This is a genomic window from Ruegeria sp. HKCCA0235A (assembly GCF_013033235.1).
GTDB lineage: Bacteria > Pseudomonadota > Alphaproteobacteria > Rhodobacterales > Rhodobacteraceae > Ruegeria.
Genome location: NZ_WQDQ01000006.1, coordinates 223711 through 270137 on the forward strand (window position 1 = coordinate 223711; position 46427 = coordinate 270137).

At 54.3% G+C, this 46427-nt stretch carries 42 protein-coding genes, 2 tRNA genes and 2 pseudogenes (1 of these 46 running past the window's edge); 23 read left to right on the forward strand and 23 right to left on the reverse strand.

Annotated features, from left to right (window positions below):
• Both GOW56_RS12740 and GOW56_RS12745 read right to left on the reverse strand, forming a co-directional pair.
• Window positions 1–496 carry the 5' end (the start) of an alcohol dehydrogenase family protein gene (locus GOW56_RS12740; protein ID WP_253282531.1) on the reverse strand. Its footprint begins 587 nt before the window's first position, so only the first 496 of its 1083 coding nucleotides appear in the window; its start codon is at window positions 494–496; the stop codon falls past the left edge of the window.
• On the reverse strand, window positions 496–2949 hold the full coding sequence (locus GOW56_RS12745) for an FAD-dependent oxidoreductase (protein ID WP_171206119.1): 2454 nt from the start codon (window positions 2947–2949) through the stop codon (window positions 496–498). The genes GOW56_RS12740 and GOW56_RS12745 overlap by 1 nt, the downstream gene beginning before the upstream one ends.
• Window positions 2950–3017: 68 nt before the next feature.
• On the opposite strand from GOW56_RS12745, the gene GOW56_RS12750 reads away from it, so the two are divergent.
• The 5 genes from GOW56_RS12750 to GOW56_RS12770 are packed head-to-tail and all read left to right on the forward strand — an operon-like array spanning window position 3018 to window position 6990.
• Window positions 3018–3905: a MurR/RpiR family transcriptional regulator gene (locus GOW56_RS12750; RefSeq protein ID WP_170346254.1), complete on the forward strand. Its 888-nt coding sequence runs from the start codon at window positions 3018–3020 to the stop codon at window positions 3903–3905.
• Window positions 3902–4990, forward strand: coding sequence for an aromatic ring-hydroxylating dioxygenase subunit alpha (locus tag GOW56_RS12755; protein ID WP_171206120.1), 1089 nt, complete (start codon window positions 3902–3904; stop codon window positions 4988–4990). The genes GOW56_RS12750 and GOW56_RS12755 overlap by 4 nt, the downstream gene beginning before the upstream one ends.
• Before the next feature lie 19 nt (window positions 4991–5009).
• A complete protein-coding gene (locus GOW56_RS12760) occupies window positions 5010–5846 on the forward strand; it encodes a hypothetical protein (RefSeq protein ID WP_171206121.1) in 837 nt (278 codons plus the stop codon).
• Window positions 5847–5848: 2 nt separating this feature from the next.
• Entirely contained in the window at window positions 5849–6589 is a 741-nt protein-coding gene (locus GOW56_RS12765) for a sulfotransferase family protein (protein WP_171206154.1), read from the forward strand.
• Window positions 6590–6606: 17 nt separating this feature from the next.
• Window positions 6607–6990 carry a carboxymuconolactone decarboxylase family protein gene (locus GOW56_RS12770; protein ID WP_152456719.1) on the forward strand — a complete coding sequence of 128 codons (384 nt, stop codon included), beginning with the start codon at window positions 6607–6609 and terminating at the stop codon, window positions 6988–6990.
• 7 nt (window positions 6991–6997) lie between these two features.
• Here GOW56_RS12770 and GOW56_RS12775 read toward each other — a convergent pair whose 3' ends face one another.
• Window positions 6998–8617 (reverse strand): hypothetical protein, encoded by a 1620-nt coding sequence (locus GOW56_RS12775; RefSeq protein ID WP_171206122.1) that lies wholly within the window; start codon window positions 8615–8617, stop codon window positions 6998–7000.
• Window positions 8618–8649: 32 nt separating this feature from the next.
• Entirely contained in the window at window positions 8650–8961 is a 312-nt protein-coding gene (locus GOW56_RS12780) for a hypothetical protein (RefSeq protein ID WP_171171326.1), read from the reverse strand.
• A 68-nt stretch (window positions 8962–9029) separates the two neighbouring features.
• Here GOW56_RS12780 and GOW56_RS12785 point away from each other — a divergent pair, with 68 nt between their 5' ends.
• Window positions 9030–9971 (forward strand): YcaO-like family protein, encoded by a 942-nt coding sequence (locus GOW56_RS12785; protein WP_171206123.1) that lies wholly within the window; start codon window positions 9030–9032, stop codon window positions 9969–9971.
• Window positions 9972–9978: 7 nt separating this feature from the next.
• On the opposite strand, the gene GOW56_RS12790 is transcribed toward GOW56_RS12785, so the two are convergent.
• Entirely contained in the window at window positions 9979–11226 is a 1248-nt protein-coding gene (locus GOW56_RS12790; protein ID WP_171206124.1) for a hypothetical protein, read from the reverse strand.
• Window positions 11227–11371: 145 nt separating this feature from the next.
• Window positions 11372–13354, reverse strand: coding sequence for a hypothetical protein (locus tag GOW56_RS12795; RefSeq protein ID WP_171206125.1), 1983 nt, complete (start codon window positions 13352–13354; stop codon window positions 11372–11374).
• A 754-nt stretch (window positions 13355–14108) separates the two neighbouring features.
• Here GOW56_RS12795 and GOW56_RS12800 point away from each other — a divergent pair.
• Both GOW56_RS12800 and GOW56_RS12805 read left to right on the forward strand, forming a co-directional pair.
• Window positions 14109–15248, forward strand: a complete 1140-nt coding sequence (locus GOW56_RS12800; protein WP_171206126.1) for a toll/interleukin-1 receptor domain-containing protein — start codon at window positions 14109–14111, stop codon at window positions 15246–15248.
• Window positions 15245–15856: a hypothetical protein gene (locus GOW56_RS12805; RefSeq protein ID WP_171206127.1), complete on the forward strand. Its 612-nt coding sequence runs from the start codon at window positions 15245–15247 to the stop codon at window positions 15854–15856. The genes GOW56_RS12800 and GOW56_RS12805 overlap by 4 nt, the downstream gene beginning before the upstream one ends.
• A 67-nt stretch (window positions 15857–15923) precedes the next feature.
• On the opposite strand, the gene GOW56_RS12810 is transcribed toward GOW56_RS12805, so the two are convergent.
• From GOW56_RS12810 to GOW56_RS12825, 4 genes are all read right to left on the reverse strand, one after another.
• Window positions 15924–16607: an undecaprenyl diphosphate synthase family protein gene (locus GOW56_RS12810; RefSeq protein ID WP_171206128.1), complete on the reverse strand. Its 684-nt coding sequence runs from the start codon at window positions 16605–16607 to the stop codon at window positions 15924–15926.
• A gap of 12 nt (window positions 16608–16619) precedes the next feature.
• Window positions 16620–17489: a glycosyltransferase family 2 protein gene (locus tag GOW56_RS12815; RefSeq protein WP_171206129.1), complete on the reverse strand. Its 870-nt coding sequence runs from the start codon at window positions 17487–17489 to the stop codon at window positions 16620–16622.
• 107 nt (window positions 17490–17596) lie between these two features.
• Window positions 17597–19057 carry a hypothetical protein gene (locus GOW56_RS12820; protein ID WP_171206130.1) on the reverse strand — a complete coding sequence of 487 codons (1461 nt, stop codon included), beginning with the start codon at window positions 19055–19057 and terminating at the stop codon, window positions 17597–17599.
• A 671-nt stretch (window positions 19058–19728) separates the two neighbouring features.
• Complete coding sequence (locus GOW56_RS12825; protein WP_254447218.1) at window positions 19729–20118, reverse strand: hypothetical protein; 390 nt, start codon at window positions 20116–20118, stop codon at window positions 19729–19731.
• A 333-nt stretch (window positions 20119–20451) separates the two neighbouring features.
• On the opposite strand from GOW56_RS12825, the gene GOW56_RS12830 reads away from it, so the two are divergent.
• On the forward strand, window positions 20452–20640 hold the full coding sequence (locus tag GOW56_RS12830) for a hypothetical protein (protein WP_171119812.1): 189 nt from the start codon (window positions 20452–20454) through the stop codon (window positions 20638–20640).
• Window positions 20641–20876: 236 nt separating this feature from the next.
• Here the strand turns inward: GOW56_RS12830 and GOW56_RS12835 are convergent, their stop codons facing one another.
• Window positions 20877–22040, reverse strand: coding sequence for a hypothetical protein (locus tag GOW56_RS12835; protein WP_171205983.1), 1164 nt, complete (start codon window positions 22038–22040; stop codon window positions 20877–20879).
• 179 nt (window positions 22041–22219) lie between these two features.
• On the opposite strand from GOW56_RS12835, the gene GOW56_RS21695 reads away from it, so the two are divergent.
• From GOW56_RS21695 to GOW56_RS12850, 3 genes are all read left to right on the forward strand, one after another.
• Window positions 22220–22897 carry a PepSY domain-containing protein gene (locus GOW56_RS21695; protein WP_217358821.1) on the forward strand — a complete coding sequence of 226 codons (678 nt, stop codon included), beginning with the start codon at window positions 22220–22222 and terminating at the stop codon, window positions 22895–22897.
• A gap of 37 nt (window positions 22898–22934) precedes the next feature.
• The gene (locus GOW56_RS12845) at window positions 22935–23594 is read left to right on the forward strand and encodes a response regulator transcription factor (RefSeq protein ID WP_171119814.1); all 660 of its coding nucleotides are present in this window, start codon (window positions 22935–22937) and stop codon (window positions 23592–23594) included.
• A 74-nt stretch (window positions 23595–23668) separates the two neighbouring features.
• Window positions 23669–24922, forward strand: coding sequence for a HAMP domain-containing sensor histidine kinase (locus tag GOW56_RS12850; RefSeq protein WP_171119815.1), 1254 nt, complete (start codon window positions 23669–23671; stop codon window positions 24920–24922).
• 249 nt (window positions 24923–25171) lie between these two features.
• On the opposite strand, the gene GOW56_RS12855 is transcribed toward GOW56_RS12850, so the two are convergent.
• On the reverse strand, window positions 25172–25312 hold the full coding sequence (locus GOW56_RS12855; protein ID WP_171119816.1) for a hypothetical protein: 141 nt from the start codon (window positions 25310–25312) through the stop codon (window positions 25172–25174).
• Between the two features lie 1465 nt (window positions 25313–26777).
• Here GOW56_RS12855 and GOW56_RS12860 point away from each other — a divergent pair.
• The 3 genes from GOW56_RS12860 (at window position 26778) to GOW56_RS12870 (ending at window position 29889) form a co-directional block, all read left to right on the forward strand.
• Window positions 26778–28166 carry an arylsulfotransferase family protein gene (locus GOW56_RS12860; RefSeq protein WP_171119817.1) on the forward strand — a complete coding sequence of 463 codons (1389 nt, stop codon included), beginning with the start codon at window positions 26778–26780 and terminating at the stop codon, window positions 28164–28166.
• Window positions 28167–28228: 62 nt separating this feature from the next.
• On the forward strand, window positions 28229–28423 hold the full coding sequence (locus tag GOW56_RS12865) for a hypothetical protein (protein ID WP_171119836.1): 195 nt from the start codon (window positions 28229–28231) through the stop codon (window positions 28421–28423).
• Window positions 28420–29889, forward strand: a complete 1470-nt coding sequence (locus GOW56_RS12870) for a sulfotransferase (protein ID WP_171119818.1) — start codon at window positions 28420–28422, stop codon at window positions 29887–29889. Before GOW56_RS12865 ends, GOW56_RS12870 begins: the two co-directional genes overlap by 4 nt.
• A 559-nt stretch (window positions 29890–30448) precedes the next feature.
• Here GOW56_RS12870 and GOW56_RS12875 read toward each other — a convergent pair.
• The 7 genes from GOW56_RS12875 to GOW56_RS12905 form a co-directional block, all read right to left on the reverse strand.
• Window positions 30449–31084, reverse strand: a complete 636-nt coding sequence (locus GOW56_RS12875; RefSeq protein WP_171206132.1) for a hypothetical protein — start codon at window positions 31082–31084, stop codon at window positions 30449–30451.
• A gap of 31 nt (window positions 31085–31115) precedes the next feature.
• Window positions 31116–31574 carry a helix-turn-helix domain-containing protein gene (locus GOW56_RS12880; RefSeq protein ID WP_254447219.1) on the reverse strand — a complete coding sequence of 153 codons (459 nt, stop codon included), beginning with the start codon at window positions 31572–31574 and terminating at the stop codon, window positions 31116–31118.
• A 586-nt stretch (window positions 31575–32160) separates the two neighbouring features.
• The gene (locus GOW56_RS12885; protein WP_170707014.1) at window positions 32161–32370 is read right to left on the reverse strand and encodes a MerR family transcriptional regulator; all 210 of its coding nucleotides are present in this window, start codon (window positions 32368–32370) and stop codon (window positions 32161–32163) included.
• Between the two features lie 111 nt (window positions 32371–32481).
• Complete coding sequence (locus GOW56_RS12890; RefSeq protein ID WP_171206134.1) at window positions 32482–32847, reverse strand: hypothetical protein; 366 nt, start codon at window positions 32845–32847, stop codon at window positions 32482–32484.
• 105 nt (window positions 32848–32952) lie between these two features.
• The gene (locus GOW56_RS12895; RefSeq protein WP_171206135.1) at window positions 32953–33465 is read right to left on the reverse strand and encodes a hypothetical protein; all 513 of its coding nucleotides are present in this window, start codon (window positions 33463–33465) and stop codon (window positions 32953–32955) included.
• A 2-nt stretch (window positions 33466–33467) separates the two neighbouring features.
• A complete protein-coding gene (locus tag GOW56_RS12900; protein WP_171206136.1) occupies window positions 33468–34655 on the reverse strand; it encodes a site-specific integrase in 1188 nt (395 codons plus the stop codon).
• Between the two features lie 147 nt (window positions 34656–34802).
• Window positions 34803–34892: transfer RNA gene (locus GOW56_RS12905), tRNA-Ser, on the reverse strand.
• 449 nt (window positions 34893–35341) lie between these two features.
• On the opposite strand from GOW56_RS12905, the pseudogene istA reads away from it, so the two are divergent.
• A pseudogene (gene istA / locus GOW56_RS12910) lies at window positions 35342–36827 on the forward strand (IS21 family transposase).
• Window positions 36824–37578, forward strand: a pseudogene (istB, locus tag GOW56_RS12915) (IS21-like element helper ATPase IstB). The pseudogenes istA and istB overlap by 4 nt, the downstream one beginning before the upstream one ends.
• Before the next feature lie 404 nt (window positions 37579–37982).
• On the opposite strand, the gene GOW56_RS12920 reads toward istB, so the two are convergent.
• Both GOW56_RS12920 and GOW56_RS12925 read right to left on the reverse strand, forming a co-directional pair.
• On the reverse strand, window positions 37983–38804 hold the full coding sequence (locus GOW56_RS12920; protein ID WP_171206137.1) for a hypothetical protein: 822 nt from the start codon (window positions 38802–38804) through the stop codon (window positions 37983–37985).
• Window positions 38762–38852, reverse strand: a tRNA-OTHER gene (locus tag GOW56_RS12925). Before GOW56_RS12925 ends, GOW56_RS12920 begins: the two co-directional genes overlap by 43 nt.
• A gap of 507 nt (window positions 38853–39359) precedes the next feature.
• Here GOW56_RS12925 and GOW56_RS12930 point away from each other — a divergent pair.
• The 6 genes from GOW56_RS12930 to GOW56_RS12955 all read left to right on the forward strand — a co-directional run bounded on the left by GOW56_RS12930 (window position 39360) and on the right by GOW56_RS12955 (window position 44084).
• Window positions 39360–40544 carry a site-specific integrase gene (locus GOW56_RS12930; protein WP_171206138.1) on the forward strand — a complete coding sequence of 395 codons (1185 nt, stop codon included), beginning with the start codon at window positions 39360–39362 and terminating at the stop codon, window positions 40542–40544.
• A 311-nt stretch (window positions 40545–40855) separates the two neighbouring features.
• A complete protein-coding gene (locus tag GOW56_RS12935; protein WP_171206139.1) occupies window positions 40856–41395 on the forward strand; it encodes a hypothetical protein in 540 nt (179 codons plus the stop codon).
• A 274-nt stretch (window positions 41396–41669) separates the two neighbouring features.
• Window positions 41670–42392, forward strand: a complete 723-nt coding sequence (locus tag GOW56_RS12940) for a hypothetical protein (protein WP_171206140.1) — start codon at window positions 41670–41672, stop codon at window positions 42390–42392.
• 85 nt (window positions 42393–42477) lie between these two features.
• Complete coding sequence (locus tag GOW56_RS12945; protein WP_171206141.1) at window positions 42478–42726, forward strand: AlpA family transcriptional regulator; 249 nt, start codon at window positions 42478–42480, stop codon at window positions 42724–42726.
• 122 nt (window positions 42727–42848) lie between these two features.
• A complete protein-coding gene (locus tag GOW56_RS12950; RefSeq protein ID WP_171206142.1) occupies window positions 42849–43067 on the forward strand; it encodes a hypothetical protein in 219 nt (72 codons plus the stop codon).
• A 186-nt stretch (window positions 43068–43253) separates the two neighbouring features.
• Window positions 43254–44084, forward strand: a complete 831-nt coding sequence (locus GOW56_RS12955) for a hypothetical protein (protein ID WP_254447220.1) — start codon at window positions 43254–43256, stop codon at window positions 44082–44084.
• 489 nt (window positions 44085–44573) lie between these two features.
• Here GOW56_RS12955 and GOW56_RS12960 read toward each other — a convergent pair whose 3' ends face one another.
• The gene (locus GOW56_RS12960; protein WP_171206143.1) at window positions 44574–45161 is read right to left on the reverse strand and encodes a hypothetical protein; all 588 of its coding nucleotides are present in this window, start codon (window positions 45159–45161) and stop codon (window positions 44574–44576) included.
• Entirely contained in the window at window positions 45161–46024 is an 864-nt protein-coding gene (locus GOW56_RS12965; RefSeq protein WP_171206144.1) for an HAD family hydrolase, read from the reverse strand. The genes GOW56_RS12960 and GOW56_RS12965 overlap by 1 nt, the downstream gene beginning before the upstream one ends.
• Window positions 46025–46427 lie beyond the last annotated feature (403 nt).

The following is a 46427-nucleotide window of genomic DNA, read 5'->3' on the forward strand; positions in this document are numbered from 1 at the left end:
CATCCGACAGTTCCGAAGTGATCGGCACCGCATTGACCGCCAGAGTCGTGGTATATTCGGCGAACCCGCCATCGCGTTCCGAACCAAAATACCCTGTCTTGTTCATGTTGCCGGGATCAGCCGGATCTCGCAGCCAGCCATCCGTGATGACACGCTCGCCGATACGAGCGCTGTCCACGCCCCCGCCAACGGCAACGATACGGCCGCAGACATCTGCGCCCTGAATGCGCGGGAAGGTGATCGGGTTGCCGCCCCATGTCGGGTCTTCTTCACCGACTTCCTCGAATGCGCCACCGGTGGTCGCATCCGTTACGGTCTTGGAATACCAGCCGGACCGCGTATTGACGTCGGTATTGTTCAGGCCGCAGGCTGCGACCCTGATCAGAACTTCACCGGCCGCGGGTTCGGGGCGCGGCCAGTCTTCCTGCATCACCATCTGTTCCAGACCACCATGGCCCATTGTGACCATGGCTCTCATCGTATCGGGCAGGCTCATCAAGCGGTCTCCAGTATGGCGTCACTGCGGGGCAGCAAACTGTCGGGGTCGTAAGCAGGTTTGTCCAGAACACGGGCGGCACGGGGTTGGCCATGGATCACGACCTCCAGCTGTGTCCCGGCCTTGGCCGCTTCGGGCTTGAGGTATGCAAAAGCCAGAATCTTGCCGACGGTGTGGCCATAAGCGACCGACGCCGTGGACCCGACGACGCGCCCGTCCAGCAGCACCGCCTCTCCGCCATGCCCATCAATCTCTCCATCCGGTTCAATTGAAAGATAGGCACAGATCCAGGGCAGATCGGTGTTGAGCGCCTTGTCCTTGCCCAGATAATCCTTGTCGGTGCGCGCAAAACGCAGCACGTCGGCCTCGGCCAGAGTGACCTCGTTGGTCAACTCGCCCGCGCCTTTGAAGCCCTTCTCCATTCGCATCACGTTCATGGCAAAGCTGCCGTAGTCGGTGATGCCATACGCCTCACCTGCCGCCCAAAGCGCGTTGTAGACGTCGAGGCAGGCGGCGTTGGGCATGTGCAGCTCCCAGCCCAGTTCCCCGGCATAGGACATGCGGAAGGCCCAGACCTTGTGACCGGCGATGGTGATTTCCTGCGCGGAAAGCCAGCGGAACCCGGCATTGGTCAGATCGGCATCGGTGCAGCGCGCCAGCACGTCGCGCGAGCGGGGGCCGTTCAGGGCCAGGGCAGACCAGTCAGAGGACAGAGCGGTGATCTGCACATCCTCATCCGCGCGCTGCTGCGCCAGATGATCCAGCAAGCGCTGTTCGAAGAATGCGGCGCAGACCAGATAAAAGCGGTCCTCGGCCATACGCACGATAGTCGTCTCCAACTCGATCCGGCCACGCCTGTTCAGCATGTGGGTCAGCGTGATCGAGCCTACCTTTTGCGGCATCCGGTTGGCGGTCAGCCGGTCAAGCAGGGCATAGGCCCCCGGTCCCGAAACCTCGACCTTGGTGAAGGCGGTGACGTCCATGATGCCGACGCTTTCGCGCACCGCTTTGACCTCAGCCGCGACCATGTCGTCAGCGGGGGTGCGGCGGAAGGAATAGTGGTCGCGCTGCTCCACACCGTCCCGCGCGAACCAGCGGGGGCGCTCAAAACCATAGGCCTCTTCATGCACCGCGCCCTTGGATTTCAACAGCTCATGCAGCGGCGACGGCTTGATCGGTCGCCCGGCCAGACGGTTGAAATGCGGAAAGGGAATTTCATGGCGCAGGCAGTAGTCTTCCTCGGCCTTGATCACCTGCCAATCCTTCGTGGCATAGCTGCCGAACCGGCGCGGATCAAATTCGCGCATCGAGATATCGGCGGCACCATGCACCATCCACCGCGCCAGTTCGCGGGTCAGACCCGGCCCCCAGCCGATGCCGATCTGTGTCCCGCAGCAGCACCAATAGTTCCGAACACCCGGTGCTGGTCCGATCAGAGGGTTGCCATCCGGCGGATGCGAGATCGCCCCGTGAACGTCGCGCTGAATACCCAGTTCGGCAAAGATCGGCATCCGGTTCAGGCTTTCCTCAAGCCACGGCATCACCCGGTCGTAATCCGCGTCGAACAACCAGTTTTCGTATTCCCATGGGCAGAGATCATGCCAGACCGAGTTCGGGTTCTCTTTTTCGTAAATCCCGATCAGACCGCGCTGCTGCTCCATCCGGATATAGCCCGAGACCTTGCGGTCATCACGGATCACCGGCAGTTCGGTGTCCAGGTTCTGGAATTCAGGCACCGGTTCGGTCACGAAGTAATGGTGCGTCATCGAGGTCATCGGCAGTTGCAGCCCCGACCACTCGCCCATTTGCCTTGCATAGGTGCCGCCTGCATTCACCACATGCTCGCAGGTGATGGTGCCTTGCTCGGTCTCAACCACCCATTCGCCATTCTCGGCTTGCGTGATGTTGGTGGCGCGGCAGCTGCGAAAGATGCGAACGCCTTTTTGCCGTGCTCCAGCGGCCATGGCCATGGTCACATTGGTCGGGTCCACATGCCCGTCATCCGGCGTATGCAGCGCGCCCAGAACGCCTTCGAGATTGTAGAACGGATGCAGTTCAGCCACCTTTTCGGGGCCGACAAGCTCGATATTGAAGCCCAGAGACCGACCAACCGACAAGGTGTGGCGCAGCCAGTCCATCTCATCCTCGGTATAGGCCAGACGGAACGAACCGCAGCCATGCCATGTGACGGGCTGGCCGGTTTCGGCCTCCAACTGACCAGAGTACAGGCCAATATTGTAATCCACGCATTTGCCCAACCCAAAGCTGGACGTCGAATGCGTGATCTGTCCCGCTGCATGCCAGGTGCTGCCGCTGGTCAACTCGGCCTTTTCCACCAGGACGGTGTCAGCGCCCCACCCTTCATGCGCCAGATGATAGGCCAGACCGACCCCCATGACACCTCCGCCCACGATGACCACGCGGGCATGTGACGGCAGATTCTTCTCGGACATGATTTTTCCTCTTCCCGAGTCGCGTTTCTGCTCGACAGGCTAATTCCACAAATGTACCATCGTCAATCATGAATGACACAAATGTATCATCAACCGTCCTCGACCGCCTGAGCCGGGAATGGGACGCCCTCACCCCCGAGGCACAGAAAGCCGCGCGCTACGTGTTGGAGAACCCAACGGATGTTGGGGTCTCGACCGTGCGCGAGATTGCCGAGGCGGCCAAGGTCAAACCCAATACTTTCGTGCGTATGGCCCGGCAGGTGGGCTTCGAAGGGTACGAAGATTTCCGGGCCCCGTTCCGCGAAGCGATTCGACGGGGCAACGTGTCGTTTCCCGACCGCGCCCGTTGGCTGCAAGAGATCGGCAAGTCAGGTGAGCTGGGTGGGCTTTATGCCGATATGGTGGGTGCGGCGATCCGCAATATTGAAGACACCTTCGCTGGAATTGATGAAACGAGCCTGAAATCCGCCGCCGAGGATATCTGGAACTGCCGCCAGATCTTCACGCTGGGCGTTGGCGTCAACAACTCGAACGCGCGGAATTTCACCTATCTTGCGTCAACCGGGATGAAGCAGTTCCACGCGATTCCACGCCCCGGCTCGACCCCGGTGGATGATCTGGCCTGGGCCGATGAACAGGACGTGCTGATCGCGATCACCTGCCACCCCTATCGCACCGAAGTCATCGAGGCGATCAAGCTGGCACGGCAACAGGGTCTGACCGTCATCGGTATTTCCGACAGCCCGGCCAGCCCGGTGATCCTGAACGCCCATCACGGCTTTGTCGTTGCCGCCGACACGCCGCAGTTTTTTCCGTCATCCGTCTCGACCATCGCCTTGTTGGAAACTCTGCTGTCCTTCGTGATCGCCGTGTCCAGCGATGAGATCGTCGAGCGGGTGGAACGGTTTCACCAACGCAGACACCAACTTGGCCTCTACGCGGAGGAGCCCGAATGAACGCACCCCTGACCCACTCACTGGACGCGCGATACTATGTCGACCCTGCGATTTTCGAGCAGGAAATGCAGGGGCTTCTGGCCCGAACGTGGCAGTTTGCGGGCCATGTCGCGCAGGTCCGGGAAGCAGGGGATTACTTTGCGTTTGAGATCGCCGGCCAGAACCTGTTCTGCATTCGCGGCCGCGACGGCGAAATCCGCACCTTCTACAACGTCTGCCAGCACCGGGCGCATGAGATGGTCATCGGCGCGGGCAACACCCGCGTCGTTGTCTGCCCCTATCATGCGTGGACCTATGAGTTGACCGGACAGCTGCGTGCCGGGCCCAATATCAAATCTGTCCCCGGCTTTGACCGCACTGCGATCTGCCTGACCTCGGTCCGGACCGAAGTGTTCAACGGTTTCATTTTCGTCAACCTCAATGACAACGCCGCCCCCATGGATGAATGGTTCCCCGGTGTGCGCCAGGAAATCCGCGCATTCGTCCCGCATATCGACGATCTGGAACCGCTGGAATGGGTCGAGATTCCCGAAAACTGCAACTGGAAGGTCAGTATCGAAAATTACTCGGAATGCTACCACTGTCCGAACAATCACCCGACCTTTGCCGAAGGTGTGGTCAAGCCCGAGACCTATGACATTCAGCCGGACGCGGGCGGCGGCTACGTCCTGCGTCACACGACGGAATGCCAGAGTCTCGACAAGATGACCTACCCCATCGACCTGTCGGTACCGCACGCGGGCGATTACCAATCGTGGTTCCTGTGGCCGATGTTCTCGTTCCAGTGTTACCCCGGCAATGTGCTGAACACCTATCACTGGCGCGCGGTTGATGCCGATCACTGCACCGTCTGGCGCGGCTGGTACACCGAGGGAGGCTCGGACAGTGCGGTCATCCGGCAACTGGCGGTCCAGGACCGTGAAACGACGGTCGAGGAAGACATCCGCCTTGTGGAATCCGTTCATCGCGGGCTCAAGTCGCGGGGCTATCGCCCCGGACCGCTTGTTCTGGATCCGGGCTGCGGGGTGATGTCGGAACATTCCATCGCGCGGCTTCAGCAATGGATGCGCGAGGCTGTGGATTAGTGGCCGAGGTAGCACGCTGATGCTGATGCCTGAAGTCTGGCGCCCGGAACACAAACTGTTCCCCCATCAGGTCGGGTTCACCTGCCCGCCGTTCGACTTTGACGCCGCGCCCTCGGATTTCCTGCGCATGTGTCCCGAAACGGTGGGCGTTCACGGGTGGATGCTGCATGTGCCAGACTACGTGCACGGGTTGGATCAGCGGAGACAGAACTTTGGCATGCTCGAAGACTTCGTGCACTGCATGTCCCGCAACGGTGTGGATGTCTGCGGTCAGGTCGGTTCGAATTGGGTCCATGCCTGCGGGCTGGGCGTGGAAGGCGTTCGGCAACACTGCGAAACCCTGTCAGACAAATATGGCACCCGCTTTCACATGGCGGGATATGCCATGGTCGAGGCATTGCGTGACCTGAATGTCGAAAAGGTTGCCCTGAACGCCGCCTATCATTGGCCGGAATGGTGGCAGGGCACGGTCGGTTTCTTGAAAGAAGCCGGGTTTGATGTGGTCTGGGCCGGGAATTTCCACGATCAGGGCTGGTTCGACAGTCAGGAAGAAGTCAATTCCTGTCGCTGGGTCTTTGACGGCGATCTGGCACTGAAAAGCTTTGAATATGTGGCCGACAAGGCACCTCAGGCCGAAGCGATCCTGATCAATGGCATGTGCAATTTCCGCACCGGTCCCGGTGGCTTGCCCCAGCGCCCGCTGCATCTGGCCGACACGCTTGAAGACGCGCTGGGCAAACCGGTGATCGGCCACGACATCGCGCTTTACTGGCGCATCTTCAAATCCCTCGGTATCGCACCCGACAAACCGCACGGGCAATTGCTGAAACGTCTTGAGTTGTTCGAGAGGCCATGACCATGCACAAAATCCTCGCGCTCTGGGCCGTGCCCAGATCCACGTCAACCGCATTCGAGTGGATGATGCGGCAACGCGGTGATCTCGACTGCCTGCACGAGCCCTTTGGCGAGGCGTGGTATCAGGGTGAAGACCCGCTTTGGCATCGGTTCCAATCGGGTGATGTGACAACGCCGGGCCTGACACTGGACAGCGTGTGGCTGGACATTCAGCAGCGGGCGAAATGGGGGCCGGTCTTCCTCAAGGATTTTCCGCATTACATCAACCACATGTGGGATGCCGAGTTTCTGTCGCATTTCACCCACGCCTTCCTGATCCGGGACCCGGCTAAGACCATCACTTCGATGTACAAGCAGTGGCCGGACTTTGCCGAAGGCGAGGTTGGCTTTCCCGAACAGCGCGCGCTGTTCGATCTGTTGACGGCGTTGAACGGAACGCCGCCGCCGGTCATTGACAGCGATGACCTGCTGGAAGACCCACACGGCATGACCCGGGCGTTTTGTGACGCGGTGGGAATCCCATTCATCCAAGAGGCGCTGACATGGGAACCGGGCGGTGATCCGTCCGCCCTCAGTTGGTGGGACGGCGGGTCGTTCCATGGCAACCTGGCGAAATCGACCGGGCTTGCTCCGCAGCCCCGCACGCATATCGACATCGCGGACGCGCCAGACCGTGTGAAACAGGTGCACCGCAGGATGAAACCGCATTACGATCACCTTCACAGACACCGCCTGACACACTGACACACCGGAGACCCGCAATGGCCGACATTTTCGACGAAGACCTGTTTCTGAAAGGACTGGAGCAAAGGAAGAACACGCTGGGCGCAGAGTATGTGGAAAAAAACCTTGCTGCCGCCGACGACTTCACCCGCCCGTTTCAAGAAGCCATGACGGCCTGGTGCTGGGGGTTTGGGTGGGGCGACGACGTGATCGACGCCAAGACCCGGTCGATGATGAACCTGTCGATGATCGGTGCACTGGGCAAGATGCATGAATGGGAAATCCACTGCCGGGGCGCCATCAACAACGGGGTTTCAAAGGAAGAAATCCGCGCCATCATCCACGTGGTCGGGATATATTGCGGTGTTCCTCAGGCGCTGGAGTGTTTTCGCGTGGCCCGCAAGGTGCTGGAAGAAACCTGACGACCCGTCACAGACCAGCCGCCGACAACAGCCGCACGCCTTTCTCGTAGTGTTGCCTGTTCTTGAAACAGCCGGGCCAGGCCCAGCGTTCGGCCGAAAAGCCCGGCTGCAATTCCAGAATCTGCCGGGCATGTCGACGCGCCAGGGAATGGTTCCCGGCGGCGGCGGACAGCATGCACAGCACGACCCTGGGGCGAACGCGTCCGGGGTCGACCCGCAACACGTTATGGGCATGCTGCCACGCGGCCTTGTCCCCGGTCATCATCATTGCGATTGCCAGATTTGCTTCGATCCAAATGGGCGGATGCGGCGTCAACGCCAACGCTTTCTTGCAGACCGACACGCCTTCTTCAGCCCGGTCATCATACACCAACAGGATGCCGTAATATCCCAACAATTCCGGGCTTCCGCTGAAACGTTCCACGACGGCAAGCATCAAGCTGCAAGCCTCTGACGTGTTGCCGGCAACACTGTGGGTAAAGGCATGGAGGGCCGAGCAATACGGGTCAGTCGGGTTCAGATCGCTCAGCTTTTTGCATTCGGCCTCTACCATTGCCAGCGTCTCGGCCGGGTTTGCATCCATGCCCAGGCGGATCATGTCCAAATGACAGAAACCGATCGCCACACGTGCCGGCAGGTATCCGGGGTCAAACTCGAGACAGGCGCGGTATTGACGGATGGCATCCTGCAACCCGTCTTCTGTTGCCTGACTTTCCAATATGCGCGCTTTCTGGAACGCCGACCAGGCCTCGGTCGAAGTGACACGGCTTGACCAGATTTCTGACCAATACCCGTCGCGCAATCGCAGTTGGAGCGCCTCGACGACCTTCATGGCGATTTCTTCGACCGCGTCAAATGTTTCCTTCGCACGAAAGCGGAACCTCTGTGTCCAAAGGCACACCTGATCCGCGGTTGACGTCAGTTGAGCGGCCACCCGCAGACCTTCCGCGCCAACCACGCTGCCGCTGAGAACATAACCTTCAACCGGGCCTTCCTGCCTGCGCGCGTCACGCAGTTCGATCACGTCGGACATTGTGCCCAGAAGAAACATGAGTTCGTCTCGTATGGAGGAGGCAGCAATGCTGATATCCGGCGTTTCCCCGACAACTTCAAAAGGCTCAACCACAACCGCTGGACGCAAACGCCCCCAATGCACCGGCAAACCACGGCCCGCCAGAACCGGCCTGTCTGAGTCTGTATCGATGTCCCAATAGGCCTGCCGTTCAACCGTCAGCCATGCCTCGAACTCGGGGTCGGCAACGTCCAACCCTTCCAGCAATTCAGCCCGATCGGGACTGAGCTGCTCGTCAAACAGATCAACCTCGACTGCTGCCAGATTGATCGACACCGTTTCACGGGTGATTTCAAGAATATCAAGTTTGTGCTTGGAAAAGTGCTTGCTGAGAACACTCAGCTCTTTGCGCAGCGACGCCGCGCCTTGTGCGGGCGAACTCTCGCTCCAGAGCTTGTCCTGCAGCCAAGCCCTGCTGCGTATCGCATTTTTCGACAGAAGCACCAAAGCAAGAAGAGCTTTCGCTTTGGTGCCCCGAGGCGTCACATCCTGACCGTCGTCACGGATAATCTGAAACGGTCCGGTCAAAAAAACCTTGGTTTTTGCCTCAGTCACTAACGGCCCTCAAAAACGTTCGGGGGTTGTCGTTAACCGCTGCATCCAAATATGACGATACCGCCCATCGCTTCATAGGCCAGTTTGCAGCACCATGACTCGTGATCGGGGTTCGGATCCGGCTTTTTGTCACTCAGGTCCGGAACAACGATATGAACCAGATCCTTGGTGTCATAGACAAACCTGACCTCTGGATTACCACTGTCCGCAAGGATTTCTTGAATTTTGCGTTCCGCCGCGTCCTGATCATCTTGCGACCCCAACGCACGGCCGCGCGCGGCATTCAGAACTTCGCACCCCAAGTCTTTCAACGAATAATTCGGGTTGATTGTCAAACGAGCCATGTAAAATCTCCTTCTCAAACAACAATGCCCACTTGTATACCCCGTTATATGCTTATCCGGAAATGAAAATGACCGACACGTTGATAGAACGCGCTGAAACTGCTCGGCTAATTTCCAAACCCTCGTTTGCCGAATTCCCCAAAGATGCGCCGATCCACGCGGCTTTTCGCTTGATCGAGCTGCGCGACGGAGCTCTGCCCCCCAAGGGCGGGATGGGTCATCGCGTGTCTTTCGGCACTGGCCGCACACCGGAAGAGGCGGCGCGGCTGGCCGGGTTCGAGGCGATTGAGCGCTATGCCTTGCAATACAGTACCGAAGCACCACAAACCCGCGAAAGCCTGATCGCGTCGGATGGCGCATCCCATGTGATGCCAAACGACGCGCTTGCACTGGGTGTTCCGGGCAGTGACGGAAAGGTCACTTCGAAAGGTGCCGCGGCTGGCCCGACACATGAAGCCGCCGCGCTGTGGGCGGCGCTGGAGTGTTTGGAACACGCTCTTGGATCGCAGGGGTTTGACCACCTGGCGCCGGACACGGTCCTGCCCCATGATTTGACGCAGTGGCTGCACGTCCAACTGCGGCAACTGAGCCTTCACATCCTCGAAGTTCCGGGCATCGGCCTTCTGCTGCGCGCGGTCTGCGCAGATGCGGATGGCGGCAGGCCGACCTATGGATCGGCGCTTTCCGCAAATCTGGCGCAGGGCGTCTTGCACGCAGCATCCGAGGCGGTGGTGTCCTGGCGCAACATGGTGATGCTTGAACACAACGGTGTAACGGATCACGGCATGGATGCTGAACAGGCCCGTCTGTTCCGGCTTTATCGCGGCGCGCAGAATGACCGGCCTGTTGCTCCGACGCGGTTGTTTGACACGCGGGCGTGGGACAGCCCGAACCCATCGCTGACGACGGTATTGACAGCGGCAAGTCGCGCCCTCGGTCGTCCGGTTGCGGTTTTTGACATGACCGCACCTGAAATTCCCCTGCCGGTGGTCAAAGCCGTAGCAGTTTGAGCACCGGTCAGGATCCGTCTCTGCGAAAGCGTGTCGTGTCGCCGTTGGTCTCTGCCTTGCAACGGTCCGCGAATTCCAAAAGCTGCCTGCAACGTTCGGTCTCGGGCAGGCTGCGGACAACCCGCCCCGGATCAACATGCGGAGTTTCAACAAATTCGACACGGGTGATCACGCGCGGCCTGGCGGCAACTGTGATCATCGGGCCGACCTCGATCAGGCTGGCCAGAGCATAGCCCGAGACAGGGCGAGCCGAAGGGCCTGTTCCTAGCGTGATATCATCCAGAAACCGGGGATCGTCGTCGGCAGGCCCGAATTCAAGGCGCATGTGCATTCCCCGCGCACCGCGACTGAACCGGACCCAGCCCCGAGGCACCCTGCCCGCACCCACAAACAGTCGTGATGTATGGAATGCCTGAATATACAGCCCAAGCGGATCAGAGAATGCCATCGCCCGACCCGCTGGTGACTTACCACATTTCCCCGCGGCCAGTTCAAGCGTATCGCTCACCAGGCGGAACCCTGCATGCCCGCAGTACAGATCCTGCCGGTTCGCGAAATCAAGAACTTCTTCAAGCCGGGCGCGCCGGTTGCTCTCGCCGTCCTTCACGAGATACGGGAAGGAAGAAAAATGCATGGTCTGGATCAGATCGGTCAAACGGTTCGTACCCTTGGCCAGAAACAGGGCATGCTGGATATTCAACGGATGTTCCGGCGGATGCGCGTGATCCCTACCCACCAGCCTTTTGTGAAAGCGGGCCGCACGCTCGGACACATCCATCGACGTCCATACCGACCGTGAGACTTCAAACAGATCCTTGCAGGAGTAGAAGCGCCCGGTCACCGATGCGACCACCGACAGGAAGTGATCGAAATCGAACACCGCCATGAACTGCCACCACTCCACAAACTCGGTAGTGGCCACAAATCGCTTCGGGCGCAGTCTGCCACTGGTATCGGGTCGCATTACCAACGTGTATTCAAGATATTCATTGTGCAGCTCAACCCTGCCGGGCCAGCCTTGGTCACACACGCGCGCCGCCAGCTCATCGCCCAGACAGTCCCGAGGTTCCCGCGGATCGGCGCGCCATCTGAACCCATTCGAAGGCTGGCCCGCCTCGATGTCCCGCGGATCCATGACCAGAAACGGGCTGACGCCTTGCACGTCGAATATGTTCTGAATGGTTGAATTCCACGCTGACCGGGTGGCTTCGTTCACGCCTTGATCAGCAAGTCCCGGCGATTGGAATACAGACATCAAAGAACACCGTTGGGCTTCAGAGACACTAGAATGGAAAGTCAGAGGTCGATGCCCGCAGGTTTTCAATTCCGACGGGGCGATCGCCACCGGTGACGCACAAGGAAGCATCATGTAGACCGACCTGTCATGGGGTCTGATACATTCATCCTGCCCACCCCGCCTGTTCAGGCAAATGACGGGTCCACCACAATTCGGGCGTACTGTTCACAATGTGGATTTCGCTACCGCAAGAACGACCGCCAACGATGTTGAGGCGATCTCCATCAAATGTTTCAAGCGACATTTTCGCGGCCCCCCGGAAATTCGCCATCTGTTCGGCCAGAATGCCCACTGCAACGCGTTCACCCATTCGGATACTGTCGAAATAGTCGCTGTAGAAATGTACCCCTGCAAAATTGCGCCCGATCGCGATATTTGCAGCCAACTTGTTCAGCTCGCCATTCAGCGTAAGCTTCGCTGCGCTGTCCTCTGGCCGCACGGACTCAACCAGTTTCATTCCACCCGGAGCCGGAACAAAGACGCGCTCCATACCCGCCTCTGCCAAAGTTACCCGGGACCCGTCCAGCGCGTGCGTTTTAAAGAACGCCTTGAGCAGCGTCGCGCACGCCCCGGCAACTGCGCCATGCGCCGCCCCGTAGGACGGCTGCATTGGCGAGCCCTCGGGATAAGCAACAGGCAACAGCAGGTTGCGATCGATTTGTGGCAGCCCCTTATGAGAAACCGCGTTGTGGGCGAACCGCTTAGTGGCCGGCGCGGCAGCAATGGCTTCCACAAGACTGAAATCTTCGCAGGCGGCGCTTTCCAATTTCTCAAGATGGGCTGCGGCAAACGGTTCCGCTGCCCCAAGCACCGCGCCATGACCATTCGCCACCAAGGTTGCAACGCTGCCCAGCTTTTCAGGGCGGGCGCGGTTGTGCACCTGAAAGGTCTGGCGTCGCACGGCCCGCATTGCCCTGGTCGCGGTTTCTGCCAGCATTGACAGCGCGTGTGATCCGCCCCAATGGGCCCCACTATCCTCCGCACGGGAACTCCAGACTTCGGGCAGACCGTCATCTGCTTGAATACCTCGGCCCAACATCAACAGGCAGGCATTGAAAAAAGCCTGATAGATCGAGTCGAAATGCACATAGGTGGCAAGGTCGCGAGGTGTTTCAATAAACTTCGGGCCACAGGCCTCAAAGGCTTGTTCGCCAGTCGCGTCCGCCCCGTTCTGAACGTCCAGCCACTCGGCCCAGTCCCGCAAATAGTCCACGCCAACGGCCTGTGGTGCAACTCTTTGGTCAACCCGAAACGAACCAAACGGCATTGCCCTTGGCGCAGTTGTATTTGCCAACCACCGCCCTTGCACATGCGCCGCGTCTGACGTCAGCGGGTCGTAACCCTGCAAAAGGAACTGCGACACGTAAGGCCCGTCCGAACAGCCTTGGCTCGAGCCGCGGAACAAAGTTCGCGAAGACAGACCTTCGCCATCTCGGACCCGGCGCGCCGCCGGTACTTTCCCGATCTCGGCGCCGCTGGCATCCTTTGGGAAACCGTCTTTGCGGAACCACTCCAACCGGCCAAGGGCGCCAAGCACCTTGTCGGTTCCCTCGGCACCATCCCGAATGGTTTCGAAGGACACATCTCGCAGACAGGCCATCGCATAGAGTTCGGCCATCTCTGCCGCCAATTCATCTGACCCAAGCCTGGGCGCCGGCGCGATACCCAAACCGCCGGCGTCCAATCCATTGAACCCCAACCGATGACCCAGGATTGGCCCTTCCCACGCACGCCATCTAAATTCACCACCCTCTGATGGCGCGGTGCGGAAGGGCCCGGAATAGGCTGGCGTGTCAAACAGCGTCAGCCTGTTTCCTTGATTGTCGGTGCAGGTAGGATCAGCCACTTCTTCCAGAAATTCGGTATAAACCTGCACGTCGACAATGCCATTTTCGTCATGCCGCAAGCCCTTCGAAAAGCTCGTGGGCCAAGTCCCGGCAAACAGGTCTGCTTCGCCGTTATGTTCTGCGGCCGCCCTGTCTCGGGCACCAGTCGGCGCGCTCGAGTGACACTGATCCCGGTTCAATCCACGATTGGGCTTTTCCAGGTCCTGCCAGGGTTCAGACGGAATGATATGTTGCGGCATGTTGCTCTCCCGATCGACGGAAACAACGATTCGCACGACGCCGTTACCGGATCGTGACCGGTCATTCCGACAGGCTTTTTGCCCTGTTCTGCAACGGATTGAGAAAGTCCAGGACAAGAGGGGTTTCAATCGCGCTGGACACCCGGCCCCGCCGCCGCTTTCCGATCTTTCGAGAAATCACAGAATCCAATGCAAAACAGTATATCTGGGGCCCAGCCATCTTCGAGCTGAATCTCCCCGGACAGAAAGCTAAAGAAAGTTGGATGGCGGAGACGAAGTCAGCCTAACTAAGCCTACAAACTCTTGTTAAGTATATAATTTATTCAGACCTTCAGAAAAGATACCACAATACATACCACACAAAGCCGGATATCAAGCGCGGATAGCGCAACGTGTCATGCGACAGAAAGTTGGCTAAACGCTTATAGCTGACACTCACGCCGGTTGTAGCAAACGACTGCTTTGAGCCCAATGCGGACCCAAGTCAGGTCGCAGCGAACGTCAGCTTTTTGACTCGTTTCTCGAATCTCGTCACAAGACAGAAATTCTGAGAAGACAGTTTCGAGAGGCAGTATTGCGATACTGAACTTGCCACGTTAACGCGTGTTGCCTCAAGAAATCGTGTATCTCAGAAACGATAGTTTGGCAGAACACGACAGTTACGTTGCTGTGCTCCGAGCGTCAGGTGGCTTATTGTCGTTGCCTCCCAGGCGCTACTAGAAAGAAGTTTTTGTCTAGCTTAGACTGCAAGACGATGAATGCGACTTACGAAATCTGTGCCTTTGGTGAAACTAGCGCATTGTCTCCAGAGCTTGAGGCGGCCCTCGTCAATCACCTGAGCGAGTTCGCGCTTATGATTGGTAAAGAGGTTGCTCTTGATCGAAGTGGGTCGCTTTCGCGGCGCAATCCAAGCACCTCAACGGTAGGTCTCTTTTTTGGTTGCGAGCCAGTTCCAAAATGGAACCCACCAGCAGCACTCGGCAGTACTGATCCGATAATTCCAATCGTCTCTGACCTCACGCGATGCGGTAAAGAGCTTCCACCAGAAGCCTCCTATTTCAATGCGATGGCGCTAGACGGCCCTTCGTCAGCACAGCGAATTGCTTCAGCAGCAGCAGAATGCTTGGGACTGTTACCTTCACGACGACGAATATTCATTAGTTATCGCAGAGTAGAGTCCACTCCCGTTGCACTGCAGCTCTACGAAGCTCTGAGCAAAGAACAATATGATGTGTTTCTCGACACTCACGAGATACGGCCTGGGGCGATTTTTCAAGATGCACTGATGCATAGCTTGAGCGATTGCGATATCCTGCTCATGCTGGATACCCCAACATATGTCGCAAACCATTGGACAAAAATTGAGTTGGTTCGGGCTAACAAGTTGAATTGCGCTGTCTTGCGGTTAGGTTGGCCAGGCGTAACTGCGGATTTGAGTTTCACTTACTCTAACCAAATCAAGCTCGATGCATCAGACTTCAGAAAAGATAGAAGACTAAGGGTCGATCGAGTAAACGAAATAGCTGACGAAATTGAGCGTCTACGCAGCAAAAGCGTTGCGATCCGGCAAGCAAAGCTGCTCGGCATTCTGCGTGCTGAAGTTGGCCAAAAAAGTGGAAGTCTGAGCCATCCAGGCCAATTTCGACGAGTTGAAGCGAACTTCCCAGGTGGGAAGAGACTACAGGTCTATCCAATCGTGGAAATCCCAACATCAGAACACGTCGCACGCATAGTCGAGAACGCTACACCCGACCAATCCGCACTACTCTATAACCATCTTGGTGTTATGAATAAATGGAGAGCTCATCTTGAGTGGCTTGGCACCCAAGTCGATGACTTCCATTGGATCAGATCCGGTTTTATAGACGTCGACCTGTCGGAGGCGCTAAAGTGAAGGGTACTAAAGCAATATTATTGTCGGCGAGTGTACCACGATATGGACGCGCGGGCAGTGAGTCGTTTGACCCATACCTGATCAAAGAGGCGGTGACAGCCTTGATCGAAGTGATACTTGGTCGTTATCTGCTGGTTTGGGGCGGGCAACCCGCAATTACACCGATAGTTGCGGCCTCGTCAGAAGGCTACGATGTGTCTTTCTCCGGTGTCGCAACACTATATCAAAGTGCATATTTCAGAAAAGACTACCCAAGCGAAAACCAAAAGTTTGAGAATTTTGTGGAAACCGACGAAATTCGCGGAAACAAAGCAGCCAGCTTGACATTAATGCGCAAGCAAATGCTTACAAGCCATGAGTTTTTTGCTGGGGTGTTCATTGGTGGCATGGAAGGCGTAGTCGAAGAATACGAAATGTTCAAAAAGCTCCATCCCTTGGCCATCCGGCTACCCATCCCATCGCCAGGAGGCACATCGCAAAATCTGTTTAAACGTGAAGAAGACTTGCCCGAACAATTGGCGGATGCTGTGGATTTCCCGTTCTGGTTTCAGAAGATATTGAACGTAGACTTATCAACTCCCCGTTCATACTCACTTAAATCTGGCTAAAGAATAGTTCAGTGATCTCGACATCCTCAAGCACGAATCATCCAATTATCACGAGACTGCAGACCAGTCATTCTCCGTACTGAAGGTCCATTGCCTCATGCTCGTAGACGTGCCGCATGAGATCACTCACCTCTAGATCATTCAAGAGCTCGTCAAGAAAAATAAGCCGTGCATGAGAGCTTTGCATCGGCAAGAATTTTGACAGCGTTTTAGCGCCTCCAGTTCTTACAACAAGGTCAACAGGATTCTTGACCCAAAGATGTTCAAGTAGGTCATCACCTTTCTCACCTTTCTCACCTTTCTCAACTTTCTCAACTTTCTCAGTTTCGAGGGCAGCTTGTATTTCTTGGACTGGGTCATACGCGAGTAAAAGGTTCAAAGTATGTTTGTAAGTATTTCTGTTTTCCAGCGTCGAGATAGTTGAATTAATACTGTTTGGGAGCATGCTCCTGTCGCCAGCGACCGTTACAGACACACCCAGATAGGCTTGGTTTTCAGAAAGTGTATGCATGAACTCATCTGCGACCTTCATTAACGCATCAATCTCCCAATCCTGCCGCTTGAAATTCGCGACAGCGAACAAGTAGATGGAAAGCTCAGAACCGCCATGACGAAAGAATTCTTTCACGAGCTGCTCAATCAGCCTCACACTAACTTGGTACCCAAAAACCAGTGTTTCGCCTCGTGCGCTTGCCCAACGGCCAGCTCCGTCTGGGATCAAGCCTAAGTGTCTTACTTTGTAATTCGCCATTTACTGCCTCATTCAATCTGCTGCTTCTTCAAAAGCCGCGTCAAAATCTACCCTTTCAAGACCTAAAGGAATCGCTCCGTGCCATTGGTTCTGAACTTGAAAAATCACATGTCTTGATGCTGGCAACGGGTGGATAAAGATATCTTGCATTCCAACGCGAACAGAGCAAATCCGGCCCTCGTTTATAGCCTGCTTGAGAGCCTCGATCGGTGGTTTTAGAGATATCGCCTCTTGGGAGCAAAAGTTGAGAAAGTCTTCGAGCTCTCCCTGACTGGTCGCCCAGAGTTCCTGTGCGTCGTACCTAACACCGATTGGTGCTTCGCAAACGGTTAGCCCCTCACGCAGGCAAGCTGCTAGACAGCCAAAAGTCCATGAAAATGAACTTTCCATCGGCGTGACACTGAAAGCCTTCCGATCTAGCACTCTGAAACCACTTGCCACATCTGTCTGCTTCGCCCCGAAAATCAAGTTAAATGAGCTTATGGCAAAACGATTCGCGTCAACTTTTGGACTTGGAATGCTTTGACTTGCCTCCCTCAAAAACCGACTGCCAATTGTCAAATTAGCTTTGTTTTCTCTGTGCGCACTAATGACGACTTTTACATCCTCAGATCGATGCGCACCGTCAGCATCCAGCGTCACAACATCGTTAAATCCGCTTTCGAAGGTATGTTGCAATCCTGATTTTAACGCAGCACCGTTTCCAAGATTATGGCTGTGATGAATTACCCGGGCGCCAGCTTTCTCCGACATGTCTCGAGTGCCATCAATGCTTCCGTCATCCACAACGAAAACGGGCATATCAAGCTCAACGAGGTCGGAAACAACAGATTTTATTGTCAGTTCCTCATTGAACGCTGGGATTACAATGCAAGTACCCATCAAATATCTATCCTGCAGAATGAACGAAAAGTCTCATCCAACGACAATAACACACGCAAAAGCAACTATGCCAAACATCCTTTGAGGTTCGCCCATCGGAAGAGATGCTACTTTGGCCGACGTGCAAGCCATGACATAGGCGCTCTAATTTGGTTCAGCATATCGTGCTGCTCAGCAACCAGAAGCGCGCGAGTTGCGGCGTCGCGTGCGTCGGAAAAACTCAAGCACATTAACGATGCGATCGCCAGCTTACGTTCTGCGCGAGCGAGGAATCCAGGATTCCACGTGTCGCGGTCTATTGTTGATAGACCTTCGACAATTCTCCGACGGCCAGTTCTGGGCGAGCCAGATATAGCTTCAACGAAGCCCAGTTCTGTCATCAGAAAGCCGACTTCATTTTGATCTTCTGCTCTACCCTCAGCTAATTCTAGCGCCTCTGAGAACGTGGCAACTGCTGTTTTCAAACGAAGCCGCCGCATTTCCAACGCACCTTTGAGGGGAAGTAACCTGTGGGTGTGCGCTCGTGATCTACTTTTTAAACCAGCAGAAAGATATGCCTCAGAGCGCCCTAACAAGGACCGAGAATAGCCTCGTCCGGCCAACTTGGATACGCTGTAGTACGCACTACACAAGTCATTGAATAAGTCCCCGGAGCTTGGATCACTTTCGTCAAAAAATGGAATGTTGTTCTGCCCAAGTAGAAGGGCGTGTGATCCCAAAGCCGACACATTTCCAAGCCATATATGTCCGTGAAGACCACGCCAAGACGTCGCGCGCAACCATAGTGAAAAAGCCCTTCGCCACAAACCAACAACCACGGGATCGTGTGTCGTGGAGTAGTGCACTTTCATCAGATATCTGATGGCGATCCAGGTACGCGTCAGGACACGGTTTGTGTGTGTCGCGGCCTCAGCGAGCTTTAAATAGTAATCCACGATTTCAGCGTCGAAAGCATCATCTACAGTGTTGCCCACAATCGAACCGCCAAAGAGTTCAGGCTCTGAAAATAGGTTCTGATCTGACCAGTGCTTTTGCCTGGTGCGCAGTACTTCGTCAGTGAATTCAGAAACTAATCCTGGTGCGGGACTTAGTGTGCTTTTTCCATCAAGCACTCTTGAGATTTCAGTCTCAGCTTCATCCAAGTTTCCGACTGTCGACTTGCTCACGCCTGAATTAGGTAGTCGCGAAACAAGCGATGCAAGTTCCGTTTCTTCCTGCCCAACCAACAAGAAGTGTATGGGCTTTTTGTGTAGCACTGCTTGAAAAAGCTCCAACTCAAGAAACGATGAGACAGACTTTGAGCTACCTTGCCCCAAATACGTGCCATACTCACCGACATCCAAGAGAATGAATTGATTGGACTGTTCGATTGCTTCCAAGCACGTATCAACGATTTCGAGTTGATCTTCCTTCTCCTCTGGAGAATTCGTTCTGTCCGAAATCTCTGCTACATACACCCGCTCAAACTCTGGACTCGAAAAATCGTTATGAATCCTTTGCCTCAACGACTTCAGCTCATCTGTGTGCCATGCGGACGCAAGAAACGCGTCATACGAATTTCTGATCAACTGGAAGGCTCCTCCGCTAGTTTGGAAGTCGGGTGTGATCCTCCAAGTGAGCATACTTTGTCGTAATGAGGCGGAAACTGAAAACTCGCAGCTTAGAACTCCTTCTCGGTACTCATTTGATCCTTCTCCTCTCGAGAATGTCTAGGTCGGGCGAGGTTCTCACATTCCAAATTATTGAGAAGTCGTCAGTGATCGAATCGCTGTGCTTGGTACACAGTTGCGGCAACCCATTGATCTCAATGTGTCGCATTTGACTGTTCGTGGTACACCTTGGTCCCTGTTTTATTGGGGTTTCCGTGGATTTTTGGAGCCCGCTACGGAATCCCATTCCTTGAAGCGTACGTTCGTCAAATGGCCGCTTTGTCCGCAGACCAGACATTCAAATGGTCTCTTTGCATCGCAGTGCAGCTAGTGGCGGCTTCCTGCGCATCTGGTGAATTCGCTGAAGCCTAGAACCTAGATCTGCGGCACATGATCGGAAAGCGGGCTGCGACGACAGACTTGTGAGGGAATATTCAAAGTCGGCTCTGGACCTTCCCCAGTGACGTTACAGGGTAAGATTAACGGTAATGCTGCTTCGCCTATGACGGCCTCGAAAAGCCCAAACTCCCGTGCTTCATCTACAACCCAAAGGCGTTAATCCGAGCAGTGATTGATCGTAAAGTATGCAATCAATTAAGAACATCGACCACTGCCCCTATTAGGTTCAGCACCTCGTGTGTCTCCCGGTTTACTTGGTAAACATAGTCTCCGGCACGCACATAGTAGCCGTTTCGCCGCAGGCCATATCGGCTAGGATTATCGATGCGAACGTACCCATTGTAGATGAAATCCCCGACTCGGTATCGTTTAGCTTGGCCGGGCGGAACGCACGGCACTGCTTTCTTGGCCAAACCCGGAGGACAGTTACCTGCTTTTGATTTCACGAAAACAGGCTGCAGTGCATTGTGCGACCCGATACTCTGTCCAAGATCAAGAGACTGGATGTCAAAACTCGCACCCGCAAAGGGCCCGGCATGCATAGTGAACACCGTCGCCGTGATTGCCAAAGCCGTTTTCATCTTTTCCGCCTCCTTTAACTGATCTTTCCAATTATGATCATCTTCGGGATTTGACCAATGCATCGGCGGAGACTGGCTTACTGCCGAAGTCTTCTGCTGTGAAACTATGGTTCGCTTGGCACAACATTCTCATCTAACGACCTTAGAAACCCTCAAGTTGGAATGGGGCAATTGAAGTGGCGCCCGGCCAGACCAATCCTTTGTTCTTATTTCGTAAACAACATTAACCGAACATGAACAGTGTATTCTCATTAGGTTCAAACAACTTTGCGCATACTGACCAAGTTGGATCGAACGAGACGTATATCGTTTGACGGAAACAAGGGGAACAAAATGGTCAAACCTGCCTTTGTGACTGAAGATCGCAGCCCTGAAATTGCGATGCGGACCTCTAGCAAATCTGCTGAAGAGCGCCTGCAAACCGCGATGAATTCGAGCAATAGCCGCTTCCCTCCTATCGAAAATGCACTGACAGAGATCACAAAAAACAAGCGGCTATCCGAGGCTCACCAAAACGTCTGAAGGCAATTCGGCTGCCCCCCGACAATTCTCGATTTTCGCCCTAAACATCTGAATTGTAACAGGAACCCGTCCCAGCTTGGGGCGGGATTTTCTTGTTGCGCATCGCAATCATCAAGAGCTTGCGCCTAGCAGGCCGACTGAATCTACCTTCCAACTTAGTATCCGAAAGGCTTATCGACGCTCCAGCTTTCAGTTCGTCCTGAAGTGGAGGCTGGCGATGGCCGGGAAGCCTCAGGTCAAAGCCCCAGCAGCGCTTTAACCTGTTCCTCAACTGCATCCGTAACAGGCTTGTTGGCAGCGGCTTCCAGTGCCTCACGTTCGGCCAGATCTTGCTCTTCGACAAGTTCAGTCAACTCTTCCACCTCTTCAACGGCTTCATTGTATTCAATGGCTGCCTGTCTTTCGTCATTCAGAGTCTGGGCTTCATCAATCGAAGCGTCTAATTCGGCTTGGGCCGCTTCTAGCTGCGCTTCGATATCCGGATCACTACCGCCCGCGTCCTCCAAAGCTTGTTCAAGTTCTGCGACCGTATCCCGGTTGGTTTGTACCTCACCTACTGCGACTTCCAAGTCATCCTCGATTTCTTGAACTGTCCGCTCTGGTTCTTCCAACCCTTCAAGAAACTCCAACTGTTCTTCCAGTTCCTCCCGCAAAGGCTCTCCGGCCAGCACTGTGTCTCGGTACGTGGCAATTCTGCCAACCCGCGAATTGGGTGCTGCATTGGCCAGGGCCGTTGGGCTTGCATTGGCGGCGTTCAGTGCGCCCAACTCAGAGGGATCTGCACCAAGCAGCGCAGCCATACGATTGCCTTTTGCCCGGGCAACTGGGCGCTTGGACTCTTTTAAAATCACATTCTGGCGAACCGTTCTTTGCGCCTTGGTCTTTTGCGTTTGAAGGGTTGTCGTAGCAACCCTTGAATTGGTTGCTGTATTGCGAGCTTTGCCTTTCCCGTTGAACAGATTTTTCAGAGAAAACCCTCCGCCTTTTTTGGTACCAGACCGAGCAGACTGCGATTTTGTTTTCCCCTGTCCGAATATCCCGGCCTTGGCCCCGCTACGGCTTTTGTCGGCCCCTTTCCCACGGCCACCATTCCCAGCCGAGCTTTTGTCTCCGCGATCTCCCTGGGCGCCGTTGCCATTCCCACCGCCGTTTCCATTGCCACCGCCGTTGCCATTCCCACCGCCATTACCGTTACCACCGCCGTTGCCGCCGCCATTACCGTTACCACCACCGTTTCCGCCGCCATTGCCGTTTCCACCGCCATTGCCGCCACCATTACCGTTGCCCGGCTTGGCATAAGCAAAATCAGGAGCTGCGACGGTGGCTACAATGGCCGTGGACCCCAACAAGGCAATCGCGATCGTCGAAGCTTTAAGCAGTCCGCACTTGGTGGTTTTCATTTTCAATCTCCTCAAAACCTCCAGCAATGGCAATCAGCGCGCTGAGGTTGACCACGGTGTTTCGGCAGTCTGACTCGCAGTCGAATCAAAACCGTTGCCACTGATTTAACTTTAGGTCGCTTGAACGCAGGGCTAACTGCTTGTTCATCATCGGTTCATGTCTGGCCTAGTAGTCTTCGATGAAGGTGTTTGAGGGTGTTATGCAGGCCAAAGCGTTTTTTCTGGTTGCAGCTTTGCTGACTGTCTTGTCTGGTGGGCAAGCGGCGGCAGATGCACGCGAACTCAAACAGTCTGAACTGCGCATGGCGACGTTGTCAGGCAGTGCGATACGGCTGAACCGTGTGATCAAAGGCGTGAAAAAAGCATACGGCGGAACACCTGTTGATGCGCGCGCATTCAAAACAGACAAGATTTACTATCGTATCCTGGTCAAAAAGCCGGGCGGGAAAATCGTCAGCGTGATCGTGAACGCCGAAACCGGCACAGTCGTCTCGAACCGCTCAAGTACGGGGCGCGAGATTTCTGAAGCCGCACGCAATTCAACCAAATCCAAAAGCAACAACGCTCAGAGTGCCTCTACCACTCGTGGAAACAGTGCAGGCCGAAGCAATGCTGGCGGCAATGGTAACGGCAACGGCGGTGGCAACGCTGGCGGCAACGGTGGCGGCAACGGCGGTGGCAACGGTGGCGGCAATGGTGGCGGCAACGGTGGCGGCAACGGCGGTGGCAACGGTGGCGGCAATGGTGGCGGCAATGGCGGTGGCAACGGTGGCGGCAATGGCGGTGGCAACGGTGGCGGCAACGGTGGCGGCAACGGTGGCGGCAACGGTGGCGGCAACGGTGGCGGCAAAAAATAAAGTGAAGATCACGCTGGTTTAGCTGTAGTCTCTGGATATGCGAATACTCCTTGCCGAAGACGAACCCCAGCTTTGTGAGCAAGTCAAAAAGCTATTGGGTGCGGAAGGTCGCGTGGTCGACGTGGCCAACAATGGTACAGATGCCCTGCATCTGGGGTCGACTGAACCGTACGACATGATCATCCTCGACATCGGCTTGCCTGAGCGTGACGGCATTTCGGTCCTGCGCGAATGGCGCAGCGCGGGCGTCAAGACACCGGTCTTGATCCTGACGGCCAGAGATGGCTGGAGCGAACGCGTCGACGGCTTGGATGCCGGCGCGGATGACTATATGACCAAGCCGTTCCATATGCCCGAATTGGCGGCACGTGTACGGGCCATCTTGCGACGTCAGAGCGGTCAATTGAACCCCGTGATAGAAATGGGAGATGTCTCTCTGGATACGCGAAACGGGCGGGTTGCCGTTGGGGGCATTCCTGTCGATTTGACCGCGCAGGAGGTCGCCGTTCTGACCTATCTGGCGCACAACATCGGTCGCATGGTGTCGCGTACTGAGCTGTCGGAACACATCTACGAATATGACGGCGACAGAGATTCCAACACGATTGCAGTATTTGTGACCCGCCTGCGCAAAAAGCTGGGCTCCGATTTGATTACAACCGTCCGGGGTCGCGGCTATATGATTGATTCCGCCTAATGCTCTCGTTGCGCCAACGGGCCTTACTCGGAGGTATCGCTTCGGGAGCGTTGTCCGTAGGCGTCGGTACGCTGATGGTGTTTTCCTACATTAATACGCGCGTTCTGGAGCAGTTCGACGCAACGCTACAAGACCGGCACACGCAGGTTGTTGTTGGCCTCAGCGCCACCACGGATGACCCTGAAACCCTGCGACAGTTGGTATTCGATCCTGCGTATAGCACGCCATATTCGGGGCGGTATTGGCAAGTAACGGACAGAACCGGCGCCATCTATACGTCTGCTTCACTCTTCGATGAAACGATCGCCGAGCCTCCGCGCGGAAATGACGAAACAATCATTTGGAACACCTCCGGTCCAGATAGCGAAGCCATTCGTGGCGTTTATCAAAAGATTACGTTCGAGGACGGAACCGAGTGGGGCGTAACTGTCGCCGAAAGCAGGAGCGAACTGATCAACGAACGCAGCGCTGCACAAAGATACCTGCTCCCGGTTTTCGGATTGGTTGGTTTGATCGGAGTGGCAAGTTCTCTTTTGCTGATGTCCGCCATTGTTGGCCCGCTCCGGAAGTTGCGCGCCGATGTCGCCCATCGCTGGGATCGAGGCGATGAACTGACTCCCGAAGACTACCCGGAAGAGGTTTCGCCCTTGGTGGAAGATCTCAACAAACTGCTGCATCGAAACCGCGAGATTGTCTCTGGTTCGCGAAGACAAGCGGCGGATCTGGCGCATGCCCTCAAGACGCCGACGGCTATCTTACGAAACGAATTGGCGGAACTGGCAGACGCAGGAGCACATACGGAGCCTGCGGAAGAAGCGCTAACTCGAATTGACGCCCAGCTTAGCCGTTCACTCGCGCGCATGCGTGCATCAAACACCGGAGAGTTAACACATTCCAGGACAGACCTGACGAATTCGGTCGAACGACTGTCCCGGCTATTCTCGGTCATGGCCGAACGCGAGGGGAAGACGCTCGTTTCGAATTGCGAGGCTGGTCTTCAAGTTCGAATGGACCCCCAGGACATCGAGGAAGTGATTGGAAACCTCCTCGACAACGCTCTCAAGTGGAGCCGGACGACACTCCAAATCACCGCGAGGCGCTGTGACAGCGGCATCGAACTTTGCGTTGAAGATGACGGGCCCGGTATTCCGGATGGTGCCCGAGAGGAAGTCCTTCGTTCAGGCAGTCGGCTGGACACCTCTGTTAAGGGAACAGGTTTGGGACTGTCTATTTCCGTTGACTTATTGAATGCCTACGGTGGGTCGCTGGAACTCAGAACATCGAAACGCTTAGGTGGCTTGGCCGCCGAAGTGAAGATTAAAGCTTGAGAAAACCGAACTGTTCTATTCCGCTGAACGTCACGGCGTAGCTCCAGCTTGTTTGCAATCCATCTTCTGGATTAGCAACAATGCCGAATCGGTCGTTGGTGCGCGCGGCGAAAGCACTCTTTGTCCGCATAGCGATCAATCAGTGAATTCTACCCTATGACTGCTTTGCTGAAAAAATCAGTCATTTTCTTGCGCCGAATCTTGTCATCCGTATGCTCATTTTGACGACAGAAGAAACGGAGCATGAGCCTACATGAAGTTTTTCTCCCGCAGACCAGCCAGGACAATCCTGATCTTTTCCTCAGCTGAGTAGTGCTTGCGGGTCTTGCGTTTGATGCCTCTGACCAGCTTGTCAGCCGCGTCTTTCGATGTTCCGGATTTCTTGTTCATCTGCGCTCCATAATGGCGTCGATCAACCAGAAATCCTCCGTTATTCAAAACCCTAAATCTACCGGTAGGTGCTGAAGTCAGACATCCATCAACGCAGGTTTGATCGCTGCGTATTTAACACCGGTCGAGATCACCTCGTTATACCCGGCCAAATCCGTCAAACACGTGTCAAACGTCATGTGACCGTTCAAAGCCTCCACAATAGCAATATTTGCATCAATAGATTTGCAAGGCTCTTCCCAAAGCAATTTGGGGTCGAAGAAACTTGGGAGAACGTTTAGTGTGGTGTTTTGGGAAAGGGAGCCGTTGAAATCTGCGTGCTGCAATTAGTCCTAGTTCAAGACCTGCAGAATTTGTCTCACCGTATCAAGGTCGTCTGCCAACGTGCCGACCCCAAGTTTAATTTGAATAGCACGGGTTGACCCTCGATCCGCTCTGATCTGCTGAATCAATTCTTCCTGAGGACCTGGTGACAACGAGAACACTTCCGGAACCACGCCATACGCAGGCCCTCTTAGAAGCGCGGGCATGGGCAGGCCTGCGCGCTGTGAAATAAGCCCATGCCAAGCACAGTCCAAGGCAAACGCGATGCCCCTCAATTCTGGCCCTCGGCTTCGCCACTTTTGCAGAATTTCTGGGGTTTTGCCGATAGACTCTGATCTCAACTCGAAGAGTGCCGCGTCTTCTAGTCGTTCAGTTCAGCCGTATTGTACAGGGGATATCGCACGACTTCTCCCTGAGTCGTTGAGCCATCGTCTAGCGCTAAGTGCAACGTGGAACGATCGACGGATTGCATCGCCGCGACAGAAGATCGATACATCTTTCCCCCTTTGAACCTTATTAAATACGGCGTTAGATTGACTGCGACGATCTTAAATTCTGAGGCTCATGGGGTTGGGCTTGGTTTGGTGATCATTCCGTTACCGTGGACGAATAAGATCAACCGCGCAACGACTACACGGCGTCCAGGTCTGCATTTCAAGGACCGTTTGCTGACCGAGACTGACATTGGCGCAGATTGCGGCATCGGTCGCTATGGGTACGAAGCCGTCAGTCCAAGCGCACCGCAGAGAAAGGCAGTAGCGAGCCCAATATCGCTGATGCTTTAACGCGTATCAACGTTTATCAGTGCAAAGATTAACCGAAGATGAACGATATGTTTTTCGTACGTTCAGGATGAAAAGAGTTAAAATTAGCGTCGATACAACGAGTAGACCGAGAAAGGGAAATTAAGGGGGGTAGGGAAATATAAGGGGGGTAGAACGTTCAGAATGTGTAGATTTGTTAATTTGATTCAATCTGTGATCTCTATCTCTGAACCTCTGAAGACCCGCTTCAAGTTAAAGTGGTAGGAGTACTGCTGAGACTTAAAATAGGCGAAAAATTTCTTCCGTATAAATGCAACGTTGGGTTGGGCGACAAATCGCGCTTCCGATACTGTGTGTGAGTTGTGAGTTTGGTTTTGATGGGTAAAATACGTAAGAAGAGAACCGACTTTGAGGAGTTACCCGAACGACTGTTCCGGGTTTGCCTGTTTCTGACAATTGTTTTCTCGTCGGTTCTGTTCGGGATATTTGCGCAAAGAAAGAACTGGCCACCGGTGCCGCAGCTTTTGTCGGCCTATAACGTTTTGGTCGTAGACAAATCACTGACCCGCGAGGCGCGGGCGTACCACAAACACCTTCAGCCAGCACGCGGACAGGGCAAGGGTGTTGTGATTAACACGAAACCGGGCCGTCAGGATAGCATTCTGCTGATGGGTTTCTTTGATGGAGAGAACCAGGCCAGGTTGGTGAACCGTAATGGCGGTGTCATTCGTAAATGGTCGCTGAATTACATTGATCATTTTCCTGATATCGCCACCCGTCCCTGTGCTCATTTCCGCAACCCTCTGTTGACCGATGTTCATGGCGCATTGCTGACCGAGAAAGGCGAGCTTGTTTTTAGCTACGAATATTGCGGGGCGGTTAAGCTAGATCAATGTTCAAGGGTTCTATGGACACTCAATGAGAAATCACACCACTCAATGGTCAGATCTGAAAATGGTGGATACCTGACGCTTGGTCGCAACGAATGGATTGCCTCGGAAGTTGTCGATCGCTTTCCACCCTTTTCGACTCCTGCAACAAGCGAGCCGATTCTGGAAGATGTCATTCTGAAACTTGATGAACAGGGGCAGGTTCTTGAAAGCATTTCAATACCTGGTTTTATCATCGATAGCGGCCTGTCGGCACTGCTGACCGCCAATGGCAGGGAAATTAAGCCAACGCGGGTGATCCGCAGTGAACTGGTCCACGCCAACAAAATTGATGAGTTGCCATCAGAACTGGCCGACAAATTCCCACTGTTTAAAGCTGGGGATTGGGTGCTTTCGATGCGAGGGCTTAATCTGGTGATGGTCGTTGATGCAAACACCAGGAAAGTTAAGTGGCACCAGACCGGCCCGTGGGTCCGGCAGCATGACCCTGAATTCCGTCCGGACGGAAAAATCTCGATCTTCAATAACAACGCATATCTGACCTCTTATACGGCGACCGAAAAAACACGGGTAGATGCGCCGCGCGACACCAACATCATTGCGATTGATCCGGCGAGCCGGGAAACGGAAATCGTATTCGGAAGCAAACCAGGTCAGGAGATGCTGTCGGTCGTTCGGGGACAGCATGAAATTCTGGAAAACGGTGGAGTATTGATTACCGAATTTGATGCCGGGCGTGTTCTGGAAGTGGACAGAGCAGGCAACGTGATCTGGGAATACGTCAACGAATATAATGCTGAATTTGTTGGTGAGATCACCAATTCAAAACTCTATCCGTCGGGGTATTTTGAAGTCGATTGGAAGGAATGCACATAATGAACCAGCCCGCTAATCATAAGTTTAAAGGTCGCCTAATCCCGTTGTGGCTTATTTGCTGCATGGCCTTTGCGACGCTGGCCAGTCCGGCACATGCCTATATCGGTCCCGGTGCCGGGTTGGGCGCGATTGCTGTTACGATTGCCGTCATTCTTGGTGTTGTGTTTCTGCTTGTCGGGCTGGTCTGGTTTCCGCTTAAACGTTGGATCGGGGGGCGGAAAAATCAGGCTGGTTCCGAAAACGATCCGACGCCATGATAGCAGCGATAGCCGTTTCGCTCTTGGCAGTTGCCGGATTTATTCTGGCCCTGTGGCAAACAAATATCGCAGGGACGGCCCAACACGTCGTGAGCACCTGTATGGCCGGTGTCACCGCGCTATTTGACAACCAACATTCTGACGACGCCAAGGAAGCGGCCGCAAGGCAAGCAGGGCTGAAGCTGCTGGTGGGTGGGCTGAACTTGACGTGGCGCATTGCGCTGGCTCTGACGGCGGCGGGTCTCCCGATTGCGCTGGCGGACTGGTCCGGAATCGCAACAGGTGCGGCGGTGCTTGGGGTCATGCTTCGTCTGGATTACATCGTCGTGGTATCGGTCCTTGCTTTTGCAGGCGCAAAAATTGGCAGCCGGCTACGACGCGCGGATACGGAGGAACATGTTGAAGGCGGCCAATACTCACCGGTTGACCAGTTTGTGCATAACCTTGCCTTCTCAGGACCGGCGATACTGAAACTGGCCTCGCGGCTTGAAGATCGCATGACGAGGCAATCTTCCACTGCTGATGCCACTCAACCTGTTTTTGTGACATCCCTGGCACGAGGCGGGACCACCGCTGTCCTCAACGCTTTGCATGATGCGCCCGAAGTGGCCACGCATATCTATCGGGATATGCCATTTCTGACGGCTCCTGTTCTATGGGATAAAATCGCGGGCGGGCCGAAGCGGGGTGTTCGGCGGCAGCAGCGCGCCCATGGCGACGGGCTGGAGATCGATCTTGATAGCCCTGAGGCGTTCGAGGAGGCCATTTGGAAATCGTTTTGGCCAGATCGCTTCAAGGGGACTTCGATTCCCCTTTGGAACACTTGCGATACAAACCCTCAGGCAGATCATTTTTTTCGGCAGCACATGTGTAGCATCATCAGGGCGCGGAACAGTCAGGCCGGACCGGAAAATGCGCTAAAAACGCGCTACTGTTCTAAGAACAACGCCAACATTGCCCGGATACCCTATCTGCTCAAATCTATTCCGGATTGCAGGATCGTCGTACCGGTGCGACGGCCGGAATGCCATGCTGAATCACTTCTGCGACAGCACATCAATTTCAGCAAGCTTCAGGCCAGAGACAGTTTTGTGAGCCGATATATGGCCGATATCGGCCATTTCGAATTTGGCGATCTGCATAAACCGTTTTTATTTCCCGGATTTGAGCCAGAGCACAAAGACACGTATCATCCAGACTATTGGCTGGACTATTGGATTTGTGCGTTTCGGGCGCTTCAGGAGTATAAGGAACATTGTGTTTTTTTGTTTCAGGATGATCTGCGCTCTGCGCCTCAGCGAACGATGGAGACCTTATGTGACATGTTAGGGCTGTCGCGTACCCACCAGAGATTCGAACGCTATTTCCTTCCCAATCCTGACGCTGCTACGGTTGAAAACCTTGATACCAAACGCTTGCAAGAGGCCCGCGATATTTATTATGCCCTCAAGGAGGCAACTGCCTGAACTGAAGGCTAACACTGTCCTAAAATAGTGCCGACTGAAGGTTGCAATCAACTACTGACTGTTAGCTAGCGGCGTAAACCCAAAGTAGAAGTTGCGCCTCCCGAGTTTTTGGTAGGTCATATCCCGCCCTCCTGCCAACCGACACTGGAATTTGAACGTCCGGAAGATGCGGTTTTCAAACTGTCGCACATGCGAAAGACCGAAGCTCGCTTAACGGCAGGGAGGGGCTCGGTGCAGACATCCGACTAGTTCTGTAGAATTACTGTTTTGTGTCGGTGACCAGTCCGCACCCAATCAATGGATCAGCTTCTGCAGTTCCTTGTCGGCTCGGATCAGTTCGCTGATGGTTTTGCGAAACTACTCAGCATTTCGCGATCTTTCACCGTGCTTCCATGACGGGTGGCTTGGCCCAGCGGCGTGTCCACCGCGCGCACCGTGAACGCGGCACACGGTCCAACCTCTGACTGATGGAGCACGACATCGCTTGCCAGTGGACTTCGCCGTTGCTGTGCATCTGGGCGCATCATTGAGTCTTTTCGTAGGGTCCATGGGGTTGTCGTCACTTTTTGTCATCGCCCAGCCCCCCACTGTGGATGTTCCCAACTATGGCCTGGCCACCTTCCTTCACCTCGACGCGTTCAACGCGCACGGTCTGATTTGCCTTTGACCTATACTTTTTGAGGGTTTCAACTTGGCTGGTGAAAGTACGCGCGAGTTTGTTAAGCGCCTGTTCCGCTGAATCTTGCTGAGGGAGAGTTTTTACATGGTTCAGGCGCCGTGCCATCAACATCGTAGCCTGATGGATCGCACCCATTTGGATCGCAAGCATGGCTTCGATCTCGTCCTGCGGCTTAACGCCAGCAACAACCGACATCACAAAGTTCGATGCTGTCTCGGAGACAGAGCTGTCCTGTTGCCCAAGAGTCGCGACTTGATCCATGACGCCCTCGAAGAACCGGTAGTCTGCTGTGCCGAGCTCATGCATCGCCAAAGCACAGGCCACCGTTGGATCTTTTCCCTTGTGCCCAACCGTGAGCCTGCGTGTATCTTCATCGAAGTCCAACTTGATGTCCGGTGCCCGGACGCGCGTTTTCTTTCGATCCCTCAGATCAGCAACCGCGTTGATTTCCGCCTCGGTGAGCTCGGAGCCCTTTGTCAGCAGATCGTTGCCATTGTCTTTCTGTGTCTTGCTCATGTCCGCCTCGCGTAACAGGGAGTGGTTAGTATTAGTGTTCCGTTTCAGAACCGATGGACCGTCGAGAAATCGGCCTGACCGGTTCTGGTTTGGAACCATGGGAGGTCTTTGGGTTCTCAAACGGAACCACCGAGGATGCTGACGGGTCCGTCTTAGAACCGCGTTTTGTTTTTTCCGGCTGCCAGAACCGCCAGTCATTGGTGGCGGCCTTCTTTCCAGATCGGGCCTGCGTCGGCTTGGTCGTCAACCGCCATTCATGCGCTCGCCGATGATACCAGTTGCCTTCCTGCTCCAACACAAGGAAGCCTTTTTCCTGCAGATCCTCGAAGGCGCGCTGAATAGTGGCCTTGCCCAATCCGAGAGTTTCCGCCGCCTCGTTCATCGACAGAAAAACCTTGCCGTTGTTGCCACCGTGGTAGCGGGTGTGAAGCTCCAACCAGAGCTTCACTGCAGGTCCGGGCAACGCTCGCCATGCCGGAGATTTGATCATGGCATAAGGCAGAGGAACATATTGACCCTCATTCGACCGTTTACCCTTGCGAGATCGCCGCCTACTCATGGCGACAACTCCGTGGGAAATGCTCGGGCAAACCATTCAGTTCAGGGATATCAAAGCTGATATGCGCCCGGACGAGCCGGATTAGGCCGGATTTGGACACACAGTACCCAAGCGTGTCCCAAGCCGCTCCCCCGGCTGGAAATTGGGGTCTCTGGCGCTGAAACAGCCATTGGATACTGTCCCGGCATACGGCGACGCGGTAGATACCATGGCGAAAGATTTCGCCGCTGTAGGTCTCAGCGGTTTCCCGATGATCAGTGCGGGAAAGAGGGCCAGTGTCTGGCCCGCTTGCATAGCTCTGGTTGCGCGGTTTGGAAACGGACACATCAGCCATGATCGATCCGTCCTTTCCGAATATTCACTCTTTCGACAGAGTGGCTCAAAGGCGACCAGTAGTACCGGCGCTCGTTTTGTCTTGTCGGCGCGGGGCATCCTGTGGCATCAACAGAACTTGCTAGGGTGGCAGTTGATGTCACTGGAAAAGCCCCATCTCCGCGCTTGGAGTTGGGGTTTTTCATTATGCAGCCTCGTTGTTGGGATCGGTGCGCCGCGTCGCCAGCCAGGCGTTCAGATCAGCGCCGTGATAGGCGATCCGCCGACCGATGCGGATAAAGGCCGGACCACACATGCGGTGGCGCCATTGAGCCAGCTTTTCGCGGTTTCCCAGCAATTGCATTTCAGGGTCTTCTGGGAAGTAGACCCGGTCGTCATTGAAGACGTTTGCCATCGTTGAAATCCTCTTGGATCAGTTGCGATGGCTCCTAATTATAGGCAGCTTTGCCGAAGTTTCACCAAACTATTTCCTGCGCCTAAGCGCTTTCCAGAAGCGAGAAAACGCTTAGGCGTTTTTCCTGAACACTGCTTCGTATCTCGATTTGAAAGGCTCCACTGACCGCAACGCGGTTCCGTAGTCCGCATGAGTTTTTTGCGTTTTGGGGAAGTCCTCATGTTTCTCAACTGTCTTTTCCAAAGCTTGCTCAACGATGCGTTCTTCACTGACAAAATCGACCGCGCCTGACAACTGCTCGATTTGCTGCATCAGTAGCTCCAAGTTTTGGAGCCTGCGTTGTCGTGATGAACGCGCCCCGGCTTTTCCGGCCTTAACTCGAGTTTCTTTTGCTAAAATAGCCGCCTCTTCTGTCCCGCCTGCAATCGACTGTATTTCCTTGGTGTAGTAACCAGCGGCAAAATCGTCGTAAGTCACGAACTGGAACAAAAACAAACGCGCCGCAAGACTAGCCAGTGAAGAGTCCGGGAAATGGTTCAGGCAGTATTCAAATCGCGCAACGGCAGACCAATTCTCTCCAAATTACTCTTTCATCCAAGCAATATGCTCGTCACCTAGCCATTCAAGTACACGAGAGGATGTCTTGTAATCCCCTTTATCTATTACACCAGCTTCAGAAAGAGCCCGATAGCACACCGAGTGAACATCATCATCGTCGCAACGCCTAAACATCGCAGTCATGATCCTGCATGGATCGTCAACTGAACCAAATAAGTCTTTTAGTCGTTTTGGGTAACCGTAATGTTCTCCGTACGTCAGGCCGATGGGCATTGCCTTCAAGTATTCACGAGCCGCATCCTCGGTCGGGAAATATGAAAGCCCTGTTTGTTCTTTGTCCAGACCTGTCCGACTTGTAACCGAAACTTCCCAAATTGTGTCTCCTTCTTGGAGCTCTTCGAAACCGTCTTGGTAATACCCGCCATTGAGCAGTTCTAGATTGGGTGAAAGCACATCACCTATCACTACCGGAATGATTTGATGTGCGATTATTTCTGTGAGCCTGTTGGGTTTAACCCACTTGTTGTCTTCCGCCATCTCTAGCAGCCCTCAAGACTGGTGTTACACACAAATCTATTCCAATCAGAAATCAAGCTTCTTCGTCGCTCCAACAAATCCGACCGTGCATAAGCCCGCTCCACATCGGACCCAACCTGATGCGCCAATGCTGCTTCTGCGAGTTCACGTGGTGCGTTTGCAGACTCCGCCGCCCAATCTCGGAACGAACTGCGGAAGCCATGCACAGTGACGCCATCTTGCCGCATCCGGCGCAGCAGCATCAGCATGGACATGTTCGACAACGGCTGATGCCGCTTTTGCCCCTCGAATACATAGTCAGAGGCCAGCGCGCGCAGCGGCTCCAGAATGGCCAGCATTTCGTCAGCGAGGGGCACGCGGTGGACCTGCCCGCCTTTCATGCGCTCCGATGGTATGGTCCACAGGCGCGCATCGACGTCGACCTCGGGCCATTTCATCTCCAGAACTTCTGAGGTTCGGCAGGCGGTCAGAATGGTGAACTGCAACGCCTTGGCAGCCATGGCCGATCGGGTCTGCAACTCCGCATAGAACGCGGGCACCTCCTGCCACGGCATCGCGTCATGGTGCTGGACCTTGGCCTTGACGGTGGGCAACACTTTACCTTCACGGATGGCGGTCACCGGGTTCTCTCCCGAGCGGAAGCCCTTGGACTTTGCCACGTCGAGCACTGTCTTGATCCGTTGAGACAGTCGCTTCGCCGTTTCGTGTTTCTCGGTCCAGATGGGGGATAGGCACATCAGCACTTCGGGCTGATCGATGCTGTCCACGGGCATACGGCCGATCTTGGGGAACGCGTAGTCGCGCAAGGTGTTGAGCCATTGCTGTCCATGTTTGGCATTCTTCCATGTAGGCAGGCGATCAATGTGAACCTGGCGGCTGAGTTCTTCAAAGGTCGGGATTTCGCGCTGAGCATTGAAACGCGGGTTCAACCCGGCTTTTGCCATCCGACGATATTCGAGCGCTCTTTCTCGAGCCTGGTTCAAAGTGACAACATCAGCGCCGCCCAAACCAAAATCCGTTCTCAGCGGTGCGCCCTTTCGGTTCTTCTGCCCTTTGACCGTTACGCGCACGATCCAGCGTCGCGCACCAGAGGGGTCAACAACAAGGTACAGGCCAGAACCGTCGCCATGCCGACCCTGGCCAAGATTCTCTACTAGCTTCTTTGTCAGCTTCCCGCTGAGCGCAGCCATGGAAATACCACACAATATACCACTCAATAGAAAATATTAAGGACAACTGGGTAAAACTCAAGATGATACTACTAGATAGTAAGTGCCTGCTATTTATAGGAATACGGCACGTTAAACACGCCACATCAACTCACTGAAATAGGTAAATGGCGGAGACGAAGGGATTCGAACCCTCGAGACGGTTTCCCGCCTACTCCCTTAGCAGGGGAGCGCCTTCGACCACTCGGCCACGTCTCCATCGACGGGTATATCCTTGCAAGCGACGGGAATACAAGGCGAAATATCTGATTTGTGCCCCCCTCGGACAAAATTGTTGAACCCGTTGAAATCACGGTAAAAGACACCAGCTTAGATGGATCATGGGCCAGATTTGGAGAATTTTTTCTGAAGCCTTTATTCAACGCGGTGCCACCAAACCTTCAGGTTCGAAGCGAAACAGCATATCGATTCCCCGTTCTGCATAGTTGTGCCGATTATGAGATCATTTTCTGAAAGCGATGAAGTTCTCTTGTTACAGTTGGTTATGAGAACGGCGGTGAGAAAGTCGACCACGGTAGCGGCGGGATGATCTTGGTGCGGGCGGCGTAAAAGTCGTCCATCTTTTCCCTTTCTTTTGACGGAGGGAGGGTGGGAGGATCTTCACCGTGGATTTGTATCGCAAAGTTCGTTTGGCCTGTGCCGAGGGCATGAGTCAGCGAGAAGCGGCGCGGCATTTCGGGATATCTCGTGACAGCGTTCGCAAGATTTTGGCGTTTTCAGTTCCGCCCGGCTACCGGCGGTCAGCACCGATCCGGCGGCCTAAGCTGGATGGGTTCACCGGGATCATCGATCAATGGCTGTCGGAAGATCGGCAGCGGCCGCGCAAGCAGCGGCATACGGCCAAGCGGATCTTCGAACGCCTGCGCGATGAGCATGGCTTCGAGGGTGGTTACACCATCATCAAGGATTATGTTCGGGAGCACGGTCGACGGCATCGCGAGATGTTCGTGCCCCTTAATCATGCACCGGGCCATGCTCAGGCCGATTTCGGCGAAGCAGTGGTTGTGATCGGAGGCATTGAGCAGAAGGCCCACTTCTTTGCCTTGGATCTGCCGCACAGCGACGCCTGCTACGTCCGGGCCTATCCGGCGGCGACAGCGGAGGCCTGGATGGACGGGCACGTCCATGCCTTTGGGTTCTTCGGGGCCGTTCCGCAGTTGATCCTGTACGACAACGACCGGTGCCTTGTGGCGAAGATCGAGCCCGACGGAACTCGCAGACGCGCGCGGCTGTTCAGCGAGATGCTGTCCCACTATGTGATCCGGGACCGCTACGGACGTCCAGGTAAGGGCAACGACAAGGGGTCCGTCGAAGGGCTGGTTGGCTATTCCCGGCGCAACTTCATGGTGCCGGTCCCGAGCTTTCCGACTTGGGACGCCTTCAACAACTGGCTCGAAGAGCAGTGCCGGAAGCGCCAAAACGACAAGCTGCGCGGGCACAATCAGACGATTGGAGAGCGGCTTCAACGCGATCTGGAGGCAATGGCGGTCTCGCCGGCCACGCCCTTCGAAGCCTGCGAACAGGCCACGGGCCGGGTCAGTTCCCTGTCGCTGCTGCGCTATAAGACCAACGACTATTCCGTGCCGGTTGCCTACGGCCATCGCGAAGTCTGGATCCGCGCCTATGTTGACCGGGTGGTCATCGGATGTGGTGGGGAGGTCATCGCGCGGCATGTTCGCAGCTACGACCGCGAGGACATGGTCTTCGATCCGGTTCATTACCTGCCGCTGATTGAGAAGAAGATAAACGCTTTCGAACAGGCGGCTCCGCTGGCCGGATGGGAGCTTCCCAAGGCGTTTGATACTCTCCAGAGGCTGATGGAGGCACGCATGCTGAAAACCGGACGGCGCGAATACGTGCAGGTTCTACGGCTGCTCGAAAGCTTCGAGATGGAGGAGGTTCATGCTGCCGTGAAGACGGCTCTCCAGATGGGAGCAATCAGCTTCCCCTCTCATTGATTGCTAGGCAATCAACTGCCGGGCAGTGGATGCCGTAAAGCATCTGGTGCTGTGTCGGGTGGAGCGGCGGCCGCCGAGGCTCGATCTGGATGTCTACCCGTTCCTGCCACGGGCCAAGGTGGCGACGACATCTCCGGCCAGTTACATGTGCCTGACAACAGGTGCCTCGACATGACGGAGACGCCACAGATCCTGCTGAACCACCAACTCAAAAAGCTGAAGCTGCCGACCATCCTGCGGGAATACGACAAGCAGGCTCGGCTCTGCGCTGCCGAAGGGAGAGATCACGTCCAGTTCCTGGCCCGTCTGATCGAGCTCGAACTCATCGACCGGGAACGGCGCATGATCGAACGCCGGATCAAGGCCGCGAAATTCCCGGCGACCAAGAGCCTCGATAGCTTCGACTTCACGGCGATCCCAAACCTCAACAAGATGCAGGTACTCGAACTCGCCCGCTGCGAATGGATCGACCGTTGCGAGAACGTCATTGCTCTCGGCCCCAGCGGCACCGGTAAGACCCACGTGGCCTTGGTCTTGGCCTGGCCGCCTGCCAGAAAGGCCTGGCAGTCCGCTTTACTACTGCCGCAGCCATCGTGCACGAATTGATGGAAGCTCGCGATGAACGCCAGCTCCTGCGGCTTCAAAAGCAATTGGTGAAGCAGAAGCTGCTGATCATCGACGAACTGGGCTTCGTACCACTCTCCAAGACAGGCGCTGAGTTACTGTTCGAACTGATCTCCCAGCGATACGAACGCGGGTCGATCCTGATCACCTCGAACCTGCCGTTCGAGGAATGGACGGAAACATTCGGATCCGAGCGTCTCACTGGTGCCTTGCTCGACCGGCTGACCCACCATGTCAGCATTCTGGAGATGAACGGAGAAAGCTATCGCCTGGCACAGAGCAGGGCTCGGCAGAATTCCTAAAACACAGAAAAGATTGGTCCTGGCGGACCAAGACGCCTTGGCAACCGCCAGCTTTATCGGAGCGCGTTTGCCAAGGCGCCGGTCACCCAATCAGTGGACGACTTTTGCTCCGCCCCATGGCCGGTTTTTACGCCGCCGTTGACAGACAGCCAGAGTTTTCCCCGGTCTGAGGCGCGGTTTGGTGCGGCCCTGCGTAGGGTTCAGCCGGTTCTGCGGCGACAGGGTGTAAACATCGCGTTCAGTCGGGAGGGTAAAGCGGGGATGCGGGTGATAGAATTAACAAACCATTGAAAATTCACGCGGCAACGAATGCTCAAGCGCTCGACCTGAACAGTCGAGCGCTTTTAGACTTCTAAGGGCCCATATGTAAATTCTCAACATCGCTTTAGTCCGCCATGCGGACATTAACGATCATAATATTCTTGGTAACTCACAACCAATCCGGGTGCCTCTGTCTTCAGCAACCGTACAATTGAATCAAAACGCTTTGGCGGAGACGTTTCACGTTCTATCTTTTCAACGCGACTAGTCAACTCATACCGATCAAGAAGGTAATCAAGATCTAACTTAGACACGTGGTTTAATTTGCGATCCAGTTCCCTAACAAATCGGATTGAAAAAGAAATCAAAGTGGAGATATCTTTGAGCGTCGGCCGACCTTTCTCAAAATGATCCAGTAATCTATCAACATCTAGGGAAGCAAAGTTAGATTTGATTGTAGCTTTTTGTTTTCTCAGTCGATTTTCTTGTTTGGCGGTTAGTTTGGCACTGGAACGTTTGTGAACTATACGGTTTCGCCAGTGGATTGTTAAGCAAGCTCCCACATGTAAAAAATCGTCCTCTCCTAAGAGAAATTCAGCCACGTCGGTAGTTTTCTCTGCGCTGGTTGTTTTTCCGGACCATCGTTCTCTTACAACTGTGAGCCGTTTGAAATTTGAAATGGTTGCGATATATTCCTTTAGGGCTCCACACACCTTTTGCATAGTGGCTTCAACCGCAAAGCGGCGAGCTTTTCTTGCCGCTGCATTTTGGTCATCGGGGTTCCACGAAATCTTCAAACCGGCTGGCTTCTTGTAGCCATTCTCTACGGCATCTAAACCAACCACAATTGTGTTCAGATAGGCCACTGCTTCGCCGACTTCGCCAAGAAAAAATCTGAGTGGTTGCGTCGCAGCCGAAAAATTGGTGACGCCATCGGGACTCGAACCCGCGCTTCCTGCTTTCAAAGTATAATCCTCTAATCGGCAGGCGTGCTACCATTACACTATGACGCCTCGAGAAGATTGATACATAAGCGCTTGATTTCAGGTCAATATCAAAAACGGTTCAAGGTCTTCTTCTCAGAGTCTTTAGGCTGACGGTGCTGACAGCACTGACGGTGAATGTTGGAGAGGTTTTGTTGTGGGAGAGATTCGGGAGCTTGGGACGCGGAACTGGTTGCAACATCGTCGCTGTTCTTTGCAGTGTGGCGTAGCACCGGTGTAGCACCGTGGTGAGATGCCCTAAACGCAAAAAGCGCCCCTTGGGGCGCTAAATATTTGATATCTGACTGGTATTTTTGGTTGCGGGAGCAGGATTTGAACCTGCGACCTTCAGGTTGTGAGATAGCATAGGCCCACTCGCACCAACTACGCCGGAAAACGCTGACTTACCCTATCTTATTGAAATTGTTGTTTTATTATTGACGTCCCGCACGCCCCGTCCCTACCTCTTACGCCATGAACCGCTTCCAGTTGCTTCCACAATGCTTCCATGGGGCCATGAAAGAGAAAGGATGAGAGATGACCAAACTGACCAAACGCGCCGTAGAAGCCTTGCCCGTGGAGGTGAAAGACTATTTTGTTTGGGACAGCCAGGTTACCGGGTTTGGTGTCCGCGTCTTGCCCTCCGGGGCCAAGACCTATCAGGCGCAGTATCGCAAAGGCGGACGGACACGGCGTGTTTCCATCGGACGACATGGCAAGATCACCGTCGACGAGGCGCGGAAGCTAGCAAAGGAACTCATGGGGCAAGTGGCCAAGGGTGAGAACCCCGCCGAAGAAATCGCCCAGCATCGGCGTGCACCCACAGTCGTAGCCTTGTGTGAGCGGTTTTTTGACACCCACGTAGAGGAACGCTGCAAGCCGTCCACCCAAGGGGAGTACCGCAGGGCAATCGACCTGTTCATCGTTCCGGCCATTGGCAGCTTCAAAGTGGTGGACGTTGAACGGAAAGACATAGCCGAACTGCACCACAAGTTCCGAGACAAGCCCTATCAGGCGAACCGGACATTGGGCGTTCTGTCCAAGATGTTCAATCTGGAAGAAATCTGGGGCTTGCGGCCTGACGGTTCAAACCCCTGTCGCCATGTCCCGAAATACCGTGAAGAGAAGCGGGAACGGTTTCTAAGCCAAGATGAGTTGCGATGTCTCGGGCAGGTTTTGTCAGAAGCCGAACGGGATGGATCGGAATCACCGTTTATCATCGCCGCCTTCCGGCTTTTGATACTGACCGGCTGTCGCCTTGGTGAAATTCAGACCTTGCAATGGTCTTTCATCACAGACGCCGGAATGGAGCTACCAGACACCAAGACGGGCGCGCGGCGCATTCCCCTGCCCCAAGCGGCCCGAGCGGTTCTGAGCGTCCTGCCACGGCTTCCTGACAACCCTTACGTTATAGCCGGGGCTGTTTCCGGCCACTACGCGACCGACCTGCAAAAGCCATGGCGACGTATACGTAAGCGGGCTGGTCTGCGTGATGTCCGCATTCATGACTTGCGCCATACCTATGCATCAAATGCCGTATCGTCGGGAATGCCCATTCAGATGGTCGGGCGGTTGCTGGGCCATAGTCAAATTCAGACCACGATGCGGTATGCGCATTTGGCAGATGATCCAGTGCGGCAGGCTGCTGAAGAAAACGCTGCGCGGCTCGACGCATTAGTGGGAATGCCAAACGCCGGCCACACTTTGCGTGTCACGATTTAGGCACGGCGCAGCCCTACATAAGGTTACGTTACATAGGGATCAGAGTAGGCATTACCTTATGTAGGAGAGTGTTCGTTCCCCTCGTAACAAAATTCACCAAACTAAAGTCAAGCACAATACTACGGCACGGAGGCTTGAGCATTAGTTCTCATGAGATCTGGATGCTGCAAGTGCATTCAGCATTTCAAAGCCTAAAGTTAATTATGCTGCCCAGTGCAACGGAAGGCACTCAAGATTTGGAGTCTTGCTCATTGAAGGTAATTTTATTGGCCTAAGACGCTTTCCTATTTACGTTTTGGGATTTTGGTTCGATGCTCGACCGGGTGGATATGAAAAAGCTCATAGACGGCGAAATCGAACTGACCGCGCATCGCGAGGCTACTCATGCGATATACAAAACCTTGCATGAGCAATTCTTCCTTAAGAACTGTAGCCTCAAAAGAGCAAACAATGTTATCGGAAATCTCCTTGGTGCTTCTGCCAGCAGTTGGCGCGTTGTAGGGATTACACCCGCTGCACTTGAGCTGTTTAAGGCTGTTGACTTTAAAGCGCGTCCACGAGGCATTCAGAGAGCCCACAAATACAATCGCATAGACACCGTAAAAGAAATCTTGGAGACCGATCAGCCATTGAGCGAAGCGGAATTATTCAATCGATGGATTTCAAAGGACGTTACGGTCCTCTGCTTAAACAAAGAGAATCGAAATATTCTGAATAATAGTTACATCGAGATCGAAAACCCCGAGGGCGAGCTGTTTTCGAACGCTTATATCGGATATACGTTCCGACGTACCCACGAAGGACAATTCCTAAGTGATCTTTGGCAAAAAAAGTCGATGCCTAGCGTTTGATCCGCTTTGTACTTTAGGTCGGCATTGTCGGCAAAGCCGCCATCAGCAACGATTTTTATTGCAACCGTAACGAACGGTCGCTGTGTGACCTACATGTTCAGGTCCTCGGCTCTCGAACACTCTTAACTTTACTTTCCGCAGGGAGCGCGAGCGCATTGCTGTACATAGAGGGTTGAACCCGCCGTGCTTGATTTCTACCGATATACCAGCGCGAGATCGCCTTCCATGGGCGGTAAACATTACCGCAACCAACAAGCAGACCGAGACTAGCAGAATGAGTTATTTAGAAATTTGGAAGCAGTCCCATTGGCTTTCCAAATCCGCAGAAGCCTTTGCTGCGCATTTCTTTAAAGAAGAGTGGGTTGCAGCGCAGGATTTGCGCGGGGACAAACATTGGCTTGAAGTCTTTGGCGACGCGATGGCGCAGGCGAGCACCGAAGTCGCAGACGGGTGGGAGCGCGCGCAGATTGGCGCTCAAAAGCTTAGCGAGATCAGCACGCCTAAGCTCGAGTTAAAAAGACGGGCCACTGATGAAATCGTAAAATTGCTAAGAAAAGGCGTTTATCGCGCCTATGGCTTCGATAGGCCACGGACCCTTGACTTGGAGCCGGTTCAAATCCCGCAAGAGGCTTGGAACGAACGCTTTGCCTTTGAGAAGAACGAAGTGCACCATCAATCCCTACGTTTCATTGACGTTAGAGTGCGCATGATGAGTGCGGAGAATGATCCGCTTTTGAAAGCTCAGCCCTACCCTGTTCCCGCGAAAGCCGGGCGGCCTTCGATAAAAGAAGATGTCGAAGCAGCGTTTCGTGTTTTGGCGGCGCAGGAACAAATAGACGTTTCCTTGCCCGCAAAGGCTAACATTGACCGTGTTCGACAACAGATGCGCGTAGCGCACCCTCAGAAGTATCCGCTCGCTGACAAGCCGGGATACGAAGGTATAAGGCCTCATTTCTCGCCTCTCTTTGAAGATTTGAAGAACGCCAGAAAACAGTAAATTCGCTGGTAATTTACTGTTGTATTTACTGTTTCTGAGTTGAGGCAGAACCAAGAGCATCAACAACTCAATAAGGAGTAAACAGATGCTCACGAACGAACCCGCAAACGACAACAACCGCTCCGCGACAGACTATCTGGACGGCTTTATCGACGAAAGCAAAGCCGCCGACTTCCTGTGTCAGAGCGTGCGCACCATCCAGAAATGGCGCGTGACGGGGTTTGGCCCGAAATTCTACAAGTCGGGTCGGTCTGTCCGCTACCGCCGCCGTGAGCTTTTGGAATGGGCTGAGGCGCGCCGCTACGGCAACACCAGCAGTTACACCGCAGCCTGAGTTTTGCCCGCGCAGGGTTGGCAGCGCTGCGCGGGATTTTGGGGCCGGAATGGCTCTGACGGGGCGCGGGCGAAACGGTCCCGCGTCCCTTTCCTCAAACATCAACAGAAAGACACTGAACCATGGTAAATCAGCCTGCACAGAAATTCAAAATCGGCCTGATCACCGCAACTATCTGGGACAATGACGGCTTCTACTCGGTCGATATGCCCCGCGCCTACAAGACCGATACCGGCGAATGGCGCAATTCAAACAGCTTCCATCATTCAGACCTGCTCAATATTGCCAAATGCGCGGAGCGCGCCGAAATCTGGATTGGCCGTCAAACCAATGCCAGGTGATGGCAGCGCCGGAGCGGCTTCGCTCCGGCCCCAAAACAAATGCTGCCCCGCCGGAGGCACTCAGGGGGCGCAAGCCCCCGCACTCTTTTCCCCACATCGCCAAACATCCCAGCGGCAGGGCATGCCGCGATTGAGGGGGCCATGTAACACCCCCCTCCACGAATACGAAATCGAAGGTCAGCGTAAATGGAAGCTACTATCCTGCATTCGGGCTTCGATGGGCTGAAATTTACTGTTCAAGCCGATATCCCCGAGGACTTTCGCGAAGAACTGGCATCTGCCAAGCAACATGCCAAAGAAACCTACGGAGATTGCGTCCTTGAATTTGGCACCGTGTCACTCAACGTGACCAGCAAGGGCGCGCGCGGCTTCACCGCTCACACTGGCGACCATGGGGCTGTGTGGCTGTTCCAAGACCCGCAAGACCGTATTCCCAACAATCCCGGCATCACCGTCGACTTCCGTGCTTTTGGGCTTGCCACAGGCGGCCTAGAAGGGGCTGAGATGCACTTTCGCGAGTGCATGGAGGCGTTCGGCGTCAAGTATGTAGAAACGCAATTGCGTGTCGCGCGGGCTGACTTCGCCGTAGATTTGCTGGCCCCTTGGTTTGAACCCGACCGCGAAGCCTTGGTGGTTCCACCCGGGACCAAGGTAACAGAGTTTACCGGATTTGATGAAACCGCGACTGTATCCAGCGGCGCGCGTGTGGTTGGCTTGCGCGCCGGGGCAGTCGCCAATCGACAATTGGCGATCTATGACAAGCGGGCCGAAGTGATCCAGCAGAACAAGATGGGCTGGCTGACGATCTGGAATGCAGCACTTGAAGCCGCAGGCAAACCACACCTTGACCTGAGCGACCGGGCCTCAAGTCAGGTCTGGCGATTTGAAATGCGGCTTGGCTCCAAGCAACTCCGAAACCGCTTCGAGATGCGTAACTGGCAGGACGTGCAAGGCATCATTGGAGACGCCTTCACAGACGCGCTGGGGCGCATTCGGTACTGCATTGCCCACCGTTGACGCAAATCGCGCCCGCTGGCCCACACACGAGCTTTGGCGGCAGTTTGAGGCCCTAGTTGTCAATGACCTACTACAAAACTGTGCGGGCGTTCTGCCAAGCGAGGTGATCCAAGCCAATCGAGCGGCAAAAATGCGCGAGCTGGACACCCTGCTAGCAGGGCTGTTTATCACCCGTGCTGCGATTTCAGGCGTTTCTTCGGACGGTTTTTATCAGTTCTTGGAGTGTCATACTGAGGTGTTGGGTCGGCTGATCGACGAGAACGCTACACCACTCGGAGACAGGCTTTCCAAGGCAAGCGGAAGGTATCGGTTAATTTGAGATTGACGGCACGGCTACCTTAAAAGCCTCCACAACTTCCAAATCAAACAAGCAGTCGAGATGCACTTTGTCATTTGCATAGTTATGACAAATCCCTGTTGCCCCGCAGTTTAAACGGGTATTCAAACACATTCTCAACAGTTCATTGTCGAGGCGCACCCAATATTACTCTAATCGGTAGGTACGGCCACAATACCACCCGCCCACGCAAAAAATAAAAAGGCAATTACCGAGAGGTAAGCTACTGATTTGTAGAAAATTGCAAGTTTGGCATCTGATCGCAGGAGATACTTCCCCTCTTTTTCAGTAACTTCTGCGAACAGTACCTTTGCTAACAGGAAGAGAATCCAGTTGGACACTGTGCATTTCGTTATATCCAGTGCGCTGTTGTCGCCAATTTTACTTGTCAAACTGAACCCGGGAGCTCTTTGTGACAGGTATTGTTCGACATCCAGCCCGCTCATAACCGATCCTACAAGTAGCCTGTGGTACCAATGGCGGTCTACAAAATAGAACAACATGGAGATACCAAATATGCCAAGAAAAACAAACAACACGCCATGTATTTCGTAACCGAATGCCGGGATCATAATGTCTTTGGCTCTAGTCTCCAAAATACCAATGAGCGCGCAAAGGCCTGCAATTAAGGTGGCGAATACGTTTCTTATTTTCATACAAATTTCATTGAAGTGCTGTTGCACATCCACTGTTTTTTTCCATGCTTCAATTGCAAGGCTGTCCACCTTATCTTCGTCCATCATTTGTTTCCTACAAAATCGAATTTTTCGAGAATTTGTCCAAAGTGCTTGTCCAAAACAATTTCAGGCTCGACGTCACGCGCTGCTACTCTTTTTTCCCTTTCAACGTCCTCATCGCTCCAATGCGTTACCTCGCGTAGAAGCTCATATTCTGGGCGCTGCAAAGCAATTCCATACTTAGCCCATGCATGATCGACCCCAACGTCTTCTGCCATCGCAATATCTTTGTGCCTGCTATCACCAACATAGACACAATCCTCAGTTCTAAGACCGATTTCAGACAAAATCGCATTGAGAATATCAACGTTGGGTTTGAACTGCCCTGTTGGCGTATACTTGTGGATCGTCTTCTTTAGCTGGTAACTTTCGGCGGGGTACTTTCGTATTGTGTGGACATCCATCCCTTTTGGTAAGTCGTGGTCTTCGGGTGAAAACAGGATGTCAATCGTCTCATCGAGTGCCAACTTACGAAGACGATAATTGGTATAGAATGCCATCGATTCAGTATATGCCACGATTGTTACGCCTTTCGACGCCAAAAAACTCAATGTCTCTGAGACCGTGGGGTACAGCTTCAGGCTTTTTGACCTCGCTTCTCTGAACTGTTCAATCGCCGGTTTGAAAATCGTTCGAATATCTTCGCCCGAACCGAGCCTTTGAAGACAGGGTAGTTCTTCAAGCAAGAAAGCGTACTCGCTGGTTCCGTGTTTTTGGTGGATCGTACGGATTTCCGATTTTAGGACATCTTCCTGTACACCGCTGATTTCAATAACTTTCTTCAACATGGCGGAAAAAGAGTTGTACCAAATGTCAACCCAATCAAATAGCGTGTTGTCTAAGTCCGTTATGAGCGCTTTTTTCATAGGTTTGCACTTCTTCCATATGTTCGCTGTTTAACTGAAATTGATACTGTCTATTACAGGATCGCCCATTGCCTTTTGAGGCACCGCGAAACCTATAGCAAGACCATGGGTTCCATGTGACGATCATCAGTTCTTCACTTTTCCATCGCTAGGGTTTTCTTACGACATTTACGGTAGTCGAACACCTCACTGTTTACCGCACCGGTCGAAAGGTTTGTTGCCCGCACAGCACATCCCTTCTGCTCCCCCGTTTGCTTCCACAGTGCTTCCAGTTGAGTTTGCACAAATGGAGACACCGCCGTGAGGCGGTGCATAAGTGCTTGATATCTGACTGTTTATATTGGTTGCGGGAGCAGGATTTGAACCTGCGACCTTCAGGTTATGAGCCTGACGAGCTACCGGG

Coding starts and splice junctions, on each gene's coding strand:
- GOW56_RS12745 (WP_171206119.1), bottom strand. CDS start 2,949: ATGTCCGAGAAGAATCTGCCGTCACATGCCCGCGTGGTCATCGTGGGC.
- GOW56_RS12750 (WP_170346254.1), top strand. CDS start 3,018: ATGAATGACACAAATGTATCATCAACCGTCCTCGACCGCCTGAGCCGG.
- GOW56_RS12755 (WP_171206120.1), top strand. CDS start 3,902: ATGAACGCACCCCTGACCCACTCACTGGACGCGCGATACTATGTCGAC.
- GOW56_RS12760 (WP_171206121.1), top strand. CDS start 5,010: ATGCTGATGCCTGAAGTCTGGCGCCCGGAACACAAACTGTTCCCCCAT.
- GOW56_RS12765 (WP_171206154.1), top strand. CDS start 5,849: ATGCACAAAATCCTCGCGCTCTGGGCCGTGCCCAGATCCACGTCAACC.
- GOW56_RS12770 (WP_152456719.1), top strand. CDS start 6,607: ATGGCCGACATTTTCGACGAAGACCTGTTTCTGAAAGGACTGGAGCAA.
- GOW56_RS12780 (WP_171171326.1), bottom strand. CDS start 8,961: ATGGCTCGTTTGACAATCAACCCGAATTATTCGTTGAAAGACTTGGGG.
- GOW56_RS12785 (WP_171206123.1), top strand. CDS start 9,030: ATGACCGACACGTTGATAGAACGCGCTGAAACTGCTCGGCTAATTTCC.
- GOW56_RS12790 (WP_171206124.1), bottom strand. CDS start 11,226: ATGTCTGTATTCCAATCGCCGGGACTTGCTGATCAAGGCGTGAACGAA.
- GOW56_RS12795 (WP_171206125.1), bottom strand. CDS start 13,354: ATGCCGCAACATATCATTCCGTCTGAACCCTGGCAGGACCTGGAAAAG.
- GOW56_RS12800 (WP_171206126.1), top strand. CDS start 14,109: ATGAATGCGACTTACGAAATCTGTGCCTTTGGTGAAACTAGCGCATTG.
- GOW56_RS12810 (WP_171206128.1), bottom strand. CDS start 16,607: ATGGCGAATTACAAAGTAAGACACTTAGGCTTGATCCCAGACGGAGCT.
- GOW56_RS12815 (WP_171206129.1), bottom strand. CDS start 17,489: ATGGGTACTTGCATTGTAATCCCAGCGTTCAATGAGGAACTGACAATA.
- GOW56_RS12825 (WP_254447218.1), bottom strand. CDS start 20,118: ATGAAAACGGCTTTGGCAATCACGGCGACGGTGTTCACTATGCATGCC.
- GOW56_RS12830 (WP_171119812.1), top strand. CDS start 20,452: ATGGTCAAACCTGCCTTTGTGACTGAAGATCGCAGCCCTGAAATTGCG.
- GOW56_RS12835 (WP_171205983.1), bottom strand. CDS start 22,040: ATGAAAACCACCAAGTGCGGACTGCTTAAAGCTTCGACGATCGCGATT.
- GOW56_RS21695 (WP_217358821.1), top strand. CDS start 22,220: ATGAAGGTGTTTGAGGGTGTTATGCAGGCCAAAGCGTTTTTTCTGGTT.
- GOW56_RS12845 (WP_171119814.1), top strand. CDS start 22,935: ATGCGAATACTCCTTGCCGAAGACGAACCCCAGCTTTGTGAGCAAGTC.
- GOW56_RS12850 (WP_171119815.1), top strand. CDS start 23,669: ATGGTGTTTTCCTACATTAATACGCGCGTTCTGGAGCAGTTCGACGCA.
- GOW56_RS12855 (WP_171119816.1), bottom strand. CDS start 25,312: ATGAACAAGAAATCCGGAACATCGAAAGACGCGGCTGACAAGCTGGTC.
- GOW56_RS12860 (WP_171119817.1), top strand. CDS start 26,778: ATGGGTAAAATACGTAAGAAGAGAACCGACTTTGAGGAGTTACCCGAA.
- GOW56_RS12865 (WP_171119836.1), top strand. CDS start 28,229: ATGGCCTTTGCGACGCTGGCCAGTCCGGCACATGCCTATATCGGTCCC.
- GOW56_RS12870 (WP_171119818.1), top strand. CDS start 28,420: ATGATAGCAGCGATAGCCGTTTCGCTCTTGGCAGTTGCCGGATTTATT.
- GOW56_RS12875 (WP_171206132.1), bottom strand. CDS start 31,084: ATGAGCAAGACACAGAAAGACAATGGCAACGATCTGCTGACAAAGGGC.
- GOW56_RS12880 (WP_254447219.1), bottom strand. CDS start 31,574: ATGATCAAATCTCCGGCATGGCGAGCGTTGCCCGGACCTGCAGTGAAG.
- GOW56_RS12885 (WP_170707014.1), bottom strand. CDS start 32,370: ATGGCAAACGTCTTCAATGACGACCGGGTCTACTTCCCAGAAGACCCT.
- GOW56_RS12895 (WP_171206135.1), bottom strand. CDS start 33,465: ATGGCGGAAGACAACAAGTGGGTTAAACCCAACAGGCTCACAGAAATA.
- GOW56_RS12900 (WP_171206136.1), bottom strand. CDS start 34,655: ATGGCTGCGCTCAGCGGGAAGCTGACAAAGAAGCTAGTAGAGAATCTT.
- GOW56_RS12930 (WP_171206138.1), top strand. CDS start 39,360: ATGACCAAACTGACCAAACGCGCCGTAGAAGCCTTGCCCGTGGAGGTG.
- GOW56_RS12935 (WP_171206139.1), top strand. CDS start 40,856: ATGCTCGACCGGGTGGATATGAAAAAGCTCATAGACGGCGAAATCGAA.
- GOW56_RS12940 (WP_171206140.1), top strand. CDS start 41,670: ATGAGTTATTTAGAAATTTGGAAGCAGTCCCATTGGCTTTCCAAATCC.
- GOW56_RS12945 (WP_171206141.1), top strand. CDS start 42,478: ATGCTCACGAACGAACCCGCAAACGACAACAACCGCTCCGCGACAGAC.
- GOW56_RS12950 (WP_171206142.1), top strand. CDS start 42,849: ATGGTAAATCAGCCTGCACAGAAATTCAAAATCGGCCTGATCACCGCA.
- GOW56_RS12955 (WP_254447220.1), top strand. CDS start 43,254: ATGGAAGCTACTATCCTGCATTCGGGCTTCGATGGGCTGAAATTTACT.
- GOW56_RS12960 (WP_171206143.1), bottom strand. CDS start 45,161: ATGGACGAAGATAAGGTGGACAGCCTTGCAATTGAAGCATGGAAAAAA.
- GOW56_RS12965 (WP_171206144.1), bottom strand. CDS start 46,024: ATGAAAAAAGCGCTCATAACGGACTTAGACAACACGCTATTTGATTGG.